The following is a 57,671-nucleotide window of genomic DNA, read 5'->3' as shown; positions in this document are numbered from 1 at the left end:
ACCGGCGACACCGGCGACGACGGTCGGCTCGATCCAGTTCCCCGTCTCGAACCGCTCCCCCTTGGGCACGCCCCCGCCGCAGACGACGGCCGCGCCGTCGGCACGGGCCTCCTCGACGCGGGCCAGGATGCCGTCCCGCTGCTCCCTCGTGATCACGGGGCCGAGATCGGTCGCCGCGTCGAGCGGGTCGCCCACGCGCAGGGAGCCCGCGCGGGCGGCGAGCGCGGTCACGAAGGCGGCCTCCCGCTCGCGCGGCACCAGGAGCCTGCTGCCCGCCTCGCACGCCTGCCCGTTGTTGGCCATGACCGCGTACAGGGCGCCGTCCACCGCGAGGTCGAAGTCGGCGTCCGGCAGGACGATGTTCGGGCCCTTGCCGCCCAGCTCCAGCGTCACCCGCCGTACCGTGTCGGCGCTCTGCCGCAGGATCTCCTTGCCCACCTCGGTGGAGCCGGTGAAGGCGGCCTTGCGGACGCCCGGGTGCCCGCTGAGATGCGCGCCCACCGGTACGCCGTCCCCCGTGACCACGTGCAGCACCCCGCGCGGCAGGCCCGCCGCCTCGAACTCCCGGGCCAGTTCCAGGGCCAGCAGCGGGGTGTGCTCGTCGGGCTTGAGGACCACGGTGTTCCCGGCCGCGAGCGCGGGGCCGACCTTCAGCGCGGTCACGGTCAGCGGAAGATTGAAGGGCACGATCGCCGCGACCACACCGAGGGGTTCCCGGCGCAGAATTCCGGTGCTCCGGAACGGATGCATGTCGGGGCCGGGTATTTCGAAGGGGTACGACTCGGCCAGGTCCGCGAAATACCGTAGGTGCGCGATGCTCAGACCGAGGTGCAGAACGCGGCTGGTGCGGATCGTCGCGCCGTTCTCCCGCGACTGGAGGACGGCCAGTTCCTCCTGACGGCGCTCCAGCGCGTCCGCGACCGTGCGGATGATCCGGGCGCGTCGCGCGGGCGGTGTCCGGCGCCAGGAACCGTCCGCGTGCGCGGCGGCGGCCGAGGCGACCGCCCGGTCGACGTGCTCGGTGGTGCCCCGCGCGACGGTCGCCACCGGCTCGCCGGTGGCGGGGTCGGTGATCGTGTCATGATCCGCGCAGTCGGTCCATTCGCCATTCACGTACAGCGAATAGTGGGGAATCTTCATTTCTCCTCGCTTTCACGGGTCGGATACGAATTCACGGACCGGATTCACGGACCGGAGCATCGGGAAAAGGGAATCGCGATCAGCGTAGGTTTCACCCGCGTACCCGGAACACCCAGTAAGCTGGGGAAATCGGCCGCATGTCAGGGCGGGTGCATCATGAACGCTTCCCGGCTCCACCGGGGCCTTCGGAAACTGGCGGGACAGGGGCTGGGCTCGTCCGCGTTCCGGCACGAGTCCGCGGACCGGATCGCCTCGGCGGTCGGCGCCGACGCGTACTGCTTCGCCGAGACCGACCCGGAGTCGCTGCTCGCGACCACCTACGCGACCGGCAACCTCGACCGGTCCGGCGCCGCCCTGCTGCACTTCAACGAACTCGGCCAGCGCGACTTCCTGAAGCTGCGCGCCCTGGCGGACAGCCCGGACCCGGCCGGTGCCCTGTCGGCGGTGACCGGCGGCCGGCTCGACCGCAGCGCGCGCCACCGGGAACTGCTCGCCCCGCTCGGCCTCGGCGACGAGATCCGGGCCGTCGCGCGGAGCGACGGCCGGGTCTGGGGATTCCTCCACCTGTTCCGCCGGGAGGACCGGCCCGCCTTCGACCCGGACGAGGTCGGCGTGGTCGCCGCAGCCACGCCGCTGCTGGCCGCGGGCATCCGCGACGCCGCCCTCGGCTCACCGGGGCTCGCCCACGACGTGCCGGGCCCCGTGCTGGCGCTGCTCGACGACACCGACCGCGTCGTGGAGTCGACACCCCGGGCCGACGAGGTGCTGGCCGAACTGCGCGACCCGGACGAACGGCGGGCCGAGACCCCGGACGTCGCCCTCATGATGGCCGTCCTCGCCCGGGCCTCCGCAGCGGCGTCCGCTCCCGTCACCGCCCGGGTGCGGACAAGGGCGGGCCGCTGGTTCTCGCTGCACGCGGGCGCGACCACCGCGGACGGCGGTGCCCGGCGGATCGCGCTGATCCTGGAACCCGTCGCGGCCCCGCTGACACCGGAGACCTGGCGCGCCCGCTTCGGGCTGTCGGCCGGGGAGACCGAGGTGGTCGAGAAGATGCTCGCCGGACGCTCCACCGCGCAGACGGCCGCGGAACTGATGATCTCCCCGTGGACCGTGCAGGACCGGTTCACCAGCGTCTTCGCGAAGACCGGCGTACACAGCCGCCGCGAACTGACCGGACTGCTGCGCCCCTGAGCCGTCACGCGCGCCGCACGGTGCCCCGCACCTCGCGGTCCGGGACCGTCGGCAGCCATGCTCGGCAGCTCTCTGGGCGGACCCGGTGGAGAACGGTCCACCGGGTCCGCGAGCCGGGTGGGCGAGGGGGTGGTGCCCGTCCGGATGGTGCTGGCCTTGCGGGGTGGTGCGGCTTGTGGGGGAGAGGCGGGGGCCTCGCCGGGTGGGGCGGCGACAACGTTGTCTAGTGGGTCCGTACCTGACTTTACCGCTTCAACGGACAACGATGTCAACCCAGTTGAGGGAACCGGACCAGCCGGTGCGGGCGGTCTTCCGTGGGGCGGGCGGCGCACGTTACTGTCCCTGCGGCTTGTGCGACCCGTGGGGCGCGACCCGTCCGCAAGGAGGAAGGGCCGCGTCATGCGTTTCCGTCCGATGTCCCTGCTGCTCGCCGCCGCGCTCGCGGTCGGCGGCGCCACCCCCGCCCTCGCGGCGACCCACGCACCACCCGCCCTGGTCAAGGACCCGACCCCGTACGTCGATCCGCTGATCGGCACCAGCAACGGCGGCGACACCTTCCCCGGTGCCGTCGTGCCCTTCGGCATGTTCTCCTGGAGCCCGGAGAACACCAGAGGCGACGCCACCCGCACCGCCGCGCCCGGCGGCTACCACTACGACGCCACCCGGGTCAGAGGCTTCAGCCTGACCCACATGTCCGGCACCGGCTGTGCGGGCGGCAGCGGCGACATCCCGTTCTTCCCGTACGCGGGCGAGGTCACCTCCTCCCCGGCGAGCGACACCAAGGACGCCGTCTACGCCTCGGACTTCACCCACACCGACGAGACCGCCGAGCCCGGCCACTACAAGCTCGGTCTCGCCTCCGGCGTCACCGCCGACCTCACCGCGACCGCCCGCACCGGCGCGGCCCGCTTCACCTACCCCGCCGACAAGCCCGCCTCGCTGCTGGTGCGCACCGCCAACTCCGAGGTGGGCTCGGAGGATTCGACGGTCAGCATCGACCCCGAAAGCCACACGATCTCGGGCTCCGTCACCTCCGGGAACTTCTGCGGCTACCTCGACCCCGAGGGCCAACGCTCCTACTACACCCTCTACTTCACCGCCCACTTCGACCGCGCCTTCAAGACCACCGGCACCTGGCAGGACGACACACTCACCCCCGGCTCCACCAGCGCCTCCGGCGGCACCGGCGGCTTCTCCCACGGCGGCAGGCCCGTCGCGGGCAAGGGCGCCGGAGGATACGTCGAGTTCGCACCCGGCGCCGGACCGGTGAACGTCAAGGTCGGCATCTCCTACGTCAGCACGGCAGCCGCCGAGGCCAACCTCCGCGCGGAGAACGGCGGTCACCGCTCCTTCGACGCCGTGCAGAACGCCGCCCGCGCGGCCTGGCGCGAGCGATTGGGCGCCATCAGGACCGGCGGCGGCACCGACGACGAGCGCACCACCTTCTACACCGCGCTCTACCACGCCCTGCTGCACCCCAACGTCATCAGCGACGCCGACGGCCGCTACCGGGGCAGCGACGGCACGGTCCACCGCACCGCCCGCGGCCACCGCGCCCAGTACGGCACCTTCTCCGGCTGGGACGTCTACCGCGACCAGGTCCAGCTGCTCACCCTGCTCGACCCGCACACCGGCTCCGACATCGCCCAGTCGCTCTACGAACTCAGCGAGCAGAACGGCGGCGTCTGGGACCGCTGGCTGCACGGCGCGAGCGGCACCCACGTCATGAACGGCGACCCCGCACCCACCGCGCTCGCCGGTATCCACGCCTTCGGCGGCACGGACTTCGACCTCGAGGGCGCCCTGAAGTCCCTCGTCAAGGCGGCCACCGTACCCACCGAGCAGGACCTGTCCGCCTCCGGCAAGCCGGTGTTGTCGGTCGGCCAGCGTCCCTCCCTCGACAAGTATCTGAAGCTGCACTACATGCCCAGCGTCTCCAACGCCTGGGGCGGCGCCGCCGAGACCCTGGAGATGTCCACCGCCGACTTCTCCCTCTCCCAACTCGCCACGGCGGCCGGGCGGAAGAGCACCGCCAGGACCTTCGCCGACCGCGCCCAGTGGTGGCAGAACAACTTCAACATCGCGGCCGACTCCACCGGCGGCTACATCGCCAACCGCAAGGCCGACGGCAGCTGGGTCACCGGCTTCACCCCCGACACCGGCAACGGCTTCGTGGAGGGCTCGGCCGCCCAGTACACCTGGATGGTCCAGCACAACCCCGCCGGACTGTTCGCCGCACTCGGCGGCACCGACAAGGCGCTGGCCCGTCTGGACGACTTCTTCCACACCGCCGACGGCAAGTGGGCCCTGACCGGCAACGGCGGCGCCAAGTCCGAGCTGGACAACGAGCCCTCGATCAACGTCCCGTACCTCTACGACTACGCGGGCGCCCCCTACAAGGCGCAGGAGACCGTCCGCGCCGCGATGCGCCAGCTCTGGACCCCCACCCCCGGCGGCATCCCCGGCAACGACGACCTCGGCGCGATGTCCGCCTGGTACGTCTTCTCCGCGATGGGCATGTACCCCCAGGTCCCCTCGCGGGCCGAACTCGTCCTCGCCTCCCCGCTGTTCGCGCGGATCGAGATCAACCGCCCGCACGGCAACGACATCTCCGTGCGCGCCACCGGAGCGGCGGCCGACGCCCCCTACGTCCAGTCCCTGAAGGTCGACGGCCGCTCCAGTGACCGGCCTTGGCTCCCTGCCTCCTTCGTCCGGGACGGCGGCCGGCTCGACTACACCCTCGGCACCACCGCCAACCGCGCCTGGGGCGCCCACAATCCGCCGCCGTCCTTCCGGCAGGGCGAGCAGCCGTACCAGATCGGTGTCGGCCCCACCACGGCCACCCTCGCACCCGGTGACAGCACGAAGATCGGCATCCGCGCGCTGTCCCTCAGCGGCGGCACCGGCCCCGAGGTCCACTACCGGGTCGAGACCCCGGCCGGAGTCACGGCCACGCCCGCCGAGGGCACCGTCACCGGCGGCTCCCAGGAGATCACCCTGGCCGCCGCCGAGGACGCCGACCAGGGCTTCTACACCGCCAAGGTCACCGTGACCTCCGGCGACACCTCCTACGAACAGCCCGTGGCCCTCACGGTCGCCGCCCCCGGCACCCTGCTCGCCGCCTACGACAACACCGGCGTCTCCGACGACCAGGGCGACCACGACGAGGCCGACTACGACGGCGGCGGCTGGTCCTACTCCCGCCAGGCCCTCGCGGCGGCCGGACTCACCCCGGGTAAGCAGTACGCCACCAACGGCCTCGCCTTCACCTGGCCCGACTCGCCCGCGGGCCGCCCGGACAACGCCACCGGCGCCGGACAGACCATCCAACTCAAGGACGGCGTGACCCGGTTGGCGTTCGTCGGCAGCGCCGTCAACGGCAACCAGCAGGCCAAGGCCACCGTCACCTACACCGACGGCAGCACCACGACCGCCGACCTCTCCTTCACCGACTGGACCGTCGGCGGAGGCGGCGGCACCGTCCAGTACGGCAACGAGGTCGTCGCCAAGACCGCGTACCGCAATGTCGCGGGCGCCGACAAGGACCCGGTCGCCACCTACGTCTTCGCCACCAAGCCGTTCACCGCGCCGGAGGGCAAGGCGGTGAAGAGCGTCGAGCTTCCCGCCGACAGCGACCTGCACGTGTTCACCATCGCCACCGACTGACCCCGCACACACCGAAGGGGCGGGCCCGTAAGGACCCGCCCCTTCGTCATGCCCGGTGCGTCAGCCCAGCAACTCCACCTCCGCCAGCGTGGATTCGCCGTCCAGCACCAGCCGGTACTTCGCGTACGACCCCGGCTTCGCGACACTGAACGCCCGCGTCTGCCGGTCCCAGGCGAAGGACTCGCCCGACCGCTTGTCCAGCGTCGTCCAGGTGGTGCCGTCCGTGGACCCCTGGAGGGTCCAGCCGGTCGGCGCCTTGGTGTGGTCCGCCGGTGAAGTCAGCGTGTACTGGGCGCCCTTGACGGCCGCGCTCACCGGCAGGTCCACCGAGGTGACCGTCGCGCTCGTCGCCGAGGTGTTGTCGAACAGCGCGCCGTCACCCTTCAGCACGTCCGCGCGCGGGCTCGGCACCTTGTCGTCCTGGGTGATGGAGACCGGGGCCGCGTCCTTGCCGGTGCCCCACGACGAGGGCTTGGAGCCCATCGAGAACTCCAGCACCCCGCCCTTGGAGAGCAGCGAGTGGGGGAGCGAAGTGGAGTTCCACGAGCGGCCGTTGAAGCGCACACCCTGCACGTAGACGTTGCGGTCGCTGTTGCGCGGAGCCTTGACCACCAGGTCCCGCCCGTTCTCCAGGTGGACGGTGACCTTCTTGAACAGCGGGGAGCCGATGGAGTATTCACCGCTGCCCATGACCAGCGGGTAGAAGCCGAGCGAGGAGAAGAGGTACCAGGCCGACTGCTCGCCGTTGTCCTCGTCGCCGTGGTAGCCCTGCCCGATTTCGCTGCCCGTGTACAGCCGGGACAGCGCCTGGCGCACGTTCGCCTGCGCCTTCCAGGGCTCGCCCGCCGCGTCGTACATGTAGATGACGTGGTGCGCGACCTGGTTGGAGTGGCCGTACATGCCCATGCGGACGTCCCGCGCCTCGGTCATCTCGTGGATGACACCGCCGTAGGAGCCGACGAACTCCGGGGAGGCCGTCTCCGGGGTGGCGAAGTACGTGTCCAGCTTGTCGCCGAGGGCCTTGCGACCGCCGTAGAGGTTGGCCAGGCCCCGGCTGTCCTGCGGGGCGGTGAAGGCGTAGCCCCAGCCGTTGGTCTCCGTGTAGTCGTAGCCCCACACGCGCGGGTCGTACTTCGCGGAGTCCACGCGCCAGGCGCCCTTGGCGGTGCGGCCCTGGAAGAAACCGGCCTTGTCGTCGAAGAGGTTCACATAGTCGCGGGCCCGGTTGAGGAAGTACTGGGACTCCTCGTGGTACCGCTTCTGGCCGGTCTTCTTGTACAGGGCCTCGCCCATCTTGGCGATGCCGTAGTCGTTGACGTAGCCCTCCATGGCCCAGGAGAAGCCCTCGCCGGTGTCGGTGCTGGTGTAGCCGAGGAAGGGCGACGTGGCCATGCCCTTGCGGCCTACGCCCGAACTCGGCGGCACCACGGTCGCGTTCTTCACGGCCGCGTCGTACGCCGCCTTCGCGTCGAAGTTCACGCCCTTCACATAGGCGTCGGCGAAGGCCACGTCCGAGGAGGTGCCGGTCATCAGGTCGGCGTAGCCGGGGGAGGACCAGCGGGAGGTCCAGCCGCCGTCCTTGTACTGCTGCACGAACCCGTCGACCATCTCACCGGCCTGACCGGGCGTCAGCAGCGAGTAGGCGGGCCAGGTCGTCCGATAGGTGTCCCAGAAGCCGTTGTTGACGTACACCTTGCCGTCCACGATCTTGGCGCCGGTGTGCGTCGGGGAGTCCGGGTTCGGCATCGGGGAGAACGGCGAGGCGTACTGGTACTTCGAACCCACCTTCTCGAAACCGGAGTTGGGGTAGAGGTACAGCCGGTACATGCTGGAGTACAGCGTGGTCAGCTGGTCCGGGGTCGCGCCCTCCACCTCGACCTTGCCGAAGAGCTTGTCCCAGGTGTGCTGGGCACGCGCCTTCACGGCGTCGAAGGAGGTGCCGTCCGGGATCTCCTGGCGCAGGTTGTCCTTCGCCTGGTCCACGCTGATCAGCGAGGTCGCCAGGCGCAGGGTCACGGTGTGGTCGGACCCGGTGTTGAACCGGAGATAGCCCTTGACCCCGCTGGAGGACCCGTCCGTCACGGGCTTGTCGAAGACGCCGTACACGAACAGCCGCGTGGCGCCCGTCGACAGGCCGGACTTGACGTCCGAGTAGCCGGTGACGATCCCGTGCTCCTTGTCCAGGGTGAGCCCGGCCTGCTCGGTGACGTTGTCGAAGAGCACGCTCGCGTCGTCGCCCGGGTAGGTGAAGCGGAGCGAGGCCGCGTGGTCGGTCGGGGTCATCTCGGCCTTGAGACCGTTCTCGAACGTCACGCCGTAGTAGTACGGCCGCGCGGTCTCGTTCTCGTGCCGGAAGGCCAGTTCGCGCGCGTCACGCCCGGTGTCCGGGGTGCCCTTCGCGGCTGACGGCATCAGCTGGAAGGTCTGCCGGTCGCCCATCCACGGGCTCGGCTCGTGGCTCGCGCTGAACGCCTGGATGGTGGGCAGGTTGTCGTCGTTGTTGGCCCGCGCGTACTCGTACAGCCAGCTGAGCGAGGACGCGTTGGTCACCGGGGTCCAGAAGTTGAACCCGTGCGGGAGCGCGGTCGCGGGGAAGTTGTTGCCGCGCGAGAAGCTGCCGCTGGAGTTGGTTCCGCGCGTGGTCAGCGCGTAGTCGGAGAGGTGCGCCTTGGGCCGCTCGGGCGCCACCCGCTTCAGCGCCACGTCGTCGAGCCAGCCCCGGAACTTCGCCGGGCCCTTGGGGGAGTCGTAGGCCAGCAGGACCCGGTCGACGGTCTTGCCCGCCGCCACCGAACCGATGCGCGAGGCCACGTTGTTCCACTGGTTGACGTAGAGCACCTTGGCGTCGCCCTGGCCGCGCGGGGTCAGCGGGAAGCCGTGCTGGTCGCTCGCGCCCAGGTCGCTCAGATAGGTGCCGTCGGTGAAGGCCAGGTCCACGGAGACGTTGGTGGCGTCGTAGTCCCGGTCGCCGTCGGCCATCGACGGGAAGACGCGGTACGACAGCTGGGTGTCGCGGCCCACCTTCACATTGACGTCGAAGACCTTGTTGTACGAGTAGGCGCGGCCGTCGGCGGTGTGCCGTCCGGCGTAGCGCAGCGCGTGCGTGCCGGTGAAGCCCGCGCCCGCCTTGGCCGTGGGCGAGCCGCTGGGGCCGCGGTCGACCAGGGAGAGCATGTCGTGCGGGACCGGTCCGTCGCTCCCGCCGGTGGAGAACTGCACGTCGGCGAGCTGGAGGGCGTCGGTGGCGCCGTTGTTCTTCGTCACCTCCAGGCGGAAGTGCTGGTACTCCGCCGGGGCCGCCAGGTCGTACGACTTGGTCTGGAAGCGCGCGGAGAAGGACTCGCCCGTGCGGGAGTCGACCTGCTTCCAGTCCTTGCCGTCCGTCGAGCCGAGCAGCTTCCAGTCCTTGGGGTCGCGCTCGTCGTGGTCGTTGGCCGAGGTGAGCGCGTAGGTGACGAGCTTGACCGGCTTGTCGAGGTCGAACTCGACCCAGCCGGTGGGCTGGAAAGTCAGCCACTTGGTGGTCGGGTCGACGTCGGTCAGGTTCTCCTTGACCTCGCCCGCGCCCGTGTTCTCGCCGTTGGCGCGCAGGTCGGTGACGTGGTCGGTGACATTGCCCGGGATGCCGCTGCTGAAGCCGCCGTCCACGCCCGAGGAGCGTTTGCCGCCGTCCGGCCCGGTGTCCACGGTGCTGAGCCAGTCGGGCGCCGGATCACCCGCCTCGAACGAGGAGGCGAACTCCGATTCGGTGGCCCTGGGTTGGGCGGGCAGGGCGATCGCGGCCCCTTGCGCGCCCACGGCCATGACAAAGGCGGCCGTGAGGACGACCGCCGGAGTCCCTCTGTGCCGAGTTCTCCGCTGCATCTACGGATTCCCCTCCTGCGCTCACTGCGGACAACGTTGTCAACTTGCTGCGCAAGAACCAGTAGGTGGTCAAGTGGCCCACGATGTCAAGGGTGTTGGGTGTGGCATTCAGGGGGCTATCGCGCGCATTCGCCGTAGGAGCCCGGACCCGCCGCACCGATATTTCCGGCAGGTCTCAACTCGGAAAAGTCCCGAGGTCGCGTTGTGCTCGATCTTGCCCCGTTGGCGGGAAGTGGACTATACCTATCGGCGTTTCCTGCACGAACCAGCACTACCCGACGCGGCGGCCGGGGGAGATCCGGTTCACCGCCTGAGTGGCGAGGACTTGAGCATGGGATCACTTCCGCACCGCGGTGGAGAGGGCGTCGGCCGACGCGATCTGATCAAGCGTTCGGCGGCGATCGGCTTGGTCGCGGCCCCCGGAATGGGCCTGCTGTCGGCCTGCGCGAGCAGTGGGGGCGACGCGCAGGGCAAGGCGAAGGCGGGCGAGAAGACCAAGAAGAACCCGCTCGGTGTCAACAAGAGCGCGGGGATGGAATTCGTCCTCTTCGACGGCGGTTTCGGCAAGGAGTACGCCGAGGACGCGGTGAAGATCTACGAGAAGGACTTCCCCGGCGCCAAGGTGAAGTTCTCGGCCACCCAGAAGATCCAGTCCACGCTCCAGCCCCGCTTCAACGGCGGCACCCCGCCGGACCTCATCGACAACTCCGGCGCCGAGCAGATGGACATGGGCGGCCTGGTCGGCAAGAAGCAGCTCGCCGACCTCACCCCGCTCCTTGACGCACCGTCGTACGACGACCCGGCCAAGAAGGTCCGCGACACCCTGCGCCCCGGCATCGTGGAGATGGGCCAGTTCGACGGCGACCCGGTCTGGATCATGTACTACGCCTACACGGTGTACGGCGTCTGGTACTCGCAGAAGGCGCTGGACTCGCTCGACGAGAAGTACCCGGAGACCTGGGACGAGATGCTCAAGGTCTGCGCCAAGGCCAAGAAGAAGGGCATCGCGGGCTGGACCTACGCGGGCAAGTACCCGTACTACATCCCCTTCTCGCTCTACCCGATGATCGGCAAGGTCGGCGGCGTCGAGGTCCTGAACGCCATCGACAACCTGGAGCCGAACGCCTGGAAGCACCCGGCGGTCAAGGCGTGTTTCGAGGCGTACTACGAGCTGTACAAGAAGGGCTACGTCCTCAAGGGCACCCCCGGTCTCGACCACATCCAGTCGCAGACCGCGTGGGCCAAGGGCGAGGCGCTGTTCATCCCCAACGGCTCCTGGGTGGAGAACGAGTCGGCGAACGTCATCCCCGCGGACTTCGACCTCGCGGTCGCGGCGCCCTCCGGTCTCGACAGCTCGGACAAGATGCCCTTCGGCACCACCTGGGCCTCCGGCGGTGAGCCGTTCATCGTCCCGGCGAAGGCGGCCAACCCCGAGGGCGGCATGGAGCAGCTGCGCATCATGCTCTCCGAGGCGTCCTCGAAGAACTTCACCGCCAAGGTGAAGTCGCTGACCGCGTTCAACGGCGGCACCGACGGCATCACCCTGACCCCCGGTCTGAAGTCGGCCGTCGCGGTCCTGGAGAAGGCCGGGACGAACCTGGTGAACCCGCGCATCCCCGACTGGTACGTGCAGTTGGAGAAGGAGAAGATCGGCGTCGGCGGCCTGGGCGAGATGATGGCCGGCCGGATCACCCCCGCCGAGGCGATCAAGCGTATTCAGGGCTATGCCGACCAGGCCGCCAAGGACTCGTCGATCAAGCATTACAAGCACCAGTAGCGCGGCTTTCGTCATCAGCGGCGGCATCTGACCGAAAGATCGGGGTCGGCAGCAATGCAGCACGGCAAGTACCGGTTCATCGTGGGGTTTCTGGCGCTTCCGCTCGGGCTCTACGCGCTCTTCGTCGTCTGGCCGTTCATCCAGTCCATCTACTACACGTTCACGGACTGGACCGGACTGAGCCCGGAATTCAAGACGGTGGGTTTCGACAACTATCAGCGGATGCTGCACGACGACATCTTCTGGAAGTCGCTCTGGCACAGTCTGCTGTTCGCGCTGGTGCTGCCGCTGGTGACGCTCGGCATGGCGCTGTTCTTCGCCTTCATGATCAATGTGGGCGGGCGGCGCCGCCGAGGCGGACCGGCGATCTCCGGGGTCCGGGGATCGGGGTTCTACAAGATCGTCTATTTCTTTCCGCAGGTGCTGTCGATCGCCATCGTGGCCCTGCTGTTCACCTTCGCCTACAACCCCGACACGGGGATGATCAATTCATTCCTGCGGGACATCGGGCTGGGCAGTCTCCAGCCGCTGTGGCTGGGTGATCCGTCCCTCGCGCTGTGGTGCGTGATGGCGGTGCTCGTGTGGTCCACGACCGGCTTCTTCGTGGTGCTCTTCTCCGCGGGGATGGCCTCGATCCCGGTCGAGTTGTACGAGGCGGCGCTCCTGGACGGCGCGAGCCGCTTCGCCACGTTCTTCCGCGTCACCCTGCCGCTGCTGTGGGACACCGTGCAGTCCGGCTGGGTCTACATGGGCATTCTCGCGCTCGGCGCCGAGTCGTTCGCGGTCGTCCAGATCATGACGACCGGCCCGGGCGGACCCGACTACTCGACCACCGTGCTGGTCCTGTACGTGTACCAGAAGGCGTTCCGGGACGGTCAGGCCGCCTACGCCACCACCATCGGCGTCGCCCTCCTCGTCGTCACCCTCGCGTTCGCCGCGATCGTGATGCGGCTGGGCCGCCGCGAGCGGCTGGAGTACTGAAACCCATGAAGACGACCGAGCCTCCCGCCCCGCTGCCGGCCGAACGCGGCCCGGAGACCGTCAAGCCGGCCGCGCGCGAGACGGGGACCGGCCGCCGCAAGGAGACCGAGGGCGCCGTCCTCAACGTCTTCTCCCACGGCGTACTGGTGATCTGGGCGATCATGGTGGTGCTGCCGCTGGTGTGGGCGGTGATGACCTCGTTCAAGGACGACAACGCGATCCTCACCTCGCCCTGGTCGCTGCCGGACACGCTGCACTTCGACAACTGGTCGCGGGCCTGGACCGAGGCCAACATGAGCGAGTACTTCCTCAACACGATTCTGGTGGTGGGGGGTTCACTCATCGGCACGATGGTCCTCGGCTCGATGGCGGCCTATGTCCTGGCCCGCTTCGACTTCCCAGGGAACCGGTTCGTCTACTACCTGTTCGTCGGCGGCATGAGCTTCCCGGTGATGCTCGCGCTGGTCCCGCTGTTCTACGTCGTGAACAACATGGGCCTGCTGAACACGATCCACGGGCTGATCCTGGTCTACATCGCCTACTCGCTGCCGTTCACGGTGTTCTTCCTGACGGCGTTCTTCCGCACGCTGCCGACCTCGGTGGCGGAGGCGGCCTTCGTCGACGGCGCCTCGCACAGCCGGACCTTCTTCCAGATCATGCTGCCCATGGCCAAGCCCGGACTGATCAGCGTCGCGATCTTCAACTTCCTCGGTCAGTGGAACCAGTACATGCTCCCGACGGTCCTGAACACCGACCCGGACAAGAAGGTGCTCACCCAGGGGCTCGTGCAGCTCGCGGTGAGCCAGGGCTACAAGGGCGACTGGTCCGGACTGTTCGCCGGGCTGGTCATGGCGATGCTGCCGGTCCTCGCCGCGTACATCGTCTTCCAGCGGCAGGTCGTCTCCGGACTGACGGCGGGGGCGCTCAAGTAGGATCACGCACGGTACGGAGTCGATCACTCACCCGATGTCGTAGCTTCTGACGGCGATTTCCGTCAAGGACTTGACTGCGGGAACCCCTACGGCACAGCTTGGAGTTCATAACTTGTAAGTGGCCCGGTTCCGCAGATGTGACCTGGGCCACGGGCGGCGATGGGGCCGCCCGGCCGATGGCGGGAGTGAATGGGTCGATGGAGACTCCGGGGTCGCAGTCGTCGCTGCACCGAGCCAACCTGGAAAGAGTCGTACGGGCGGTGCGCCTTGCCGGGTCGCTCACGCAGGCCGAGATCGCCCGCACGACCGGTCTGTCCGCCGCGACGGTCTCCAACATCGTGCGCGAGCTGAAGGACCACGGGACCGTGGAGGTCACGCCCACGTCGGCCGGTGGCCGGCGGGCCCGCAGCGTGTCGCTGAGCGGGGACGCGGGGATCGTGATCGGCATCGACTTCGGGCACACCCACCTGCGCGTCGCGATCGGCAACCTCGCACACCAGGTGCTGGCCGAGGAGTCCGAGCCGCTGGACGTGGACGCCTCCTCCGCACAGGGCTTCGACCGGGCCGAGGAACTGGTCGAGCGGCTGATCGCGGCGACCGGGGTGGACCGGTCCAAGATTGCCGGGGTGGGCCTCGGCGTACCGGGCCCGATCGACGTGGAGTCGGGCACGCTCGGCTCCACCTCGATCCTGCCGGGCTGGGGCGGCACCAAACCCGCCGACGAGCTGCGCGAACGCCTCGGCGTCCCGGTCCACGTGGACAACGACGCCAATCTGGGTGCCCTCGGCGAGCTGGTCTGGGGCAGCGGCAAGGGCGTGCGCGACCTGGCCTACATCAAGGTGGCCAGCGGCGTCGGGGCCGGGCTGGTGATCGACGGCAAGATCTACCGGGGGCCCGGCGGGACGGCCGGTGAGATCGGGCACATCACCATCGACGAGTCGGGCCCGGTGTGCCGCTGCGGCAACCGCGGCTGCCTGGAGACCTTCACCGCCGCGCGGTACGTCCTGCCGCTGCTCCAGCCGAGCCACGGCAGCGCGCTGACCATGGAGGGCGTCGTACGCCTCGCGCGGGACGGAGACCCCGGCTGCCGCCGTGTCATCGCCGACGTGGGGCGGCACGTGGGCAGCGGGGTGGCCAATCTGTGCAACCTGCTGAACCCCAGCCGGGTCGTCCTGGGCGGCGATCTGGCGGAGGCGGGCGAACTGGTCCTCGGGCCCATCCGGGAGGCCGTGGGACGCTATGCGATTCCCAGTGCGAGCCGTCAACTGTCTATTCTTCCAGGGGCACTTGGCGGTCGAGCGGAAGTGCTCGGCGCCCTCGCCCTCGCCCTGAGCGAGATGGGCGATTCGACCCTTCTGGACGGTTCCGCGACAGCCGCCCTGCCTGTCGTCGCGCCTGCGTTCACTTAAACAACGATTGGCACCGTTGCCATCTCGTTAAGAATTTACTTCTTGACGCCGAACGCGTGGCCGAGTTGACTTCCAGCCACCTCGGCCGCAACGACGCGGCCTCGTCAGGGAGGTTTCTGAAGTGAACACGCGTATGCGTCGTGCGGCCTTCGCCGTTGCTGCTGGTGCCATGGCCGTCTCGCTCGCCGCCTGTGGCAGTGCCAAGGAATCCGGCGGCGGCGCCTCGAAGTCCACGGACACCAAGAAGGGCGACGCGATCAAGGTCGGTCTGCTCCTTCCGGAGAACCAGACCGCGCGTTACGAGAAGTTCGACCGTCCGCTGATCGAGAAGAAGGTCTCGGAGCTGACGAACGGCAAGGGCAAGGTCGTCTACGCCAACGCCAAGCAGGACGCGACGCTGCAGAGCCAGCAGGTCGAGACCATGATCACCAACAAGGTGGACGTCCTGGTCGTCGACGCGGTGGACGCCGCGGCCATCAAGAACTCGGTCCAGAAGGCCCACGACGCGGGCATCCCCGTGGTGGCCTACGACCGCCTGGCGCAGGGCCCGATCGACGCCTACACGTCCTTCGACAACGTGACCGTCGGCAAGACCCAGGGCGAGGCGCTGCTCAAGGCGCTGGGCTCCAAGGCCAAGTCCGGCAAGATCGTCATGATGAACGGCTCCTCCACCGACCCGAACGCCGCGCAGTTCAAGGCGGGTGCCCACGAGGTGCTCGACGGCAAGGTCAAGATCGGCAAGGAGTACGACACCAAGGAGTGGAAGCCGGAGAACGCCAACTCCAACATGGAGGGCGCGATCTCCGCTCTGGGCAAGAAGAACATCGTCGGCGTCTACTCCGCCAACGACGGCATGGCCGGCGGTATCATCACCGCCCTCAAGGCCGCCGGCATCTCGGACGTCCCGGTCACCGGCCAGGACGCGGAGCTGGCGGGTGTCCAGCGCATCGTCGCCGGTACGCAGTACATGAGCGTCTACAAGCCGTACGCCCCGGAGGCCGCCGCCGCCGCCGAGATGGCCGTGAACCTGGCCCAGGGCAAGTCGCTCGACTCCCTCGCCAAGGACAAGGTCGACAGCCCCACCACGAAGGGCGTCCCCTCGGTCCTCGTCGCCGTCACCTCGCTGACGAAGGACAACATCAAGGACACCGTCATCAAGGACGGCGTCTACACCGTGGCCGACATCTGCACGGCCCAGTACAAGGCCGCCTGCGCCAAGGCCGGCCTGAAGTAAGCGCCGCCGCCCCGACCGGGGGCCGGACTCCACCGTGAGTCCCGCCCCCGGCCGGGCCGCAGGCCGCACCAGGCTCCTCCGGTGCCCCGCGCATCACACAGCCCCGCAAGCTCGTCGCGGGGTGCCGGAAGGAATTCCCCCAAACTTCTGCACAACCTCCCGCCGGGTCAGGCGGCGAAGGAGTTGGTTCACGTGTCCGCTACGCCCGTGCTGGCGTTGCGCGGAGTCTCCAAGCGATTCGGTGCCGTCCAGGCGCTCACCGATGTCACGCTGGAGGTCCACGCCGGTGAGGTGGTCGCCCTGGTGGGCGACAACGGTGCCGGAAAGTCCACGCTGGTGAAGACGATCGCCGGTGTGCACCCCATCGACGAGGGCGTCATCGAGTGGGAAGGGAAGACCGTCCAGGTCAACCGCCCCCACGACGCCCAGAACCTGGGCATCGCGACGGTGTACCAGGACCTCGCGCTGTGCGACAACATCGACGTCGTCGGCAACCTCTACCTCGGCCGGGAGGTCCGCCGGGCCGGAGTGCTGGACGAGGTGGAGATGGAGCGGCGCTCGCGCGAGCTGCTGGACCAGCTCTCGATCCGCATCCCCAGCGTCCGCATCCCGATCGCCTCGCTCTCCGGCGGTCAGCGGCAGGTCGTGGCCATCGCCCGCTCCATGCTCGGCGAGCCCAAGCTGGTGATCCTCGACGAGCCCACCGCCGCGCTCGGCGTCGAGCAGACCGCCCAGGTCCTCGACCTCGTCGAGCGGCTGCGCGAGCGCGGCCACGCCGTGATCCTCATCAGCCACAACATGGCCGACGTCAAGGCGGTCGCCGACAAGGTGGCCGTCCTGCGTCTGGGCCGCAACAACGGCGTCTTCGAGGTCAAGTCGACCTCCCAGGAAGAGATCATCTCCGCCATCACCGGCGCCACGGACAATGCCGTCACCCGTCGTGCGGCGCGCACCAATGGGGAGAGCACGAAGTGAGCATCGACAAGACCTCCACGCCCTCGGGGGGCGCGGCCGTGGCGAACCCGGACGCCGCTCCGGGCGCCGGTGTCGCGATCGACCCCCGGCTGCTGGTGCGCGAGCAGGGACTCGCGGGCTACGTCGGCGAGTTCAAGCGCAAGATGAAGGCGGGCGACCTGGGCTCGATGCCCGTCGTCGTCGGTCTGATCATCATCTGGATCATCTTCCAGAGCCTGAACTCCAACTTCCTCACCGCGGGCAACCTCTCCGACATCTCCGTCGCCATGGTCGGCACGGGCATGATCGCCGTCGGCATCGTGTTCGTCCTGCTGCTCGGCGAGATCGACCTGTCGGTCGGCTCCCTCTCCGGTGTCGCGGGCGCGACCTTCGCGGTGCTGAACATCACGCACGGCATGAACGAGGTGCTGGCCTTCGTGCTGGCGATCCTCACGGGCACCGTCGCCGGTGCCATCCAGGGCTTCTTCTTCGCCAAGATCGGTGTGCCCGCCTTCGCGGTCACCCTGGCGGGTCTGCTGTTCTGGAACGGCCTGATGCTCAAGATCCTGGGCGACAACGGCACGATCAACCTCAACGGCGACGGCCTCGTGGCCAACCTGACGAGCTACTACTTCTCCGACGTGGCCGCCGCCTACGGTCTGGCCGCCGTCGTGACCGTGCTCTTCTTCCTCAACTCGTTCTTCGCCAACAAGCGCCGCGAGGCGGCCGGTGTGCCGTCGAAGCCGCTGAGCGAGACGATTCTGCGCACGGTGCTGCTCGGTGTCCTCGCCTTCGCCGTCGCGATCGTGTTCAACCAGTACAAGGGCCTGCCCCTGGCTGTCGTGATCTTCGTCGCGGTCCTCTTCGTCACCGACTTCGTGCTGCGCCGCACGGCCTACGGCCGCAAGGTGTTCGCGCTCGGCGGCAGCGTCGAGGCGTCCCGCCGTGCCGGTATCAACGTGGACCTGGTCCGCATCTCGGTGTTCGCCATCTCCGGCACCTTCGCGGCGCTGGGCGGTCTGTTCATCGCCTCCAAGATCGCGTCCGCCAACCAGGGCGCGGGCGGCGGTGACCTGCTGATGAACGCCATCGCGGCGGCCGTCATCGGTGGCACGTCCCTCTTCGGCGGCCGCGGCCGCACCTGGAACGCGCTCCTCGGTGTGCTGGTCATCACCTCGATCCAGTACGGCCTGGCCCTCCAGGGCATCCCCTCGCCGGTGCAGTACATGATCACCGGTGGCGTCCTGCTGGCGACCGTCGTCATCGACGCGGTGACCCGCAAGACCCAGAAGTCGGCCGGCCGCGCATAGCCGCAGGCAGGCTCAGAGGCCCGGCGCAACGGAGCGCCGGGCCTCTTCGGCGTCTCCGGCCCCCCGATTCCGCCTCCCCGATTCCCGGCGAAACAACCGGGGGCACGCCCGGACACCGGGGCCCGGGACGGAACATTAGACTCATCAAGCCCGGCAACAGCTCGATCAGCTCTTATCTGCAAGGAGGCACGGGTGCCGCTGCTGACCCGCATCACGGGACCGCGCGATCTGGACCGGCTCAGCCTGGAGGAGCTGAACCAGCTGGCGCAGGAGATCCGGACCTTCCTCGTCGAAGCCGTCTCCAAGACCGGCGGCCACCTCGGCCCCAACCTCGGTGTGGTCGAGCTGACCATCGCCCTGCACCGGGTGTTCCACTCGCCCAAGGACAAGGTGCTCTGGGACACCGGCCACCAGTCCTACGTGCACAAGCTGCTCACGGGCCGCCAGGACTTCTCCCGGCTGAAGATGAAGGGCGGCCTGTCCGGCTACCCCGCGCAGAGCGAGTCCGAGCACGACGTCATCGAGAACAGCCACGCCTCCACCGTGCTCGGCTGGGCCGACGGCATCGCCAAGGCCAACGAGCTGAAACAGCGCGACAGCCACGTCGTCGCCGTCATCGGTGACGGCGCGCTGACCGGCGGCATGGCCTGGGAGGCGCTGAACAACATCGCCGAGGCCAAGGACCGCCCGCTCGTCATCGTCGTCAACGACAACGAGCGCTCCTACGCGCCCACCATCGGCGGCCTCGCCAACCATCTGGCCACCCTGCGCACCACCGAGGGCTACGAGCGTTTCCTCGCCCGCACCAAGGACCTGCTCGACCGCACCCCGGTCGTCGGCCGCCCGCTCTACGACACCCTGCACGGCGCCAAGAAGGGCCTGAAGGACTTCATCGCCCCGCAGGGCATGTTCGAGGACCTGGGCCTGAAGTACGTCGGCCCGATCGACGGCCACGACGTCGAGGCCCTGGAGTCCGCGCTGGCCCGCGCCAAGCGGTTCGGCGGCCCGGTCATCGTGCACTGCCTCACCGAGAAGGGCCGCGGCTACCAGCCCGCCCTCCAGGACGAGGCCGACCGCTTCCACGCCGTCGGCAAGATCCACCCCGACACCGGTCTGCCGATCGCCACCTCGGGCGCCGACTGGACCTCTGTGTTCGGCGAGGAGATGGTCAAGCTCGGCGAGGAGCGCGAGGACGTCGTCGCCATCACGGCGGCCATGCTCCAGCCCGTCGGCCTGGACAAGTTCGCCAAGCGCTTCCCCGACCGCGTCTACGACGTCGGCATCGCGGAGCAGCACGGCGCCGTCTCGGCGGCCGGTCTCGCCCACGGCGGGGTGCACCCCGTCTTCGCCGTCTACGCCACCTTCCTCAACCGCGCCTTCGACCAGGTCCTCATGGACGTGGCGCTGCACAAGTGCGGCGTCACCTTCGTCCTGGACCGCGCGGGCGTCACCGGCACCGACGGCGCCTCCCACAACGGCATGTGGGACATGTCGATCCTCCAGGTCGTCCCCGGGCTGCGGCTGGCCGCGCCGCGCGACGCCGACCAGGTGCGCGCCCAGCTGCGCGAGGCCGTCGCCGTCGAGGACGCCCCGACCGTGGTCCGCTTCTCCAAGGGCGCCGTCGGCCCCGCCGTACCAGCCCTGCGCAAGGTCGGCGGCATGGACGTGCTGCGCGAGCCCGGCGCCGACCGGCCCGATGTGCTCCTGGTCTCGGTCGGCGCGCTCGCCCCGATGTGCCTGGAGATCGCGGACCTGCTCGACAAGCAGGGCATCTCCACCACCGTCGTCGACCCCCGCTGGGTCAAGCCGGTCGACGAGGCCATGGCGCCGCTCGCGAACGAGCACCGGGTCGTCGTCACCGTGGAGGACAACAGCCGCGTCGGCGGTGTCGGCTCCGCGATCGCGCAGGCGCTGCGCGACGCGGGAGTGGACGTGCCGCTGCGCGACTTCGGCATCCCGCCGCGCTTCCTCGACCACGCCTCGCGCGCCGAGGTCATGGCCGAGATCGGGCTGACCGCGCCGGACATCGCACGTCAGGTCACCGGCCTGGTCGCCAAGCTGGACGGCCGCTTCGAGGAGAGCGCCGCCGCCGTGGAGTCCGCGCGCGACTAGCCGCGAGAAGAGCGCGCGCGTGAAGGCGCGCTCCCGGAACGACCCTTCGGGCCGGTTCCGCCGCCTCTCCGGGTGGCGGAACCGGCCCGCCTGCGTGAACCTGCCATTGCCGGGGCACACGCATCCCCGGCCCTCTCGATCATGTCGAGGTCGACGAGCGTGGGAGGTAGGTACGTGTGAGTACGCTCTTCCGGACGAAGAACGTCGAGCAGTCCATCCGGGACACGGAGGAACCGGAGCATTCCCTCAAGAAGTCCCTCTCCGCCCTCGACCTGACCGTCTTCGGCGTCGGTGTCATCATCGGCACCGGCATCTTCGTCCTCACCGGCCAGGTGGCGAAGAACAACGCGGGCCCCGCGGTCGCGCTGTCCTTCGTGGTGGCCGGCATCGTCTGCGGCCTGGCCGCGCTCTGCTACGCCGAGTTCGCCTCCACGGTCCCGGTGGCCGGGTCGGCGTACACCTTCTCGTACGCCTCGCTGGGCGAACTGCCCGCCTGGATCATCGGCTGGGACCTGGTCCTGGAGTTCGCGCTGGGCACGGCGGTGGTGGCGGTCGGCTGGTCGGGCTACATCCGCTCGCTGCTGGACAGCTGGGGCGCGACCCTGCCCCCGTACCTCTCGGGCCGGGACGGCGCGAGCGGGTTCGGCTTCGACATCCTGGCCGCCGCGCTGGTGCTGCTGCTGACCGTCGTCCTCGTCGTCGGCATGAAGCTCTCGGCCCGGATCACCTCCGTGGTCGTCGCCATCAAGGTGATCGTGGTGCTCATCGTGATCGTCGGCGGCGCCTTCTTCGTCACGGGCTCCAACTACGACCCGTTCATCCCTCCGGCCCAGCCCGCCCAGGCGGGCGGTGACCTCAGCGCGCCGCTCATCCAGCTGATGTTCGGCTGGGCACCGGCCAACTTCGGGGTGATGGGCATCTTCACCGCCGCGTCGGTGGTGTTCTTCGCGTTCATCGGCTTCGACATCGTCGCCACCGCCGCCGAGGAGACCCGCAATCCGCAGCGGGACATGCCGCGCGGCATCCTCGGCTCGCTGATCATCTGCACCCTGCTCTACGTCGCGGTGTCCATCGTGGTGACCGGGATGGTGAAGTACAGCAAGCTGTCGATCGAGGCACCGCTCGCGGACGCCTTCAAATCACTGGGACACCCCTGGTTCGCGGGTGTGATCAGCTTCGGCGCGGTGATCGGTCTGACGACCGTGTGCATGATCCTGCTGCTCGGCCAGACCCGGGTGTTCTTCGCGATGAGCCGGGACGGGCTGCTGCCCCGCTTCTTCTCCCGCGTCCACCCGCGCTTCCGCACCCCGCACCGGCCGACCATCCTGCTCGGCGTGATCATCGCGATCATCGCGGGCTTCACCAGCCTGAGCGAGCTGGCCGAGCTGGTGAACATCGGCACGCTCTTCGCGTTCGTCGTGGTCGCGCTCAGCGTGATCATCCTGCGCAAGACCCGGCCCGACCTGCCCCGCGCGTTCCGCACCCCGTGGGTGCCGTTCCTGCCGATCCTCTCGGTGTGCGCCTCGCTGTGGCTGATGCTCAACCTGCCCGCCGAGACCTGGCTCCGCTTCGCCATCTGGATGGCGATCGGCTTCGTCGTCTACTTCGTCTACGGCCGCACCCACAGCCGCCTCGCGGTACGGGACCGGGAGAAGACCGAGGAGACGCCCTCGGGCGGCGCCGCCCACTGAGCGCGGGCCGGGGGCGGGGCCGGGGACTCAGCCCAGGGCGGTCCGGGGCCCGGACACGTCCGCGCCCAAGTCGCCCACCCGGCGCCGCAGTTCGCGGTCGGCCGTGACCACGAGACGGTCGCGGTCGCCCGCACCGGCGACCAGCTCGACGATCCAGTCGTCGCCGCTGCCGGGGGCCGACTCCACCCGGACCCCGGGCACGGACTCGACCCCGCGGGCCGCGCCCTCCACGACGAGCACGATCTCCACGTCGTCGGTGCGCCCGGGCAGTCCGTCGGCGGCCAGCCGGTCCCGCAGCCGCTCGGCGGCGCCCTTGCGATCGCGCCACCAGCCGTCGGGCCGTGAACCGACGACGTTCGCGCAGTCCACGATCGCGAGGAGGGGGCCGTCCTGGTCAGCGTTGCCTTGCACGTCGTCCATGACTCCAGCGTCCCACGCCCGTGCCGAGGGGGCGCGGGACAGCGCCCGGACCGGGCCGTTTATGGTGATTCCGTGAACGGCGACTGGCTCATATGCGGCCGCGACGGCCGGCTCAGTGTCTACCGGCTCTCGGGCGACGCCGTCCTGTGCCGGGCGGAACGCGGGCCCGGCGGCGGCTGGACCGCACCGCGCAAGGCGGGCGGCGAACAGCGACTGCACCCCGTGCTGGCCCTCGGCCAGGGCGCCGACGGCTATGCCCACCTCGTCTCCTGGCGCCCCACGGTCAAGGGCGAGGCGGGTCTGGTGCACTCGACCCACTTCCGCGGCCATCTCGCCCCGCTGGACTGGACCCCCATCGGCCACCCGGACACCAAGGGCCCGCGCACCGGCACCCCGGCCGTCGCCGTGGACGCCCAGGGCCGCGCCCATGTCTTCGTGCGCAACGACGGCGGCGGGGTGAGCATGGCCCTCCAGAAGGAGAAGGGCGGCTGGGAGCCCTGGACGGACCTCAAGGGCCACGACGTCCAGGACGGCCTCACGGCGGTGACGGGGGAGTCCGGCCTGATCGAGCTGTACGCGGCGGTGCCCGGCGGCATCCTGCACTGGCGCCAGGAGAAGGCGGGCGCCGAACCGGTCCTCAAGGAGGCCCTGGAGACCCCGGTCCGCCCCGGCACCCTGTACGCGCTCGCCACGTCCCCGGCGTACACGACCCTCTACTACGCGGACGGCTCCGGCACCCTGCACGCCTGGCGCCCGGGGTCCGAGCCCACCGCGCTGCTGCCCGCCGCGGGACCGGGCCCGGTGGCCGCCGTGCGCTGCACGCTCGACGGGCACGACTGCACCCTGCTGGCCCAGCGCACCGTGAACTCCCGGGTGGCGTTCGCCGCGTACCCCACGGAGCTGGAGTCGGCCGGGGCCTGGTGGGCCGAGTCGGGCCCCCGGCTGGCCGAGGACGCCGTGGTGTCGCTGGCGACGGACGAGCACGGCCGTACGGTCGCCGCCGCGCTGTCCCCGTCCAGCGGGCAACTGCTGCTGACCCGCCGCAAGGACGAGCCGGGTCTCGCGCTGGAGGCATGGCGCGAGATCTGAGCGGACCCGGGCTCCGCGCGGGCACTGCCGTCGCGGAGCCCCGCCGGACTCAGGGGGTGTCGCCGCCCCGGGCCGGGGACTTCTTGGCCGACTCGGGGATCGCCGAGTCGGTGCGCAGCGCCTTCCACAGCTCCTTGGCCTGAGGGTCGGCGGCCACGACCCGGTTGGGGTCCTGGGTGTCGTAGCGCACCGGGAGCATGATCGTCTCCATGGTGGCGGGGTCGACGCCGTTCATGCTGCGGCTGAACTCCGCGAGCTTGGTGAGGGAGTCGAGCCCGGAGTCGGTGGTGAGCGACTCGGTGAGCTTGTCCGCGACGGTGTACGCCTTGGTGGGGCTGCCCAGCAGGTCCTGCTGCTTGATCTCGGAGAGCAGCGAGATGAGGAACTTCTGCTGGAGGCCGATGCGGCCGAGGTCGCTGCCGTCGCCGATGCCGTGCCGGGTGCGGACGAACTGCAGGGCCTGCTCGCCGGTCAGCCGGGTCGTGCCGGACTTGAGGTCCAGGCCGCTGGAGGAGTCGTGGATGTCGCGGTCCACGGTGACGGGCACGCCGCCTATCGCGTCGACCAGGCCCTGGAAGCCCGCGAAGTCGATCTCCACGAAGTGGTCGAGGCGCACGCCCGACATCTGCTCGACCGTCTTGACGACACAGGCCGGACCGGCCACCGAGTAGACCGAGTTGAACATGACGCGGTGCGCCGAGGGCAGCTCCTTGCCGCTGCGGGTCGTGCACGCGGGCCGGGTCACCAGGGTGTCGCGCGGGATGCTGATCGCGACGGCCTTCTTGCGGCCCTCGGGTATGTGGATCACCAGCGCGGTGTCGGAACGGGCGCCGGAGACCTTGCCGGTGTGCAGGGCCGCGTTGGCACCGGCGCGCGAGTCGGAGCCGAGCACGAGCAGGTTCTGCCCGGAGGTCGGCAGCTTCTGCGGGCGGTTGTCGCCGATGGCCCGGTCCAGGTCGACGCCCTTGATGTTGGAGTCGAGGCTGTCGTACAGCCAGTAGCCCGTGCCGCCCGCGGCGACCAGGACGACGGCCAGGGCGATGAGGATCTTCCGGCCGGTACGGCGTTTGCGCTTGGGGGCCGCTTCGGTGCCGGGCCCGGCGGGCGTTCCGGGGGCGCTGTGCTGGGGCGTCGAGACGTGACTCATCCTGCTTCGAGTTCCTCGTGGGTCGTGGCCCCGCGGGGCGGGGGGGAAAGGGGCGTGGGGACGCGGAAGATTGACTGATCTTGTAGGAAAAGTGAGGCATCTGTAAACATCCGGTGGATGATGTGCCCACTGTGCTATCGCCGTTGACCGCGAATGATCAGTGCGAAGTGCCCCGAGTGAGCCCGGTCGGAGACGGGTTACGCAGACATGAGCACCGAAGTCGGCAAAAGGTTGTACGGAAGGGCTGTGATCATCCTCGCCGTGTATGGAGGGTGATCACGCGTCGACACTTAGTTGAAGCGTTGTTAAAGTTCACCATCTCATGTGATGGTTCTGTGAATCCGCAGGTACGTGCGTGAGAAACCCGTCGGACGCCCTTCGTGCCACGGGAGAACCTTGTCTCGTCCGGTGCGTATCTGAGGGGTTATGGCCAAGCTGTCGCTGCGGGCGGTACAGAAACTGACCTGTAAGAAGCGCGATGCCTGGTGGACCGTGTTCCTGGTCGACCCGCTTGCCACCCGGCTGCTGATGGTCGTGGCCCGCTTCCGGTTCATCACCCCCAACGGGGTCACCTGGGCCGCGCTCTTCGTCGGACTCGCCTCGGCGGGCTTCTTCTACCGGGGCGACACCACGTCCCTCGTCGTCGGCGCGCTGCTCTACCACTTCAGCTTCGTGCTCGACTGCGTCGACGGGAAGCTCGCCCGCCTCAAGGGCAACGGCTCGGTCTTCGGCGGCTGGCTCGACTACGTCTTCGACCGCATCCGCGTGCTGTGCTGCGCCCTCGCGCTGATGGGCGGTCAGTATCTGCGCACCGACGACCCGCGCTTCCTGCTGGCCGCGCTCGGCGTCGTCTTCCTGGACATGCTGCGCTACCTGGACGCCCTCCAGATCTACAAGATGCGCCAGTCCATGCGCACCAAGCTCGAACGGACCGCCGCGGAGCGGGCCGAGGCCGAGCGCGCCCAGCGCGACGCCCAGGGCGAGGGACGGCTGGTCTTCATGGAGGACCTGCTGCGCGACAACCCGGCCACCCCCGTGGAGACCCTGCGCGCCAAGGCCGAGGCCCCGGTCGTCGACCTGCACGAGCAGTTCCGGGACCAGTTCCCCTGGTACACCCGGGTCCGCCGGGCCATGCTGCGCACCCGGATACGCCCGCATCTGTTCAGCGGCATCGAGTTCCAGATGTTCGTGTTCATCGTGGGCCCGCTGCTCGGCCGCATCCTGTGGACCACAGCCGCCTCGGCCGCCCTGCTGCTGGCCTTCGAGCTGTTCATCATGTACAAGTTCTGGCTCTCCACCCGCGACTTCAACCGGGTCGTACGCGACATGGCGGCCGTGCCGGACGCTACCGCCCCCGCCCCCGCCCCCGCGCCCGCCTGGACCGAGCCCGCCGAGCCCGGCCCCTCCTGGACCGCGCCCGAGACCCCGCTCGCCGCCGGAGTCCCCAGCCAGCCCCAGCACGGCGCCGAGGACCACTTCCCCTCCCGCGAGGAACGCCTCGGCTTCCCGCACCACGAGCAGTACCCGCAGTACGACCCCTACGGGCAGCAGCACCAGCCGCAGCACCAGCAGTACGAGCCGTACCAGCGGTACGAGCACCACGAGCCGTACCAGGACCCCGCGTCGTACGAGCCGTACCAGCAGCCCGCGGCGGCCCACGACTCCTGGTTCGAGCCCTACTCCGAGCCCGATTCCGACCCGTACGCCCAGCCGTACCCCCCGCACCCGTCCCCGCAGTACCCCGAGTACCAGACCCAGCCCCACGCCCAGCCTCAGCCCTGGACGGACGGGGGATACGCGCGATGAACGAACCGAACGCAGCCACCGCACCCGCCGCACCCACCACGGTCCCCGCGCCCCCCGCCCGGGGCGCCCTCGCCGACGTGGACACGCTCACCTACGCCGACGCCTCCGCGTACACCGTCACCATCGTGGTCGCCGCCTACAACGCGAGCGCCACGCTCGACCGGGCCCTGCGCTCGGCGCTCGGCCAGACCCACCGCAACCTCGAAGTGCTGGTCCTGGACGACGCGTCCACCGACGGCACCCTCGCGGTCGCCCACCGGTACGCCGAGAAGGACCCCCGGGTCCAGGTCGTGGTCCGCACCCGCAACAGCGGCGGCGTGGGCTCCCCGCGCAACCACGGCATCGAGATCGCCACCGGCCAGTACCTGATGTTCCTGGACGCCGACGACGAACTGCCGCACCGCGCCTGCGAGACGCTGCTCGCCTCCGCGCTGGCCACCGGCGCCGACATCACCGCCGGGCGGGCGATCCGCGTCAACCTGGACAAGGGCGAGAACACCGTCTGGCAGCCGCAGCTCTACGGCGCCGACCGCACGGTGGCGGGCGGACTGGCCGCCATGCCCGAGCTGTTCGAGGACCCGATCGCGGCGGCCAAGCTGTACCGCACCGAGTTCCTGCACGAGCACGGCATCCGCTTCCCGCAGGGCGTCCACTTCGAGGACACCTACTTCTCCACGCTCGCCTACTGGTTCGCGGGCACGATCAGCCTGCTCACCACCCCGGTCTACCGGTGGATCTGGGAGCGCGAGTCGGACACCCCGTCGCTGACCAACCGGCGCGGCGAACTGCGCAGCATCCGCGACCGGGTCCTCGTCCACCAGTGGACCGACGACTTCCTCGCCCGCCAGGGCGCCGACGAGCTGATCGCCCGCAAGGCCGCCAAGTTCCTCTCGCACGACCTCGGGCTCTACATGGCCGCCCTGCGCGCGGGCGACGACGCCTACCGCGAGGGCTTCCTGCGCGCCACCGGACCCTATCTGCGCACCCTCCCCGAGGAGTGCTGGGACCTCACCGGACCGCTGGAGCGGGTGCGCGGCTTCGCGCTCATGCAGGGCCGCCCCGACGTGGCGCTGACCGCCGCCGACTTCACCCAGCGGCGCCCGGTGCTCAGCTCCGACCTGGTCGAGCGCGACGGCCGGGTCTTCTGGTCCGGCTCGCTGCTCGGCCGCCCGGACGCCGAACGGTTCCTCGACGTCACCGACCTGGACCTGACCGGCGGCCGGCTCTCGGACGCCCGGCTGTTCAACCAGGCCACCCGGCTGGAGATCAGCGGCGGCGAACTCCACCTGACCGGCTTCATCCGCAACCAGTTCGGCCGGGTCGGCCCCAAGGACAAGCTCGAACTCGTCGCCGTCCTGCGCTGCCGGGGCCCGAAGACCGACCACACCTTCCCGGTCACCGGCATCGAGGTGGACGAGGAGCACATCCGCTACCACGCCACCATCTCCCTGGACGCCACCCTCGGCGCCCTGGACCGCCCGGCGGTGTGGAACCTCCTCGTGCAGCTGCGGCACGCGGGCGAGCGCGCCACCACGGCGGTCTGCGTGCGCGGCGTCGACATCGAGGCCGCGCGCTACACCGGCGCCGGGACCACGTACGAGATGTACGAGACCATCAGCGGCAACCTCGCGCTGCGCCCGGAGACCCGGGAGCAGCAGGCCGGCACCGACCGGCGCGGCACGCCCTGGACCTGGTGGACCACGGAGCGGCTGCCCGAGCCGTTCGCCCGCCGCGAGCGCTACGGCGCGGCCGTGGTCGTCCACTGCCACAACGACGAGTACAACCTGCCCGAGTTCCTCGGCTCGCTCGACACCCAGCGCGACTTCGCGGGCACCCAGGTCGTCCTGGTCGACGACGGCTCGACCGACACCACCGCCCACCAGATCGAGGAGTTCGCGGCCCGCTGGCCGAACGTCACCGTCGTCTCCCAGATCGCCATGGGGATGCGCGCCGCGTTCGACCACGGACTGCGCCATGTCACCGCGCCGTACGTCATGTTCGCCCGCGCCCGTGACGTCCTCGGCAAGGACAGCGTGCACCGGCTGCTGCACGCCGCCCGCGCCGCCAAGGCGGACGTCGCGGTGGGCCGCAGCGACAACTTCCCCGAGCCGAGCCGGACCGGCGACGAGGCGTGGGCGCGCTACTTCGGGCCGAAGCCGGCCAAGGTGGAGCGGCTGCGCGACGCCCCGTACCTGGTGTTCTCCACCAGCCTGAGCGCCAAGCTGCTGCGCACCAGCATGGTCCGCGAGGAGCGGCTGCGCTGCGGGCAGGGCCCCGGCTTCGAGGACGCCTGGCTGACCGTGCCCGCGCTGCTGCACGCCCGCCGGGTCACCATCGCGCCGGGCGCCACCTGCTACGAGCGCGACGGCGAACAGCACGACTCGCTCTTCGACCTGCCGTGGAACGACCCGGTCAAGGCGCAGGAGCTGATCCGGCTGTGCCGTCATGTCCTGCGCCGGGCCGCGGAGCTGGACCCGCGCACCCTGCGCCTGGCGCAGCGGTTCGTGGTGCGCACCTTCCAGCCGTATCTGCGCAATCTGCACCGGATCATGAGCCGTGACGAACTGGCGGCCGTCTTCCCGGCGTTGTGCCAGGTCTACGCGGACATCCCCGACGACCTGGTGCTCCAGTACGCCACGGCCGCGCTCGCGCGCACCCAGCACCACGCGGTGCGCACGGCGAACCTGGACCTGTTCTGCGACCCGTACACCGCGCCCGGGTTCCGGCCGCATCTGTACCTGGACGACGAGGGCATGTTCCGCAGGCTCCTGGCGGACCGGGCGGACACCGCGCTGCTGCGGGTGGACCGGCACCGGTTCGTCCTGGAGACCTGCCAGGTAGACGCGGAGCAGATCGTCTTCGAGGGCCTGATGGTCCTCTCGGGCGTCGACATCTCCCAGCTCTTCGACAACCGGCTCGAACTCGTCCTGTCCGACGGGCACATCGAACGGGCCGTCCCCGTCGGCCAGGTGTACCGGCGCGACCGCTGGCGCACCCGCAAGGAGCAGGACTGGTACAGCGGCTGGCGTGCCGTGGTGCGGCCCGAGGACTTCGCCGCGCTGGACAACCGGGACCTGACCCTCACCCTGCGCGTGCACGACGGCGAGCGGCACCTGGACGCCCCGGTGGACCCGCGCCAGATGCTGCACCGCTTCAAGGGCGTGCACCGCGCGGGCCGGGCCACCGTGCTCCTGGACATCGACGCCGACGAAAAGATCACGCTGCGCCGGGTCGCGGGTGCGGGCAAGCGGCTCACCCATAAGACGAAACGTTTCTTCAAGGCGTTCCGCATGGCCCTGCCCGGCCGCCCCGGCTGGCGCACCCGGATGCTCTACTGGCTCTTCCACCCGTGGCTGCGCGGCAAGGACATCTGGATCATCGGCGAGCGCGAGGACACCGCGCAGGACAACTCGTACCACCTCTTCAAGTGGATACGGACCAACGAGCGCCGCCGCAAGGTGTACTACGCCATCAACGGCACCGCCGCCGACCGCGCCAAGGTGGTCCCGCTCGGCCGCGTGATCGACCGCCTGTCCTGGAAGTACCGGGTCTATCTGCTGCACGCCAGCAGGCTGATCAACGCCTACGACCTGGAGGCGTACCTCGGCTTCCCGGGCCTGTCCAAGCGCGCCTTCCTCACCGGCTACGGCGATCTGCTGCGCTACAAGCGGGTCTTCCTCCAGCACGGCGTGGTCTACAACGACGTGGCGCCCTCCATCCATGCCCAGGTCACCAACGTCGACATGGTGCTCACCACGGGCCGCAGCGAGCGCGCCTACTACGCCGAGCACTGCGGCTACGGCTACGACCGCGTCGCCGCCACCGGGCTGCCGCGCTTCGACGCCCTGGAGCCGGTCAACGGACCGCGCCGCGTGCTGATCATGCCCACCTGGCGCCGTGACATCGTGGCGCCCTCGTACAACAAGGCGGCCAAGCCGGAGATCCCGTTCGCCGCCTCCGAGTACTACCGCTTCTTCTCGGCCCTGCTGCGCGACGAGCGGCTGCTCGCGGCGTGCCAACGGTACGACGTGCAGCTGGAGTTCATGCCGCACTACGAGATCCGGCCCTACCTCAAGCACTTCCGCATCGACCACCCGTCGATCACGGTCTCCACCACCGGGCGCGACGTCCAGCTGGCGATGCGCGAGTGCTCGATGCTCGTCACCGACTATTCCTCGGTGTTCTTCGACGTCGCCTACATGGGCAAGCCGATCGTCTACACCAACTTCGACGACGAGAGCTTCTACAGCAAGCACTACAAGCGCGGCTACTTCGACCTGGCCCGGGACGGCTTCGGCCCCGCCTGCGGCACCGTCGACCGCGCGGTCGAGGAGATCATCGCCTCCATCGAGCGCGGCTTCCAGGTCGAGCCGCGCTACCGGCGCCGCGCGGAGGAGTTCTTCGTCCTGCGCGACACCAACAACTGCCGCCGCGCCTACGACGTCATCGCCACCATGGACGCCGCCGTCGCGGGCGACCCCGGGCCGCCCTCCGCACCGCTCGTCATGGGCCGTCCGGAGCCGCAGCGGGCGGGAAGGAGCTGAGATGACGACGCCCAGGATCTTCCTCACGGGCGACTCCGGCACCGCCGCCCGCCGCCGCGACGAGGCTCCGGTGGCCGGCTGGGGGCAGGCGCTCCCGCTGTTCCTCACCCAGGCCGGGGTGGTCAACACGGCCCGGCCGGGCGCCAGTTCGCGTACCTTCGTGGAGTCCGGCGCCCTCACGGCGGTCCTCGGCCGACTCGCCCCCGGCGATCTGCTGCTCGCCTGCTTCGGCCTCAACGACGTCTACACCGACGACCCGCGCGGCACCGAGCCCTTCGGCGACTACCAGCGGTCCCTGCGCGCCCACGTCCACGGCGCCCGCGACCGGGGCGCCCACCCCGTGCTGGTGACCAGCCACGAACGCCGCCTCTTCGACGACCAGGGCAATCTGCTCAGGCCGCTCGGGATGTACCACGCCGCCGTGCGCGAACTGGGCGCGGGCCTGTGCGTGCCCGTGATCGACCTGGGGGAGTGGAGCGCCGTCCAGTGGCGCCGCGCGGGCGAGAAGGGCAGCCGCGCCCTCTTCGCCCACCTCGGACCCGGCGAGCACCCGGCCCACCCCGACGGGCTGCGCGACAACACCCACCTCAGGGAGCGGGGCGCCGTCGAGTGCGCCCGCTTCGTGGCGGCCGAACTGCACCGGCAGGGGCTGCTCACCCCGGAACACTTCCGCGACCTGGACGCCCCGGTGCCGCTGGAGGCGGTGCCCTACGCGGAGAGCCCGGACGACCTAGGACTCTGATGAACGACCACCATCCCCTGGCCCTCGCCCACGTCACCCGCCCCGGCGCCGCCGAGGCCCTGGGCACCCTGCACCTCGTCGCGGACGCCGACCCCGCGCTGCCCGTCGCCCCGGGCCAGGAGATCACCCTCTCCCTGACCCTCACCCCCGCCGAGGGCGCCTACCGCACCTACGGCTACCTCATCGACGAATCCCTCGCCCCGGCCGCCGAGATGCTGCGCCACCCCGGGCTGAGCCTGCTGGGGAACGGCCGGTACGCCACCTACGTCACCGAGGGCGACGAGCCGCGTACCGTGAGCTGCGTGATCCGCATCGACCCCCAGGCGCCCGACGGCGCCACGGTGCTGCCCCGGATCGTCGTCGGGGTGATGGCCGCGGAGGGGGACCGGCTCGTCCCCTCGGCCGCCGTCTGTGACACCGGCTTCCGGGTGCGCCGCCACTGGCTGCCCGGCCAGTGCGTCACCCTGCGCCCCGGCGGGCGCGCCCTGCTGCCGCCCGGCCACACCCCGGTCCCCGGTCTGCGCCTGGTCGCCGTCGGCCGCGCCCAGCGGGGCCTGCTGACCTACGCGCCCGACGGCGGCGTCAGCTACCAGGCCCACCCCGAACACCTCGGCTACGACCGCTTCGAGCTGGCCTTCGAGGGCGAGGACGGGCACCGGGTGTGGTCCGAGGTGACCGTGCACATCGGCGACCTGGGGGCCTCGCCGGGCGCGCTGGCCGTGCATGGCTAGGGTCCGGCGCCCCCGGGCGGCGGGCTGTGTCGTCGCGCTCGCGTTGACACTGGCGGGCTGTACGGCGCCGGTCGCGGTCTCCCCGGCGCGGCCGACTCCGGCGCCCTCGGCGGGGTCGTCGGCCTCGTCGTCCTCCGGCTCGGCGGACCCGGGCCCCGCCGAACCCGCCCCGGCCGCGACCGCTCTGCCCCCGGGCCTCGGCTTCCGGCAGCTCACCCGGAGCCTCGGGCCCGGCGCCCCCGTCCGGCTGACCGTGCTCAGCGTCGCCCCCGACGCCCGCGTGCGCGTCACCGGTGTGCACGGCGCCGACATGACCCGCGCCGACACCGTGCGCACCCTGGCCGACCGGTCCGGCGCGCTCGCCGCGATCAACGGCACCTACTTCGACATCCGCACCGGCCACCACCACTCCGGCTACGAGGGCGACCCCATCGGGCTGTACGCGGAACACGGCCGGGTGCTCAGTGAGGCCCTGGACGGCCGCCCCGCCCTCCTCCTCGGACGTACCGGCGGACGGCTCGAAGCCCGCGTGGCCGAGGTCGCCACCCGCGGAGGGCTGCGCGCGGCCGACGGCGCGGTCCGCGAACTCGACGGCGTCGACCGGGTGCCCGGCCGCATACTCGGCTGCGGCGGCACCGGCGGCGACCGCCTCGCCACCACGGGCCGCCTCCAGGAGAAGCCGTTCCCGGGGCTGTGCACCGACCCCGACGAGGTGGTCTCCTTCGCCCCCGAGTGGGGCGGCGACACCCCGCCCGGCGCCGAGGGCAGCACGGAGGCGCTGCTCGCCGCCGACGGGACCGTCCTCCGGCTGCGCACGCCCGCGGGCGGCTCGCTGCCCGCGAACGGCAGCTCGCTCTACGGCATCGGGACCGGTGCCGCCTGGCTGCGCGCGCACGCGGTGCCGGGCACCCGCATGGCCGTCTCGGAGCGGATCACCGCCCCGGCGGGCCTCCCGCTGCCCGGACCCGTCGACACCGCCGTGGGCGGCAGCGCCCGGCTGCTGCGCGGCGGGGCGTACGACCCGGTGGCCACCGCGCTGCTCGGCACACGCCGGGAACCGCGCACCGTGGCCGCCGTCACGGCCGACGGCACCCTGCTCCTGATCGCCGTCGACGGCCGCTCCCGCCACCACAGCGTGGGCGCGACCCCGGCCGAGGCGGCACGGCTCGCCCGGTCCCTCGGCGCGGTGGACGCGGTCAACCTGGACGGCGGCGGCTCCACCTCGGTCGTCCTGTGCGGGCGGCTGCGCAACAGCCCCCGCGACACCGAGGACGGTCCCGTGCGCGAACGCCCGGTCGCCGACGGGCTCGCCATCCTGCCGGACGAGTCCGGAAAGTGACGTCGCGTCAGATTCTGACCTGACGCTCCGTCAGATCGTGATCGGTCCGGCCGATGCGGAGAACAGCGAACCGCCCGTGCTCATCGAGAGGTACATCTCGTACTCGCCCGCCACCGTCTCCGGCAGCGTGACGCCCTTGTACCCCGAGGTGGCGAAGTAGCCGTAGTCGTAGGTGCCGTAGTCACCGCGCCGCACGTGCGGGCGGACGGCGTTCGGGCGGTGGGACTTGCCGAGCCGGAAGGAGTGCGTGGACTTCGCGCCGCGCAGCACCAGGTAGTACATGGCGTGCTGGTGGGAGTCCGCTGGCACGCCGTTGACGAAGAACACGCCCTCCACATGCAGCGCGCGCCCCTCCAGCCAGCTCTTCTCCAGCGAGAAGACGGCCTCCTGGGAGAAGTGGCCGATCACGGAGCGGCGGATGACCCGCACCCGCTTCTCGTCACCGGTGAAGACGATCTCCAGGCCGCCGTAGGGCCGCCGGATGTCGAAGGGGCGCCGGGCCACCAGCGGGGTGCGGCGGTCGATGCCCTCCGAGGGGCTGGAGACGCGCACCGAGAGGTCGTAGGCCCCGCTCGGGATGCCCCGCAGCGGGATGCCGGAGGGCGCCTCGGGCGCGAAGCCGCCGTCCGCGTAGTCCCGCGCGAAACCGTCGAACCAGCGGCTGTAGGTGTACTTCGCCTCGGTCGTCGACAGCGGGAACTCCCAGTGCCTGCCGCCGTTTTCGAGGACCAGCGACTTGCTCTCGGGGAAGCCGCCGTACGGCGACTCGCCGGGTAGGAACGCCTCGCCGCTCAGCAGCAGGTTGCTGCCGCGCACGTCCTGCTGGGTGAGGACGGCGGTCAGGGTGTCCGCGGCGCGCGTCTCGGCCAGATGGCGGCGCCGCGCCTCCTCGTCCACGTGCTGGTCGCCGTTCTCGAGGAAGCCCAGGCGCGGTGCGGCGCCCTCGGCCAGCGCGGCCAGCACGCCCAGGATCAACTGGAGGTTGTAGGCGGAGACTTCACCGTGCTGGCGGACCAGTTCCGAACGGGTCTTGACCAGGTTGAAGTTCTCGCAGGCCCAGAAGTGGTCGAGATGCGGGGCGATCTCCGTCTCGTACTGTTCGTCGGCCTCGGAGGTGAACAGATAGACGTGGTGCCCCTGGCCGCCGCGCATCCGCAGCATCCCCGGGATCGCGTCGTCCAGGGCGGCGACGTGCTCCTGCGGCATGTCCTCGCCGAGCATGTACCGCCCGGTCACCGCGCGGTCGCGCACGTAACTGCCCACCAGGAACTGGGGAACGACCGTCACGATGTTGCGGTAGCCGTACTTCAGGCCGTAGTAGAGCGCGGCGCTGCCGCCCTTGGAGACACCGAGCAGACTGACCTGATCGTGTGTCAGACTGAGCCGGGCCATGGTGGACTCGATGAGGTGGTGGACGGTGGCCTCGATGTCGAAGTTCATCGAGCGGCACAGGTAGTAGCTGTAGTGGCCCTCGAAGTCGTCCTTGATCCACAGGACGTTGGCACGCAGCGCGTTCAGCGAACGGCCCGCGAAATGGTAGCCGTTGGGGGCGCCGAGGCCCGAGAAGACCACGACCAGATGACGGACGTCGGCATCGGCGGCACGGAAGCGGTACTCGACCGGAACGGCACCCCGGGTGTCGGTCTCGGTGACGACCTTCCGGCGGTCCACAGTGGCGAGATTCGGCGAAAGTTCCGGAAGTGCCGTGTGCATGGAGTGCCTTGCTCGCTTCTGTAAGAGATGAACCGACTCCCTTGACGGAAGCTTGCAAGATTCTAACCGGCCATATCGACAAGGTGAAAAAATGGTGTGGGAGATGTGAACGACCCCGAACGCCGGGCAAGCGGAAGGGCCCCCGCGTCACCGCGGGGGCCCTTCGTCGCTCGGCGGGGAGCGTTACGCGGGCACGCTCGCCACGCCCGGCTCCAGGAACCGCTTGCCGTTCACCCGCTCGGAGACACCCTCGCGGTCCAGGTACGGCGTGATGCCGCCCAGGTGGAAGGGCCAGCCGGCGCCGGTGATCAGGCACAGGTCGATGTCCTGCGCCTCGGCGACCACGCCCTCGTCCAGCATGAGGCCGATCTCCTCGGCCACCGCGTCCAGGACCCGGGCGCGGACCTGCTCCTCGGTCAGGACGGTGTCGCCCTGCTTGAGCAGCGCGGCGACCTCGGGGTCCAGCTCCGGCTTGCCGCTGTCGTAGACGTAGAAGCCGCGCTTGCCCGCCTCCACGACCGCCTTGAGGTTCGGGGAGACCGTGAAGCGCTCGGGGTAGGCCCGGTTGAGGGTCTCCGAGACGTGCAGACCGATCGCCGGACCGACCAGCTCCAGGAGCACCAGCGGGGACATCGGCAGGCCGAGCGGCTCGACGGCCTTCTCCGCGACCTCGACCGGGGTGCCCTCGTCGATGACGTTCTGGATCTCGCCCATGAAGCGGGTCAGGATGCGGTTCACGACGAACGCCGGGGCGTCCTTCACCAGCACCGCGGTCTTCTTCAGCTTCTTGGCCACCGCGAACGCGGTCGCGAGCGAGGCGTCGTCGGTCTGCTCGCCGCGCACGATCTCCAGGAGCGGCAGGATCGCGACCGGGTTGAAGAAGTGGAAGCCGACGACCCGCTCGGGGTGCTTCAGCTTCGACGCCATCTCCGACACCGACAGCGAGGAGGTGTTGGTGGCGAGGATCGCGTGCGCCGGGGCGACCGCCTCGACCTCCGCGAACACCTTCTGCTTGACGCCCATCTCCTCGAAGACGGCTTCGATGATGAAGTCGGCGTCCGCGAAGCCCTCGGCCTTGTCCAGGACACCGGTCACCAGCGCCTTGAGGCGGTTGGCCTTGTCCTGGTGGATACGGCCCTTGCCGAGCAGCTTGTCGATCTCGGCGTGGACGTAGCCCACACCCTTGTCGACGCGCTCCTGGTCGATGTCGGTCAGCACGACCGGCACCTCGAGACGGCGCAGGAACAGCAGTGCGAGCTGCGAGGCCATCAGACCGGCGCCCACGACACCGACCTTGGTGACCGGACGCGCCAGCGCCTTGTCCGGCGCACCGGCGGGACGCTTGCCGCGCTTCTGCACCAGGTTGAACGAGTAGATGCCCGCGCGCAGTTCGCCGCCCATGATGAGGTCGGCGAGCGCCTGGTCCTCGGCGTCGAAGCCCTTCTGCAGGTCCCCGTCCTTGGCACCCTCGATGATGTCGAGAGCGCGGTAGGCGGCCGGGGCCGCGCCGTGCACCTTGGAGTCCGCGATGAACCGGCCCTTGGCGACGGCCTGGTCCCACGCCTCGCCCCGGTCGATCGCCGGGCGCTCGACCGTGAGGTCGCCCTTGAGGACCTGGGCGGTCCAGAGCAGCGACTGCTCCAGGAAGTCCGCGCCCTCGAACAGCGCGTCCGCGATGCCGAGTTCGAAGACCTGCTTGCCCTTGAGCTGGCGGTTCTGGTTGAGGCTGTTCTCGATGATGACCGAGACGGCCTTGTCGGCGCCGATCAGGTTCGGCAGCAGGGCGCAGCCGCCCCAGCCGGGGACCAGGCCGAGGAAGACCTCGGGCAGCGAGAACGCCGGGACCGACTTCGAGACGGTCCGGTAGGTGCAGTGCAGACCGACCTCGACGCCGCCGCCCATGGCCGCGCCGTTGTAGTAGGCGAAGGTCGGCACGGCGAGGCCCGACAGGCGCTTGAAGACGGCGTGGCCGCCCTTGCCGATGGCGAGCGCGTCCTCGTGCTTCTTCAGCAGCTCGACACCCTTGAGGTCGGCGCCGACCGCGAAGATGAACGGCTTGCCGGTGATGCCGACGCCGACGATCTCGCCGTCCGCCGCCTCCTTCTCGACCTGGTCGATGGCGGTGTTCAGGTTTGCCAGCGAGGCCGGACCGAAGGTGGTCGGCTTGGTGTGGTCGAAGCCGTTGTCCAGGGTGATGAGCGCGAAACGCCCGGCCCCGAACGGCAGCTCGAAGTGGCGTACGTGCGCCGAGGTGACGACCTCGTCCGGGAACAGCTCGGCCGCACCCTTCAGCAGCTCGGTGGTGGTGCTCACTTGTCCCCCTCGAAGTTCGGGTTCTCCCAGATGACCGTCGCGCCCATGCCGAAGCCGACGCACATGGTCGTCAGGCCGTAGCGGACCTCGGGGTGCTCCTCGAACTGGCGGGCCAGCTGCGTCATCAAACGCACACCGGAGGAGGCCAGCGGGTGGCCGAAGGCGATGGCGCCGCCGTACTGGTTGACACGCTCGTCGTCGTCCGCGATGCCGTAGTGGTCCAGGAAGGCGAGGACCTGGACGGCGAACGCCTCGTTGATCTCGAACAGGCCGATGTCGGAGATCGACAGCCCGGCCTTGGCCAGCGCCTTCTCCGTCGCCGGGATCGGGCCGTAGCCCATGACCTCGGGCTCGACACCCGCGAAGGCGTACGACACCAGGCGCATCTTGACCGGCAGGCCGTGCTCGCGGGCGAACTCCTCGCTCGCGATGATCGACGCGGTGGCGCCGTCGTTCAGACCGGCCGCGTTGCCCGCGGTGACCCGGCCGTGCACGCGGAACGGCGTCTTCAGGCCCGCCAGGTTCTCCAGCGTGGTGCCCGGGCGCATCGGCTCGTCGGCGGTGACCAGACCCCAACCGGTCTCGCCCGCCTCTTCGTTGGTGCGGCGGACCGAGATCGGCACCAGGTCCTGCTGGATCTTGCCGTCGGCGTACGCCTTGGCGGCCTTCTCCTGCGAGCGCACCGCGTACTCGTCGGCGCGCTGCTTGGTGATCTGCGGGTAGCGGTCGTGCAGGTTCTCGGCGGTCATGCCCATGAACAGGGCGGACTCGTCGACCAGCTTCTCGCTGACGAAGCGGGGGTTGGGGTCCACGCCCTCGCCCATGGGGTGGCGGCCCATGTGCTCGACGCCGCCCGCGATCGCCACGTCGTACGCGCCGAAGGCGACCGAGCCGGAGACCGAGGTCACGGCGGTCAGGGCGCCCGCGCACATGCGGTCGATGGAGTAGCCGGGGACCGACTGCGGCAGACCGGCGAGGATGCCCGCGGTCCGGCCCAGGGTCAGGCCCTGGTCGCCGATCTGGGTGGTCGCGGCGATGGCGACCTCGTCGATCTTCTGCGGGTCCAGGCCGGGGTTGCGGCGCAGCAGCTCCCGGATCGCCTTCACGACCAGGTCGTCCGCGCGGGTCTCGTGGTAGATGCCCTTCGGGCCCGCCTTGCCGAACGGGGTACGGACGCCGTCGACGAAGACGACGTCCCTGACGGTACGAGGCACGATGGCTCTCCTCCAGGGTGCGGGACGCTGAGCGCTTGCTTAAGCCCATGCTACTTATGAGTAACGTAGCTGCACAGCCCCACCCCGGCTAGCGGTGAACGTCACACCGGCGGGTCGGGGCTGCCAGGGCACCCGGCACTGAGGGCCGTGCCCACCCGTTCCGCCCCAGCGGAACGACTGCCCACGGCCGGTAGGGGGTGAGGTTGTTGTCTTTTAGGGGCGCGGGGAACTGCGCGAACGGCCACAGGCGGCCCGCACCCGCCATACCCGCGCAACCCGTTATGGCGACTACGCGCCGTCGGAAGACAGTGCCGCCACCAACACCGGCGTCACCTGCGCGATCTGCCACTCCCGCGCACCGAACCCCCGAAGCACTGCCGAAACGGACTCCATGTCGACAACCACCGGAGGTTCCCAGCACAGACGCCGCACCGTGTCCGGAGAGATCAGGTTCTCCTGGGGCATGTCGAGCTGTTCGGCGAGCGCGGTGACCCCCGCGCGGGCGGCGGAGAGGCGGGCCGCGGCGACCGGGTCCTTGTCCGCCCAGGCCCGCGGCGGCGGCGGACCCGTCAGCTGCTGCCCCGGCTGCGGGAGTTCGGACTCGGGCAGCGCCTTCACCCGGTCGACGGCCGCCTGCCACTGCTCCAGCTGACGCCGTCCCATGCGGTGTCCGAAACCGTTCAGCGCGGCGAGCGCGTGGACGTTGGACGGCACCGCCAGCGCCGCCTCCACGATCGCCGCGTCGCTGAGCACCTTGCCCGGCGAGACGTCCCGCCGCTGGGCGATCCGGTCCCGGGTCTCCCACAGCTCGCGGACGACACCGAGCTGGCGCCGCCTGCGCACCTTGTGCATCCCGGACGTACGCCGCCAGGGGTCCTTGCGCGGCTCGGCGGGCGGCGCGGCGGCGATCGCGGCGAACTCCTCCAGGGCCCACTCCAGCTTGCCCTGACGGTCCAGCTCCTTCTCCAGGGCGTCCCGCAGGTCCACCAGGAGTTCCACGTCGAGCGCGGCGTAGCGCAGCCAGGGCTCGGGCAGCGGGCGGGTGGACCAGTCGACGGCGGAGTGGCCCTTCTCCAGCACGAAGCCGAGCACGTTCTCCACCATGGCGCCGAGGCCGACCCGGGGGAACCCGGCGAGCCGTCCGGCCAGCTCGGTGTCGAACAGCCGGTCGGGCAGCATGCCTATCTCGCGCAGACAGGGCAGATCCTGGGTGGCGGCGTGCAGCACCCACTCGACGCCGGACAGCGCCTCACCGAGGGAGGACAGATCGGGGCAGCCGACCGGGTCGATCAGCGCGGTGCCCGCGCCCTGGCGGCGCAGCTGCACCAGATAGGCGCGCTGGCCATAGCGGTAGCCGGAGGCGCGCTCGGCGTCGACGGCGACCGGTCCGGAACCGGCGGCGAACGCGGCGACGACCTCGGCGAGCCCGGCCGCGTCGGCGATCACCGGCGGGATGCCCTCACGGGGCTCGAGCAGCGGGATCGGGGCCCCGGCCAGGGCGGACGCCCCCGTCACAGAAGATCCGGCGTCGTCCGGAGGGGTGCCTCCGGTGATGCGCAGGGAACTGTCTGCTGCGGTGTCTTGGGCCTCGGTCACATGCCCAGGGTATCCGTATGGCCGCGCCGCTGGCCTGCGCGTTCGGCCGGGCGGCGTGCGGACCGGTCAAATCCGGCCGACCCGGCGCGCTTGCCGGGCCCGCGCACGCGCCGGCGCCCGTCGGCGGAACGTTCCGCCGACGGGCGCCGGGAAGGGGAGCCCGCACGGGGCCGGTGACGTGGGAGTTCAGGGTGTGGGGGGAGTGTCGTACGGGGCAGGGGTGGGGGTCAGTGGATGATGCCGGTGCGCAGGGCCACCGCGACCATCCCGGCGCGGTCGCCCGTGCCGAGCTTGCGCGCGATGCGGGCCAGGTGGCTCTTCACGGTGAGGGCGGACAGGCCCATGGAGACGCCGATCGCCTTGTTCGACTGGCCCTCCGCGACGAGGCGCAGGACCTCGACCTCGCGGCCGGACAGTTCGCGGTAGCCACCCGGGTGGCTCGGGGTACCCGGGGGGCGGCGGTGCATACGGGCGGCGGCGGAACCGATGGGGGCGGCGCCCGGCCGGGTGGGGAGCCCGATGTTGGTGCGGGTGCCGGTGACGACGTAGCCCTTGACCCCACCGGCCAGGGCGTTGCGGACGGCGCCGATGTCGTCGGCGGCGGACAGGGCAAGGCCGTTGGGCCAGCCGGCGGCGCGGGTCTCGGACAGCAGGGTCAGTCCGGATCCGTCGGGCAGGTGGACGTCGGCGACGCAGATGTCGCGGGGGTTGCCGATGCGGGGACGAGCCTCCGCGATGGACGAGGCTTCGATGACATCGCGTACACCGAGGGCCCACAGATGGCGGGTGACGGTGGAACGCACGCGTGGATCTGCCACGACCACCATGGCGGTCGGCTTGTTCGGGCGGTAGGCGACCAGGCTTGAGGGCTGCTCGAGGAGAACGGACACCAGGCCTCCTGGGTGGGGGACGGGGCCGGCTGGTGGGGAGGTAGCCGGGACGAACCGTGCTTTCAAGGTCACAGTCGTCTTCGGCAGTAAACCCGTCCGCCTTTAGAGAATGATCACGATCTAGTGAGTACCAATGCGTGCAATTCGGACACGTGGTCGATCACCCGAAGAGCGAATCGGTTCGGGGTGGTGCCATTCGAGTGCGGAAAGTGGCCGTATCGACAAAGAGATGGGCGGAGAAGTGATCACAAAGCAGCGCCCCGCCGTGTCGGCGGGGCGCTGATCGGATCGTGTGTTCGGTGGGCGGTGCCCGGTGCGTCAGCGGGACTGCGGACCCCGGCGCTGCGGCAGGGTCACCACCGAGGCGTCGCCGGGACCTGCCGGGGGCAGTCCGCCGACCTGGGCCAGCAGATCGCACCAGGCGGCCAGGTGCGCGGCGGTGTCCGGCACCCCGCTCAGGCCCTCGCGCGGCGTCCAGGAGGCGCGGATCTCGATCTGCGAGGCGGCCGGGCGCTCGGCGAGGCCGCCGAAGTAGTGCGAACTCGCGCGGGTCACGGTGCCGCTCGGCTCGCCGTAGGTGAGCCCGCGCGCCTGGAGCGCGCCGGTCAGCCACGACCAGCACACCTCCGGCAGCAGCGGATCGGCCGCCATCTCGGCCTCCAGCTCCGCGCGCACCAGCGTCACCAGGCGGAACGTCCCGTGCCAGGCGTCGTGCCCCGCCGGGTCGTGCAGCAGCACGAGGCGGCCGTCCGCCAGCTCCTGCTCGCCGTCGGCCACCACCGCCTCCAGCGCGTGCGCGAACGGCGCGAGCCGCTGGGGCGCGGGTGTCGGCTCCACCTCCACCTGTGGGCGCAGCCGCGCGGTGCGCAGCGCGTCGACCGCGCTCCGGAATGCCTGCGGTACCGCGTTGCCCCCCGGGCCCTCCATCCGATCGGTGTCCTTCGCGTCGTCCTGTGCGCCGCCGCCGTCCGACGGTCGTCCCTGAGCCGCAGCCATGCGGGGAAGAGTAAGGGGAACGAGACCTTTCCGCAGGGCAAGACACCCACACAGGGCTGGGGCACTTCCCTCGCGCAGGCCGTGCGAGACTTGCGGGGTGAGTGCCAACGCGATCCCCACCGGCGGGCAGCCCGCAGCGACGTACGACAGTGCCTTCCTCCGGGCGTGCCGGCGTGAGGCCGTTCCGCACACCCCCGTCTGGTTCATGCGGCAGGCGGGACGTTCCCTGCCGGAGTACCGCAAGGTGCGCGAGGGCATTCCCATGCTGGAGTCCTGCATGCGGCCCGACCTCGTCACCGAGATCACGCTCCAGCCGGTGCGCAGGCACGACGTGGACGCGGCGATCTTCTTCAGCGACATCGTCGTCCCGCTCAAGGCCATCGGCATCGACCTCGACATCAAGCCCGGCGTCGGCCCGGTCGTCGCCGAGCCCGTGCGCACCCGCGCCGACCTGGCCCGGCTGCGCGACCTCACCCCCGACGACGTGCCCTACGTCACCGAGGCCATCGGCATGCTCACCGGCGAGCTGGGCCGCACCCCGCTGATCGGCTTCGCGGGCGCCCCCTTCACCCTCGCGAGCTACCTGGTCGAGGGCGGCCCTTCGCGCACGTACGAGAACGCCAAGGCGATGATGTACGGCGACCCCGAGCTGTGGGCCGACCTGCTCGACCGCCTCGCGGAGATCACCTCCGCGTTCCTCAAGGTCCAGATCGAGGCCGGTGTCTCCGCGGTCCAGCTCTTCGACTCCTGGGCGGGCGCGCTGGCCCCCGCCGACTACCGCGCCTCGGTGCTCCCCGCCTCCGCGAAGGTCTTCGAGTCCGTCGCGGGCTACGGCGTCCCGCGCATCCACTTCGGCGTCGGCACCGGTGAGCTGCTGAAGCTCATGGGCGAGGCGGGCGCCGACGTGGTGGGCGTCGACTGGCGCGTCCCGCTGGACGAGGCCGTGCGCCGCGTCGGCCCCGGCAAGGCGCTCCAGGGCAACCTCGACCCGACCGTCCTGTTCGCCGGGCGGAAGGTCGTCGAGGCCAAGGCACAGCAGGTGCTGGACGCCGCCGCCGGTCTGGAGGGCCACGTCTTCAACCTCGGCCACGGCGTCATGCCCAGCACCGACCCCGACGCGCTGACCCACCTCGTGGACTACGTCCACACCCACAGCGCCCGCTGACCAGCACCCGCGCTCACCACACCTGACGGGGCCGCGCCCGCCTGCCGAACAGCAGCGGGCCCGGCTCCGGCGGCGGTGGGGTGCCCGCCTTGAGCGGCCAGGCCAGCAGCATCCCCGCCACGAAGCCGACCACGTGCGCCGTGTAGGCCACCGTGCCGCCTCCGGAGACACCGTGCCCGGAGGAGTAGGCGGCCTGGAGCCCGAACCAGAAGCCGAGCACCAGCCACGCGGGCAGCCGCAGCGGCAGGAAGATCAGGAACGGCACCAGCACCCACACCCTGGCCTTCGGATACAGCACCAGATACGCGCCCAGCACCCCCGCGATCGCCCCCGAGGCGCCGATCAGCGGATCGGTGGAGGAGGCGTTGAGCAGCGCGAAGCCGTACCCGGCCGCGTAGCCGCACACCACGTAGAAGAGCAGATAGCGCACGTGGCCCATGCGGTCCTCGACGTTGTTGCCGAAGATCAGCAGGAACAGCATGTTCCCCAGCAGATGCAGCCAGCCGCCGTGCAGGAACATCGACGTGAACACCGACAGGACCGGGGACTTGTCGTAGGACGGCGGCCCCACCACGCACCCCGGGCCGTTCGGACCCATGCCGGTCGCGCCCGTCGGCACCAGCCGGGGCAGCTGGTGGTGGATCAGTTCGCGTGGTACGGCCGCGTAGTGGTCCATGAAGGCATGCAGATGGCACAGCTGGGCCAGATGCGATTCCCCGGCCAGTGCGGCGGTGCCGGGCGTCAGCAGGAAGACGAGGACGTTGGCGGCGATGAGGGCGTACGTCACCACGGGGGTGCGGCGCACCGGATTGACGTCATGGACGGGTATGACCACACAGGACTTCTGCCCGCGATCGCGCCCCCGAACCGGTGATCCCCGAGGCGCGCCCCGGCGGGGTCACCCCCGCCCGTCGCGCACCCGTGCCACCGCCTTGCGCGCCGCCACCAGCACCGCGTCCCACACCGGCGAGAACGGCGGCGCGTACCCCAGGTCCAGGGCCGTCATCTGCTCCACCGTCATCCGCGCGGTCAGCGCCACCGCCGCGATGTCCACACGCTTGGCCGCGCCCTCACCGCCCACGATCTGCGTCCCGAGCAGCCGGCCCGTGCGCCGCTCGGCCAGCATCTTCACCGTCAGGGGAGAGGCGCCGGGGTAGTAACCCGCCCGGCTGGTCGACTCGATGGTGACGGCCTCGTACTCCAGGCCCACCCGGTCGGCGTCCTTCTCGCGCAGACCGGTGCGGGCGATCTCCAGGTCGCAGACCTTGCTGACCGCCGTGCCGACGACCCCCGGGAAGGTGGCGTAACCGCCGCCCACGTTCGTGCCGATGACCTGGCCGTGCTTGTTGGCGTGGGTGCCGAGCGGGACGTACTGCTCCTGGCCCGAGACCAGGTTCAGCACCTCCACGCAGTCGCCGCCCGCCCAGATGTCCTCGTGGCCGCGCACCCGCATCGCCAGGTCGGTGAGCAGCCCGCCGCGCGCGCCGAGGGGGAGCCCGGCGGCGCGCGCGAGCGTGGTCTCGGGGCGGACGCCGATGCCGAGGACGACGACGTCGGCGGGGTACTCCGCGTCCGAAGTGACCACCGCGCGCACCCGGTTGGCGTCGTCGGTGCGCACCTCGGTGACCTCGGCGCCGCTCACCATCGTGATCCCGAGGCCCGTCATCGCCTTGCGCACCAGGCGCCCCATGTCCGGGTCGAGCGTGGACATCGGATCCTCGCCCCGGTCCACCACGGTCACCTCGAAGCCGCGCAGGATCAGCGCCTCGGCCATCTCCACGCCGATGTAGCCCGCCCCGACGACCACCGCGCGCCGTCCCCGCGTGCGGGCCAGCGAGTCGATCAGCGCCTGCCCGTCGTCCAGGGTCTGCACCCCGTGCACCCCGTCGGCGTCGATGCCGGGCAGGTCCGGGCGGACGGGGCGGGCGCCGGTGGCGATGACGAGCTTGTCGTACGACGTCCAGTACCTCTCGCCCGAGTCCAGGTCGTGCGCGCGGACCCGGCGTCCTGGCACGTCGATCTCCGTGACCTCGGTGCGCAGCCTGAGGTCGATGTCGCGGGCGCGGTGCTCCTCGGCGGTGCGGGCGATCAGCTGGTCCCGCTCGGTGACGGTGCCGCCAACCCAGTACGGGATGCCGCACGCCGAGTAGGAGGTGAAGTGGCCGCGCTCGAAGGCCACGATCTCCAGTTCCCCGGGCGACCGGAGCCGCCGCGCCTGGGACGCCGCCGCCATCCCGGCCGCGTCACCGCCGATCACGACCAGCCGCCGTGCCCCGCCCCGTCCGTCCCGCTCGCTCATGCGGGCCACGCTACGGGGCGGGACCGGCGCGTGCCGGTCAGTCCTCCGAGCGCGGCGGGGTCGCCCCGGCCCGCCGCTCGCGCAGCCGGGGCCGTACGAGCCGCAGCCACACGAACGCCAGGACCGCGGCGAGCGCGGCGAACGGCAGCACGGCGCCCACGACGACGGTGATCCAGCGCAAGGTCGCGAGGAAGGCGCCCCAGCCGCCGGAGAGGGCGTCCAGGAAGCCGGGGCCGTCGTCCTTCGCGGCCCGGTGCGCGGGCGGTGTCGCGGACAGCGACAGGGTGATGGTCGCGAGGCTCGTACGGTCCTTCAGGGACGACTGCTGGGCGAGCAGCGCCTCCAGGTCGGACTCGCGGGTGCTCAGCTCGCCCTCCAGGGCGACCACGTCGCTCAGCTTCTCCGCCCGGTCCATCAGCTCCCGCACCCGGGCCACGCTCGCCCGCTGCGACTTGATCCGGCTCTCCACGTCCACCACCTGATCGGTGACGTCCTCGGCCTTCGCATCGCGCTCCAGGAGCTTGCCCGCGCCCTGGAGAGAGGCCATCACCTCGTCGTACTTCGCGGTCGGCACCCGCAGCACGACCCGGGTGCGCTCCTGCCCGCGCGCGTCCCGGGTGGTGGTCTCGTCCCCGACGAACCCGCCCGCGTCCTCGGCGCTCGTGCGGGCCTCGTCCAGCGCCTTGGGCACGTCCTTGACCTGGACGGTCAGCGAGGCGGTCCGGACGATCGCGCTCGCCGTGATCCGGGGCACCTGGCGCTTTCCGGCCCTGGCGTCCGAGGCGCCCCCGCCCGCCGCACCGGTCTGCCGGGCCGGGCCGTCCGCCATGGACTTCCCGCCCGCGTTCGAGTCCCCGCCCGCCGCACTGCACCCGGCGAGCGCCAGCGAGGCGACGAGCAGGGCCCCCGCCAGACCCCGGGCGGACGAGAACGAACGTGATGCACGCATGGGCAACCCCCGATGGGTACGACAACCGACGCTCCTTGGACGCCGGGCCCGCCCCGAACGTTGGACCATCCACATCCCGATGCGGTCACGGTCCGGACACGCGGGAGGCACCGGAGCCCGCAAGGGCCGATGGGCACCCCGGCCGGGAAGGGTGGCCCGGGGCCGGAGCGGGGGCCGGTTTTGAGAGAGTGGGGGCATGAGCGGAACGGGTGAGGGCCAGGTCGTGGTCATCGGGGCCGGGGTCGCCGGGCTGGCAGCCGCGTACCGGCTGGTGGCGCGCGGGGCCCGGGTGACGGTGCTTGAGGCGGGCGAGCGGGTCGGCGGCAAGCTGCTGCCCGGAGAGATCGCGGGGGTCCGGATGGATCTCGGCGCCGAGTCGATGCTCGCCCGGCGCCCCGAGGCCGTCGCACTGGCCCGCGAGGTGGGGCTCGGGGAACGGCTCGTCACGCCCGCCACCGCGAGCGCGTCCCTGTGGACCCGGAACACCCTGCGCCCGATGCCCAAGGGACACGTCATGGGCGTCCCCGGCACCGCCGACGTGCTCGCCGGAATCCTCTCCGAAGAGGGGCTGGCGCGGATCGGGCAGGACGCCGGACTGCCGCGCACCGAGGTCGGGGACGACGTGGCCGTCGGGGAGTACGTGGCCGCGCGGCTCGGCCGCGAGGTCGTCGACCGGATGATCGAGCCACTGCTCGGCGGGGTGTACGCGGGCGACGCGTACCGCCTGTCGATGCGGTCGGCCGTCCCGCAGCTCTACCAGGCCGCCCGCACCCACGACTCCCTCACCGCCGCCGTCCGCGCCCTCCAGGCCAGGGCCGCCGGGGCCCCGCAGACCGGGCCCGTCTTCGTCGGCATCGAGGGCGGCGTCGGCACGCTGCCGCTCGCCGTCGCGGACGCCGTACGGGCGCGCGGCGGCGAGATCCTGACCGGCACCCCGGCCCGCGAGCTGCGCCGGGACGGCACCGGCTGGCGGGTGAGCGCCGGGGACCGGGTGCTGCGTGCGGACGCCGTGGTCGTCGCCGTACCCGCCGCCCCCGCCGCCGACCTGCTGCGCGCCGAGGCACCAGGCGCCGCCGCCGAACTGGCCGCCGTCGAGTACGCCTCCATGGCGCTGATCAGCCTCGCCTACCGCCGCGCCGACGCGGCCCTGCCCGAGGGCAGCGGCTTCCTGGTGCCGCCCGTCGACGGACACACCGTCAAGGCCGCGACCTTCGCCTCCCAGAAGTGGGGCTGGATCGGGGAGCAGGACCCGGAGCTGACCGTGGTGCGCGCCTCGGTCGGCCGCCATCGCGAGACCGCGATCCTCGGCCGCGACGACGCCGAGCTGACCGCCATCGCCCGGCACGATCTGCGCGCCGCCACCGGAGTGGACGCCACGCCGGTCGACAGCCACGTCACCCGCTGGACCGACGGACTGCCCCAGTACCCCGTCGGCCACCACGCGCGCGTGGCCCGCATCCGCGAGCACGTCGCCAAGCTGCCCGGACTCGCCGTGTGCGGCGCGCAGTACGACGGCGTCGGCATCCCGGCGTGCATCGCGAGCGCCCACGCGGCCGTCGACCAGCTCGGCGGCGACCTCACCGGGGTGCGCGAGCTGAGCGCCCACCCGGTGCAGAGCCTGCACGGCGGAGCGGGAGAATAGGGACCATGAGTGACGACGCCCCCACCACCGAGCCGGCCCGCATCCCGAACAAGGGCAAGCTGGCCAAGGACCTCAACGAGGTCATCCGCTACACCCTGTGGTCCGTCTTCAAGCTGAAGGACGTGCTGCCGGAGGACCGCGCGGGCTGGGCCGACGAGGTCCAGGAGCTGTTCGACCAGCTCGCCGCGAAGGACGTGACCGTCCGCGGCACCTACGACGTCTCCGGCCTGCGCGCGGACGCCGACCTGATGATCTGGTGGCACGCCGAGACCGCCGACCAGCTCCAGGAGGCGTACAACCTCTTCCGCCGCACCCGGCTGGGCCGCGCCCTGGAGCCGGTGTGGTCCAACATGGCGCTGCACCGCCCGGCGGAGTTCAACCGCTCGCACATCCCGGCGTTCCTCGCCGACGAGACGCCCCGCAACTACGTGAGCGTCTACCCCTTCGTGCGCTCCTACGACTGGTACCTGCTGCCCGACGAGGACCGCCGCCGCATGCTCGCCGACCACGGCAAGATGGCCCGCGGCTTCCCGGACGTGCGCGCCAACACCGTCGCCTCCTTCTCGCTCGGCGACTACGAGTGGATGCTCGCCTTCGAGGCCGACGAGCTGTACCGCATCGTCGACCTCATGCGTCACCTGCGCGGCTCCGAGGCCCGCAGGCACGTCCGCGAGGAGGTGCCCTTCTACACCGGGCGCCGCAAGTCGGTCGCGGACCTGGTGGCCGGGCTCGCCTAGCCCTTGCCCTTGAGGGCGTCACGCCGGTCCTCGGTGGTGCCGCGTCCGGCCGGTTCGGCGGGGCGCGGCTCCGGGCGCTCGGCGCACGCGGCGCGCGCGCCCGGCAGACGGCCCTCCAACAGGTACGCGTCCACGTGGGCGTTGACGCACTGGTTGGGGCCGAGCCCCACCCCGTGCGTCCCCGCGCCCCGCTCCGTCACCAGCGTGGACCCGGCCAGCCGCCGCGCCATCTCCAGCGCCCCCGTGTACGGCGCGGCAGCGTCCCGCTCGGCGGCGAGGATCAGCACCGGCGGGGTCGCGCCCGGCAACGTCCTTACGTCCAGCGGGTGTTGGCGCGGCACCGGCCAGTAGGCGCACGGCAGGTTGGCCCAGACGTTGTCCCAGGTCTCGAAGGGGGCCACGCGGGCGAGGCGGGTGTTGTCACGGTCCCAGACCGCGAAGTCGGTGGGCCAGGGGGCGTCGTTGCACTCGACGGCCGAGTAGACCGCGCTGCCGTTCTCGGCCTCCTTCGCCGTCTCCGGGCTCGGCGCGGCCAGCCGGACCAACGGTTTCGCGTCGCCCTTGAGATAGGCGGAGAGGGCTTCGGCGCGGCTCGGCCAGTAGTCGTCGTAGTACCCGGCCATCAGGAACGTGTTCTGCAGCTGGCCGGGGCCGACGGTGCCGCCCGCGGGCTCGGTGGCCAGCCGCGCGCTCGCGGTGTCGTACGCGCGCTGGACGGCCGCCGCCGTGCTGCCGAGGCCGTACACGTCGTCGTGCCGGGCCACCCAGGCGCGGAAGTCGGTCCAGCGGCGCTCGAACGCGGCCGACTGGTCGAGGTTGGCGCGGTACCAGACCTTCGCCGGGGCCGGGTTCACCGCCGAGTCCAGCACCATGCGCCGGACGTGCGCGGGGAACAGGGTGGCGTAGAGGGCGCCGAGGTAGGTGCCGTACGACGCGCCCATGAAGGTCAGCTTCGGCTCGCCGAGGGCGGCGCGGATGACGTCCAAGTCCCGTGCGTTGTTGAGGGAGTTGAAGAAGCGCAGCCCCTTGCCCGAGCGCTCCGCGCAGCCGCGCGCGTACGCCTTCGCGCGGGCGATCCGCTCCCGCTTGTACGCCGCCGAGGGGTGGACCGGGGCCGGGCTCGGGGCCTTGTAGAACTGCTCGGGCTTCACACAGGACAGCGGGGCCGAGGGGGCCACCCCGCGCGGGGCGTAGCCGACCAGGTCGTAGGCGGCGGCGATCCGCTTCCACTCGGGGACGATCCCGATCACCGGGAAGGCGAGTCCTGAGGCGCCGGGGCCGCCCGGGTTGTAGACGAGGGCGCCCTGGCGGGGGACGCGGCGCTTGCTGTTCCTCGGGTCGCGCTGGGTGGCGGGCATACGGCTGACGGCGAGGGTGAGGCGCGTGCCGTCGGGGTGGGCGTAGTCCAGTGGGACGCGCACCGTGCCGCAGCGCATGCCGTCGGGGGCCTCCTGCTCGGCGGGACAGGCACCGAAGCGGATACCGGTGGCCTTGGCGCGGGCGGCGGCGAGGGCGACTCCGCGCGACTCGGGGGAGACGGCGGAGGCGGGAGAGACGGGAGAGGCGGCGGACGCTGCGGGACTGCCGAGGGTGCCGGGGGCTCCGGGAGTACCGGGGGTGCCGCCCGCCGGAGCCGTGGCCAGTCCGGCCAGCAGCAAGGAACCGGCGGCCGAGTACAGGGCGGCAGCTCTCATCGCGTATCCCTCCGATGCGCGGCGGCCACGGCGCGGCTGCCACGGCTCGGCGACGACAGAAGGGATGTTTCGGACGGCCGCCGGGGAAGGCAAGCACCGTCCGGCGGTGTCGGCGTCAGTGCTCCCCGTGCGCCCCCGGAGCGGACGCCTTCACGCCCGCGCGGTCACTCCCGCCAGGGCTGATCGCGGTGGTTGAAGGCGGCGCGCAGCTCCGGCTCGGCCAGGGCGCGGATGCCGCGCGTGGCGAGGGAGGTGAGGAGGCCCGACTCGCCGCCGTCCCGGTCCGCGCCGAAGCCGTCGCCGTCGGCACCCTCCCGGTCCCGGCGCGCGGTCAGTGCCCCGAGCAGCCGCTGCCCGGCGGGGGAGGCCCAGCGGGTGTACGGGCGCAGCTCGAAGCGGGCGATGAGCAGGAAGCCCAGCGTCAGCAGCAGGGGCAGCAGGAACCACAGGCAGGCCATCAGGAGGGGCAGTTCGGTGTCGGAGGGCAGCAGCAGCGCGGTCGCGGCCAGCACGAGGACGGCCAGCGCGGCGGCGCGCACCAGGCGGACGGCGGAGGCCACGTCGCTGCCCGATCCGGCGGGTACGGCGAGCCCCGCGTGCTCCAGCCGGTCGCCCAGGTGCCGTATCGCCTCGCTGCGGGCCGCGGCGGCCCGTACGGGGGCTATCCGGGACTGTCCGCCGGGGCCGACGGCGGCTATGACGAATCGTTCCATCTCGTCGTGGCCGCGCGGGTTCACCACCGTGGCCCAGCCGGTGTGCGCGAGCAGCAGCCTGCGCTGTCGGGCCATGCGCACCATGGCCAGATCCGCGACGCGCGCGGGGCCGCCGGAGAGGTACGCGGCCTCGTACAGCGTCAGCTCGTGGCGGTCGTCCGCCGTCGCGGCGGCGCGCTCGGCGGCACCCGCGCGTCCGGCGGCCAGGCACAGCCTGGTGCACGCGAAACCGGCGAAACCCCAGGCCAGGAGCAGGAGAAGGACCCAGAACATGGAGTGTTTCTATGTCAGTACGCAGGGTGAGCGCCATGGCTTGTTCAGTATCTGGGACAGAGTGTTAGCGGTATGTGACGTTCCGTTTTTCCCGCAGGTCAGCGGCTGGGCGTCAGCGCTCCGCGAGTGCCCCGCGAGCGCGGCGCAGCAGCCGGGCCGCGCCGCCCCGGGGCGTGGGACCGATGCGGTCCAGCCACCACAGGCGCAGCCGCCGCCGGGCGCGGGTGTCCGTCGGCCGGCCCGTCTTCAGCAGCTGTCCGGCGAAGTCCAGCGCGTCCTGGCGGTAGCCGCCGCGCATCGGGCGGGAGCGCGCGTAGCCGAGGAACGCCTCCCGGTATCCCTCCCCGAGGATCCGCGGCAGCTCCGGCGCGACCTTCGCCACCACCGACGCCCGCTTCGCGGCCAGCGCCCGCGCCTGCACACCCATCCGCACCCGGTCGAACCCCTCGGGCACCGGCGTCCCGGCCACCAGTGCGGACAGCACGGCGGTCTGGGCGACGCCGACGCGCTGGCGGGCCTCGGGACGGGCCTCGGGATGGGCCTCGGGGCGGGCGAGCACGGCCACGCTGCGGCGGGCGTCGTCGCCGGGGGCGGACGCGGAGGTGTCGTGCCGCCGGGAGGTCCGCTTCGCCGCCGCGTCGACGGTGGCCCTGATCCGGCTCAACTCCCTTGCCAGTTCCGCTGGTTCGGGGAAGTTGTCGTCCCGCTCCAGCAGGACGCCGGGCGGCGCGACCCGGGTGGCGAGGTCGGTGAGGATGTCGAGCACCGGGTCCGGGACGGGGTGCGCGTGGCTGTCGTGCCAGACGCCGTCGCGCTCGTAGCCGCCCGCGACATGGACGTACGCGATCGCCTCCACGGGAAGCTCCGCGAGCGCCCGCGCCGGGTCCTCGCCCCGGTTGACGTGGTTGGTGTGCAGGTTGGCCACGTCGATGAGCAGTCGTACGCCGGTCCGCTCGGCCAGCTCGTACAGGAACTGCCCCTCGGTCAGCTCCTCGCCGGGCCAGGAGAAGAGCGCGGCGATGTTCTCCACGGCCAGCGGGACCGGGAGCGCGTCCTGGGCGATGCGGACGTTCTCGCAGAGCACGTCGAGGGCGTCGCGGGTGCGGGGCACGGGCAGCAGATGTCCGGCCTCCAGCGGCGGGGACGCGGTGAGCGGGCCGCCCGCGCGCACGAACGCGATGTGCTCGGTGACCAGCGGCGCCCCCAGCGCCGCCACCCGCTCCGCCAGCGCGGCCAGCCGCCCCGCGTCGGGCCGCTCCGCCCCGCCGAGCCCGAGCGATACCCCGTGCGGGACCACGGTCACCCCGCGCTCCCTGAGCCGCACCAGCGCCTCCGGCAGATGGCCCGGGCACACGTTCTCCGCCACGACCTCCACCCAGTCGACCCCCGGCATCGAGGCCACGGCGTCCGCGATCTCCGGCCGCCACCCGATCCCCGTACCCAGTCGCCGCATGGCCCCGTCCCCCGTCCTCCGGCCGTCTTCCGTGACGGGGGTATGGCCCCGGCGGGCGACACCGAATCCCGGACGGTACGGCTTCAGAGGAACATTTGAGGTTGCGTACCGGGCTACCGCAACGCCGGGTGGTCCGCGATCACCGTGGCCGAGCCCGGGGCGATCTCCGTGAAGCCCGCGTCGCGGACCAGCGGGAGGCCACTGGTGGTGAGTTCGGCCCAGTGGGCGGGGGTGGCGGTGCGGACCGTCAGGGGGAAACCGGTCGTGTGCCAGGCGGTGCGGGCCGCGTCGGACAGGGCCCACCAGGCGAGTTGGGCGGCGTGGCCGGTCTGGGCCATCGTCTTGCCCGCGGACATTCGCAGGTCCGGGTTCAGCCAGAGGACGGGCAGCGCGGGGTCGGGCGCGGCGGGGGGCTCGGGGTCGTCCAGTTCGGTGCCGGAGACCTGGAGCTTGGCCAGGTCCTTGGGCCAGCCGTCCAGCGGGACGGGCGGGAAGACCCGTACCTCGGCCGCGGTGCCGGTCACCGTGATCCCGTCCAGGGTCTGCGCGCGCCGCCACTCGGCACCGCGCGCCCGCCGGACGACCTTGCGGATACGGGCGTCCTCCCAGTTCCGTACGGTCTCGGCCCACGCGCCGTCACCGGCCGACCGCTCGTCGGCGAGCAGCAGGAGCACGGCGCGCGCGGCGGTCTCCAGCGCGTCGGTGCGGGCGGGCGGGGCGTCGCGCTCGATGCGTACGACGAGGGGCAGCACGAACTGGGGTGCCTCGTCACGGGCGTTGCGCTCGTCCTGGAAAGGGCTGGACTGGCCGGTCACGGGCACGGTGGGATCTTCGCTCACGGGAGTCAACCCTACGAGCCGCCGTCCGGCGCCGGGCGGGACGGTCCGCCCGGGCCCGGCGCCGGACGGCGGCTCGGGGTCCGTGTGACGCCGCGACGGTCAGCGGTGGCCCGCCGTCGCGCCGATCATCTGGGACACCTTCACAAAGGTGTACCCCTGCTTGCGCAGCTCCGGCACCACCGCGCGCACGACCCGCTCGGTCGTCGGGGCCGCGCTGCGGGTGCAGTGCATGACGACCACGGAACCGGGCTTCACCCCGTCGAGCACCTGGCGTACGACCGCGTCGGCGTCGGTGGCGAACGCGTCCCCGCTCACCACGTCCCACTGGACGGCGGTGACCCCGCTGGCGTTGAGCGTGCGCAGCACCTGGTTGTCGTAACAGCCGCCCGGGAAGCGGAAGTACGGCACCGGGTCCGGCACGCCCGCCTTGCGCAGCGAGGCGTACGTGCGGTCGACCTCCGTGCGGATCTGGTCCGGCGCGATGGTCGGCAGCCCGTAGCAGCTGGAGGTGAACGCGTAGTGGCTGTAGGAGTGGTTGGCCACCTCGAAGTTCGGGTCCTGACCGAGGGAGCGGGCCTCGTCGGGGTAGGTGTCGGCCCACTTGCCGGTCATGAACACGGTCGCCGGGACCTTCAGCGAGCGCAGGGCGGAGATGAGCCCGGGGTTGTCGAAGTGCTCCCCGGCCGCCGCGCGCGGCCCCTCGTCGGCGGTCATGTCGGCGTCGAAGGTCAGCGCGACGGTCTTGCCCTTGTCACGCGGTCCGTGCGCGAACACCGGCGCCAGACCGCCCGGACCCGGGGCCATGACCGGGGGACGCGTGCTGGAGGGAGAGGGGGACGGGGAGGACGAATGGGGCTGGGCGGGGGCCGGCTTGGCGGTACCGGACGTACCCGCGCCACCACAGGCGGCGAGGGTCGCGCCGAGGACGCAGACGGCGGTGATACGGCGTGCGTGTGCAATCACCGTATGAAAGTAGGACTGTATGGAGACCGGCCCGGTCAACCGGCCGCCGACGCGACGGCACGATCACCCGCCCGGCGGGTGTGGGGGCGCCTTTTCCGGTGCGGGACGGCGCGAGACGGTGCGGAACGGGTCGGCGCCGGTGGGTCCGGCGCGCTCAGGCCCGTTCCGGCGGGGAGGTCGCCGGGTCCGCCGCCGGGCCGAGGCCGAGGACCGGGTCGGTCAGGGGAGCGGGCTCGGTCAGGGGAGGGGTGAGGGCCTCGGGGGCCTCGTCGGCGCCCTCGGCGGGCTCGGCGGGCTCGGTGGGCTCCACGGGCTCGGAGGTCCCGCTCGGTTTCCGCTCCGTCGCGGGCCGGTCGCCGTTGCCCGAGGCGGTCTCCGGCCGGTTGCCGCGCTCCAGGAAGTGCAGCAGTTCCACCGGGATGGGCAGCACCAGCGTGGAGTTCTTCTCCGCGGAGACGGCCATGACCGTCTGGAGGAGGCGCAGCTGGAGCGCCGTAGGGGTGTCCGCCATCTGCTGGGCCGCCTCGGCCAGCTTCTTGGACGCCTGGAGTTCCGCGTCCGCGTTGATGATGCGGGCCCGGCGCTCCCGGTCCGCCTCGGCCTGGCGGGCCATGGACCGCTTCATGGTGTCGGGCAGCGACACGTCCTTGATCTCCACCCGGTCGATCTGGACGCCCCAGCCCACGGCCGGACTGTCGATCATCAGCTCCAGGCCCTCGTTGAGCTTCTCCCGGTTGGAGAGCAGATCGTCGAGGTCGCTCTTTCCGATGATCGACCGCAGCGAGGTCTGCGCCATCTGGGAGACGGCGAACCGGTAGTCCTCCACCTTGATCAGCGCGCTCGACGCGTCCACCACCCGGAAGTAGACGACCGCGTCCACCCGTACCGTCACGTTGTCCCGCGTGATGCCCTCCTGGGCCGGGACGGGCAGCGTGACGATCTGCATGTTGACCTTGTGCAGCCGGTCGATGACCGGGATCACCAGGGTCAGTCCCGGCAGCCGGGGTTCGCCCGTGAGCCGCCCCAGCCGGAACAGGACACCCCGCTCGTACTGCTTGATCACGCGGGCCGCCGCGGCCAGGTACACCAGAGAGGCGCCACCGGCCACCGCTACGGCCGCCACCAGCTCGGCAAGCATGGTGTCCCCCTTCCCCGAGGGTTACCCGAGAGTCGGATCTGTCCGCTGCTGCCACGATATGCCCGGCTCGGTGCTGGAGGCCACGATCCCGGCGACGGGGGTGCGGACCCGGCGGGGAATGGGAGGGGCCGGGGTGCGGAAATGCACCCCGGCCCCCATGGCGGTCCGGGTCCGGGTCGTCGCTCCGGACCCGGACCCGGCTCAGCTCGCCGTCGTACCGGCCCGCTCGCCCGGCCGTACCGGCGCGGTCATCCGTACCGGTTCCGTACCGGCCGCGCTGTGCCGCTCCGCCCAGTTCTCCAGGGCGCTGCGGCAGGCGTGGTCCAGATGGAGCAGCCCTGACAGGTCCAGCCGGATCGGCCGGTCCTGGGGAAGCGCCTCCAGGCTGTCCAGTATTTTCGGCAGCCGCAGGAAGGTCGCGTTGCCCGACAGATACGCGTCCACCGGGCCCGCGCCCTTGTCCACGACCGTCAGCCGGATGTGCGAGGCTTCCCAGGCGGCCTTGACGATCGCCAGCGCGAGACCGACGAGCACGCCCTCGAACATGCCCACCGCCACGATCGACACCGCCGTGACGGCCAGCACCAGCGCCTCGCCCCGGTGCTCGCGCCACAGCGTGGCCAGCTGCCGCAGCGGCACCAGCTTGGCGCCGGAGTAGATCAGGATGCCCGCGAGGGCCGGGATCGGGATGTACTCCAGGACGCCCGGCAGCAGCGCCGCGAACAGCAGCAGCCAGACGCCGTGCGCGACCCGGGAGAGCTTCGTACGGGCACCGGCCTGGACGTTGGCCGCGCTGCGCACGATCACCGCGGTCATCGGCAGGGCGCCGAGCACCCCGCACACCGCGTTGCCCGTGCCCTGGGCGATCAGCTCCTTGTCGTAGGAGGTGCGCGGCCCGTCGTGCAGCCGGTCCACGGCCGCCGCGCTGAACAGCGACTCGGCGGACGCGATCAGCGTGAACGCGACGATCGTGCCGATCACCGCCGGATGCCCCAGCTCGCCGAA

At 71.3% G+C, this 57,671-nt stretch carries 40 protein-coding genes (2 of these 40 running past the window's edge); 20 read left to right on the top strand and 20 right to left on the bottom strand.

Annotated elements, in window-relative coordinates:
- On the bottom strand, positions 1-1,140 hold the 5' portion of the coding sequence (locus B079_RS0117920; RefSeq protein WP_018547221.1) for an aldehyde dehydrogenase family protein. It extends 363 nt beyond the left edge of the window; the window shows 1,140 of its 1,503 coding nt (coding positions 1-1,140); it begins with the start codon at positions 1,138-1,140; the stop codon falls past the left edge of the window.
- 156 nt (positions 1,141-1,296) lie between these two features.
- On the opposite strand from B079_RS0117920, the gene B079_RS0117915 reads away from it, so the two are divergent.
- The gene (locus B079_RS0117915) at positions 1,297-2,331 is read left to right on the top strand and encodes a helix-turn-helix transcriptional regulator (protein ID WP_018547220.1); all 1,035 of its coding nucleotides are present in this window, start codon (positions 1,297-1,299) and stop codon (positions 2,329-2,331) included.
- 399 nt (positions 2,332-2,730) lie between these two features.
- Positions 2,731-5,997, top strand: a complete 3,267-nt coding sequence (locus B079_RS0117910) for a GH92 family glycosyl hydrolase (protein ID WP_026248820.1) — start codon at positions 2,731-2,733, stop codon at positions 5,995-5,997.
- 60 nt (positions 5,998-6,057) lie between these two features.
- Here the strand turns inward: B079_RS0117910 and B079_RS0117905 are convergent, their stop codons facing one another.
- Positions 6,058-9,861, bottom strand: coding sequence for a GH92 family glycosyl hydrolase (locus tag B079_RS0117905; protein WP_199779930.1), 3,804 nt, complete (start codon positions 9,859-9,861; stop codon positions 6,058-6,060).
- A gap of 331 nt (positions 9,862-10,192) precedes the next feature.
- Here B079_RS0117905 and ngcE point away from each other — a divergent pair, with 331 nt between their 5' ends.
- The 9 genes from ngcE (at position 10,193) to B079_RS0117860 (ending at position 22,261) form a co-directional block, all read left to right on the top strand.
- The gene (gene ngcE, locus B079_RS0117900; protein WP_018547217.1) at positions 10,193-11,638 is read left to right on the top strand and encodes an N-acetylglucosamine/diacetylchitobiose ABC transporter substrate-binding protein; all 1,446 of its coding nucleotides are present in this window, start codon (positions 10,193-10,195) and stop codon (positions 11,636-11,638) included.
- Positions 11,639-11,692: 54 nt separating this feature from the next.
- Complete coding sequence (locus tag B079_RS0117895; protein WP_018547216.1) at positions 11,693-12,619, top strand: carbohydrate ABC transporter permease; 927 nt, start codon at positions 11,693-11,695, stop codon at positions 12,617-12,619.
- Positions 12,620-12,624: 5 nt separating this feature from the next.
- The gene (locus B079_RS0117890) at positions 12,625-13,551 is read left to right on the top strand and encodes a carbohydrate ABC transporter permease (RefSeq protein WP_018547215.1); all 927 of its coding nucleotides are present in this window, start codon (positions 12,625-12,627) and stop codon (positions 13,549-13,551) included.
- Between the two features lie 197 nt (positions 13,552-13,748).
- Positions 13,749-14,960: an ROK family transcriptional regulator gene (locus B079_RS0117885; protein WP_026248819.1), complete on the top strand. Its 1,212-nt coding sequence runs from the start codon at positions 13,749-13,751 to the stop codon at positions 14,958-14,960.
- Positions 14,961-15,093: 133 nt separating this feature from the next.
- Positions 15,094-16,194, top strand: coding sequence for a substrate-binding domain-containing protein (locus B079_RS0117880; RefSeq protein ID WP_026248818.1), 1,101 nt, complete (start codon positions 15,094-15,096; stop codon positions 16,192-16,194).
- A gap of 183 nt (positions 16,195-16,377) precedes the next feature.
- Positions 16,378-17,169: an ATP-binding cassette domain-containing protein gene (locus B079_RS0117875; protein ID WP_078495984.1), complete on the top strand. Its 792-nt coding sequence runs from the start codon at positions 16,378-16,380 to the stop codon at positions 17,167-17,169.
- Entirely contained in the window at positions 17,166-18,458 is a 1,293-nt protein-coding gene (locus B079_RS0117870) for a sugar ABC transporter permease (RefSeq protein ID WP_018547211.1), read from the top strand. Before B079_RS0117875 ends, B079_RS0117870 begins: the two co-directional genes overlap by 4 nt.
- Before the next feature lie 192 nt (positions 18,459-18,650).
- Positions 18,651-20,570, top strand: a complete 1,920-nt coding sequence (gene dxs / locus B079_RS0117865) for a 1-deoxy-D-xylulose-5-phosphate synthase (protein ID WP_018547210.1) — start codon at positions 18,651-18,653, stop codon at positions 20,568-20,570.
- Between the two features lie 176 nt (positions 20,571-20,746).
- Positions 20,747-22,261, top strand: a complete 1,515-nt coding sequence (locus tag B079_RS0117860) for an amino acid permease (RefSeq protein WP_018547209.1) — start codon at positions 20,747-20,749, stop codon at positions 22,259-22,261.
- Between the two features lie 27 nt (positions 22,262-22,288).
- Here the strand turns inward: B079_RS0117860 and B079_RS0117855 are convergent, their stop codons facing one another.
- Positions 22,289-22,681: a hypothetical protein gene (locus B079_RS0117855; RefSeq protein ID WP_018547208.1), complete on the bottom strand. Its 393-nt coding sequence runs from the start codon at positions 22,679-22,681 to the stop codon at positions 22,289-22,291.
- A gap of 72 nt (positions 22,682-22,753) precedes the next feature.
- On the opposite strand from B079_RS0117855, the gene B079_RS0117850 reads away from it, so the two are divergent.
- A complete protein-coding gene (locus tag B079_RS0117850; RefSeq protein WP_018547207.1) occupies positions 22,754-23,770 on the top strand; it encodes a hypothetical protein in 1,017 nt (338 codons plus the stop codon).
- Positions 23,771-23,819: 49 nt separating this feature from the next.
- On the opposite strand, the gene B079_RS0117845 is transcribed toward B079_RS0117850, so the two are convergent.
- Entirely contained in the window at positions 23,820-24,917 is a 1,098-nt protein-coding gene (locus tag B079_RS0117845; RefSeq protein ID WP_018547206.1) for an LCP family protein, read from the bottom strand.
- Positions 24,918-25,343: 426 nt separating this feature from the next.
- On the opposite strand from B079_RS0117845, the gene B079_RS32250 reads away from it, so the two are divergent.
- From B079_RS32250 to B079_RS32240, 5 genes are read left to right on the top strand one after another with little or no spacing between them, the layout of a single operon-like run.
- Complete coding sequence (locus B079_RS32250; RefSeq protein ID WP_018547205.1) at positions 25,344-26,723, top strand: CDP-alcohol phosphatidyltransferase family protein; 1,380 nt, start codon at positions 25,344-25,346, stop codon at positions 26,721-26,723.
- Positions 26,720-31,267, top strand: coding sequence for a glycosyltransferase (locus B079_RS0117835; protein ID WP_026248816.1), 4,548 nt, complete (start codon positions 26,720-26,722; stop codon positions 31,265-31,267). Before B079_RS32250 ends, B079_RS0117835 begins: the two co-directional genes overlap by 4 nt.
- A gap of 1 nt (position 31,268) precedes the next feature.
- Entirely contained in the window at positions 31,269-32,009 is a 741-nt protein-coding gene (locus B079_RS32245) for a rhamnogalacturonan acetylesterase (protein WP_018547204.1), read from the top strand.
- Positions 32,009-32,740, top strand: coding sequence for a hypothetical protein (locus tag B079_RS0117825; RefSeq protein WP_018547203.1), 732 nt, complete (start codon positions 32,009-32,011; stop codon positions 32,738-32,740). The genes B079_RS32245 and B079_RS0117825 overlap by 1 nt, the downstream gene beginning before the upstream one ends.
- On the top strand, positions 32,733-34,079 hold the full coding sequence (locus tag B079_RS32240) for a phosphodiester glycosidase family protein (protein ID WP_078495983.1): 1,347 nt from the start codon (positions 32,733-32,735) through the stop codon (positions 34,077-34,079). Before B079_RS0117825 ends, B079_RS32240 begins: the two co-directional genes overlap by 8 nt.
- A 30-nt stretch (positions 34,080-34,109) precedes the next feature.
- Here B079_RS32240 and B079_RS0117815 read toward each other — a convergent pair whose 3' ends face one another.
- The 6 genes from B079_RS0117815 to B079_RS0117790 all read right to left on the bottom strand — a co-directional run bounded on the left by B079_RS0117815 (position 34,110) and on the right by B079_RS0117790 (position 42,801).
- Positions 34,110-35,750: a hypothetical protein gene (locus B079_RS0117815; RefSeq protein ID WP_018547201.1), complete on the bottom strand. Its 1,641-nt coding sequence runs from the start codon at positions 35,748-35,750 to the stop codon at positions 34,110-34,112.
- Positions 35,751-35,975: 225 nt separating this feature from the next.
- Positions 35,976-38,105 (bottom strand): 3-hydroxyacyl-CoA dehydrogenase NAD-binding domain-containing protein, encoded by a 2,130-nt coding sequence (locus B079_RS0117810; RefSeq protein WP_018547200.1) that lies wholly within the window; start codon positions 38,103-38,105, stop codon positions 35,976-35,978.
- Entirely contained in the window at positions 38,102-39,319 is a 1,218-nt protein-coding gene (locus tag B079_RS0117805; RefSeq protein WP_018547199.1) for a thiolase family protein, read from the bottom strand. The genes B079_RS0117810 and B079_RS0117805 overlap by 4 nt, the downstream gene beginning before the upstream one ends.
- 288 nt (positions 39,320-39,607) lie before the next feature.
- Positions 39,608-40,915: an HRDC domain-containing protein gene (locus tag B079_RS0117800; RefSeq protein ID WP_026248815.1), complete on the bottom strand. Its 1,308-nt coding sequence runs from the start codon at positions 40,913-40,915 to the stop codon at positions 39,608-39,610.
- Between the two features lie 227 nt (positions 40,916-41,142).
- Entirely contained in the window at positions 41,143-41,805 is a 663-nt protein-coding gene (locus B079_RS0117795) for a response regulator transcription factor (RefSeq protein WP_018547197.1), read from the bottom strand.
- A gap of 318 nt (positions 41,806-42,123) precedes the next feature.
- On the bottom strand, positions 42,124-42,801 hold the full coding sequence (locus B079_RS0117790; RefSeq protein WP_051095177.1) for a DUF3000 domain-containing protein: 678 nt from the start codon (positions 42,799-42,801) through the stop codon (positions 42,124-42,126).
- 97 nt (positions 42,802-42,898) lie between these two features.
- On the opposite strand from B079_RS0117790, the gene hemE reads away from it, so the two are divergent.
- Positions 42,899-43,966, top strand: coding sequence for a uroporphyrinogen decarboxylase (gene hemE / locus B079_RS0117785; protein WP_026248814.1), 1,068 nt, complete (start codon positions 42,899-42,901; stop codon positions 43,964-43,966).
- 13 nt (positions 43,967-43,979) lie between these two features.
- On the opposite strand, the gene B079_RS0117780 is transcribed toward hemE, so the two are convergent.
- The 3 genes from B079_RS0117780 to B079_RS0117770 form a co-directional block, all read right to left on the bottom strand.
- Positions 43,980-44,801 carry a rhomboid family intramembrane serine protease gene (locus tag B079_RS0117780; RefSeq protein WP_026248813.1) on the bottom strand — a complete coding sequence of 274 codons (822 nt, stop codon included), beginning with the start codon at positions 44,799-44,801 and terminating at the stop codon, positions 43,980-43,982.
- 63 nt (positions 44,802-44,864) lie between these two features.
- Complete coding sequence (locus B079_RS0117775) at positions 44,865-46,265, bottom strand: FAD-dependent oxidoreductase (RefSeq protein ID WP_026248812.1); 1,401 nt, start codon at positions 46,263-46,265, stop codon at positions 44,865-44,867.
- Between the two features lie 37 nt (positions 46,266-46,302).
- A complete protein-coding gene (locus B079_RS0117770; RefSeq protein ID WP_018547192.1) occupies positions 46,303-47,214 on the bottom strand; it encodes a DUF4349 domain-containing protein in 912 nt (303 codons plus the stop codon).
- A gap of 196 nt (positions 47,215-47,410) precedes the next feature.
- On the opposite strand from B079_RS0117770, the gene hemG reads away from it, so the two are divergent.
- Positions 47,411-48,856, top strand: coding sequence for a protoporphyrinogen oxidase (gene hemG / locus B079_RS0117765; protein ID WP_018547191.1), 1,446 nt, complete (start codon positions 47,411-47,413; stop codon positions 48,854-48,856).
- A 5-nt stretch (positions 48,857-48,861) separates the two neighbouring features.
- Complete coding sequence (gene hemQ, locus B079_RS0117760; RefSeq protein ID WP_018547190.1) at positions 48,862-49,593, top strand: hydrogen peroxide-dependent heme synthase; 732 nt, start codon at positions 48,862-48,864, stop codon at positions 49,591-49,593.
- Here the strand turns inward: hemQ and B079_RS0117755 are convergent.
- From B079_RS0117755 to B079_RS0117725, 7 genes are all read right to left on the bottom strand, one after another.
- Complete coding sequence (locus B079_RS0117755; protein ID WP_018547189.1) at positions 49,590-51,287, bottom strand: alpha/beta hydrolase; 1,698 nt, start codon at positions 51,285-51,287, stop codon at positions 49,590-49,592. The two genes, hemQ and B079_RS0117755, sit on opposite strands and share 4 nt — an antisense overlap.
- Positions 51,288-51,451: 164 nt before the next feature.
- Positions 51,452-52,273 carry a TIGR04222 domain-containing membrane protein gene (locus B079_RS0117750; protein ID WP_018547188.1) on the bottom strand — a complete coding sequence of 274 codons (822 nt, stop codon included), beginning with the start codon at positions 52,271-52,273 and terminating at the stop codon, positions 51,452-51,454.
- 112 nt (positions 52,274-52,385) lie between these two features.
- A complete protein-coding gene (locus tag B079_RS0117745) occupies positions 52,386-53,726 on the bottom strand; it encodes a DUF692 domain-containing protein (RefSeq protein ID WP_018547187.1) in 1,341 nt (446 codons plus the stop codon).
- A 113-nt stretch (positions 53,727-53,839) separates the two neighbouring features.
- A complete protein-coding gene (locus B079_RS0117740) occupies positions 53,840-54,565 on the bottom strand; it encodes an aminoacyl-tRNA hydrolase (protein WP_018547186.1) in 726 nt (241 codons plus the stop codon).
- Positions 54,566-54,664: 99 nt separating this feature from the next.
- Positions 54,665-55,528 carry a polysaccharide deacetylase family protein gene (locus tag B079_RS0117735; protein WP_026248811.1) on the bottom strand — a complete coding sequence of 288 codons (864 nt, stop codon included), beginning with the start codon at positions 55,526-55,528 and terminating at the stop codon, positions 54,665-54,667.
- A gap of 154 nt (positions 55,529-55,682) precedes the next feature.
- Entirely contained in the window at positions 55,683-56,666 is a 984-nt protein-coding gene (locus tag B079_RS32235; protein WP_018547184.1) for an SPFH domain-containing protein, read from the bottom strand.
- Positions 56,667-56,867: 201 nt separating this feature from the next.
- On the bottom strand, positions 56,868-57,671 hold the 3' portion of the coding sequence (locus B079_RS0117725; protein WP_018547183.1) for a SulP family inorganic anion transporter. The gene runs 726 nt beyond the window's last position; 804 of the gene's 1,530 nt are visible here — the last part of the coding sequence; its start codon lies beyond the right edge, outside the window — the gene reads right to left on this strand; the stop codon is at positions 56,868-56,870.

Source organism: Streptomyces sp. LaPpAH-108, from assembly GCF_000373625.1.
Lineage (GTDB): Bacteria > Actinomycetota > Actinomycetes > Streptomycetales > Streptomycetaceae > Streptomyces.
This window is presented reverse-complemented; position numbering and strand designations above follow the sequence as displayed.

Bases quoted from the DNA above. Each gene is read 5' to 3' on its own strand.
- B079_RS0117890 (WP_018547215.1), top strand. From the start codon at position 12,625: ATGAAGACGACCGAGCCTCCCGCCCCGCTGCCGGCCGAACGCGGCCCG.
- B079_RS0117750 (WP_018547188.1), bottom strand. From the start codon at position 52,273: ATGTTCTGGGTCCTTCTCCTGCTCCTGGCCTGGGGTTTCGCCGGTTTC.
- B079_RS0117855 (WP_018547208.1), bottom strand. From the start codon at position 22,681: ATGGACGACGTGCAAGGCAACGCTGACCAGGACGGCCCCCTCCTCGCG.
- B079_RS0117895 (WP_018547216.1), top strand. From the start codon at position 11,693: ATGCAGCACGGCAAGTACCGGTTCATCGTGGGGTTTCTGGCGCTTCCG.
- B079_RS0117775 (WP_026248812.1), bottom strand. From the start codon at position 46,265: ATGAGCGAGCGGGACGGACGGGGCGGGGCACGGCGGCTGGTCGTGATC.
- B079_RS32235 (WP_018547184.1), bottom strand. From the start codon at position 56,666: ATGCTTGCCGAGCTGGTGGCGGCCGTAGCGGTGGCCGGTGGCGCCTCT.
- B079_RS0117825 (WP_018547203.1), top strand. From the start codon at position 32,009: ATGAACGACCACCATCCCCTGGCCCTCGCCCACGTCACCCGCCCCGGC.
- B079_RS32250 (WP_018547205.1), top strand. From the start codon at position 25,344: ATGGCCAAGCTGTCGCTGCGGGCGGTACAGAAACTGACCTGTAAGAAG.
- B079_RS0117770 (WP_018547192.1), bottom strand. From the start codon at position 47,214: ATGCGTGCATCACGTTCGTTCTCGTCCGCCCGGGGTCTGGCGGGGGCC.
- B079_RS0117845 (WP_018547206.1), bottom strand. From the start codon at position 24,917: ATGAGTCACGTCTCGACGCCCCAGCACAGCGCCCCCGGAACGCCCGCC.
- B079_RS0117910 (WP_026248820.1), top strand. From the start codon at position 2,731: ATGCGTTTCCGTCCGATGTCCCTGCTGCTCGCCGCCGCGCTCGCGGTC.
- B079_RS0117755 (WP_018547189.1), bottom strand. From the start codon at position 51,287: ATGAGAGCTGCCGCCCTGTACTCGGCCGCCGGTTCCTTGCTGCTGGCC.
- B079_RS0117880 (WP_026248818.1), top strand. From the start codon at position 15,094: ATGCGTCGTGCGGCCTTCGCCGTTGCTGCTGGTGCCATGGCCGTCTCG.
- B079_RS32240 (WP_078495983.1), top strand. From the start codon at position 32,733: ATGGCTAGGGTCCGGCGCCCCCGGGCGGCGGGCTGTGTCGTCGCGCTC.
- B079_RS0117905 (WP_199779930.1), bottom strand. From the start codon at position 9,861: ATGCAGCGGAGAACTCGGCACAGAGGGACTCCGGCGGTCGTCCTCACG.
- hemG (WP_018547191.1), top strand. From the start codon at position 47,411: ATGAGCGGAACGGGTGAGGGCCAGGTCGTGGTCATCGGGGCCGGGGTC.
- ngcE (WP_018547217.1), top strand. From the start codon at position 10,193: ATGGGATCACTTCCGCACCGCGGTGGAGAGGGCGTCGGCCGACGCGAT.
- B079_RS0117915 (WP_018547220.1), top strand. From the start codon at position 1,297: ATGAACGCTTCCCGGCTCCACCGGGGCCTTCGGAAACTGGCGGGACAG.
- hemQ (WP_018547190.1), top strand. From the start codon at position 48,862: ATGAGTGACGACGCCCCCACCACCGAGCCGGCCCGCATCCCGAACAAG.
- B079_RS0117790 (WP_051095177.1), bottom strand. From the start codon at position 42,801: ATGGCTGCGGCTCAGGGACGACCGTCGGACGGCGGCGGCGCACAGGAC.
- B079_RS0117885 (WP_026248819.1), top strand. From the start codon at position 13,749: ATGGAGACTCCGGGGTCGCAGTCGTCGCTGCACCGAGCCAACCTGGAA.
- B079_RS0117745 (WP_018547187.1), bottom strand. From the start codon at position 53,726: ATGCGGCGACTGGGTACGGGGATCGGGTGGCGGCCGGAGATCGCGGAC.
- B079_RS32245 (WP_018547204.1), top strand. From the start codon at position 31,269: ATGACGACGCCCAGGATCTTCCTCACGGGCGACTCCGGCACCGCCGCC.
- B079_RS0117835 (WP_026248816.1), top strand. From the start codon at position 26,720: ATGAACGAACCGAACGCAGCCACCGCACCCGCCGCACCCACCACGGTC.